Genomic DNA, 57,671 nt, shown 5'->3' with positions numbered 1-57,671 from the left:
CAACCAAGAAGTAGAGAGCTGCCAGTTTTAAAAACCATGAACTCATTTGTATTCACCTCCTTTACCCTCATTTTATGTGCGAAAGGAGGAGACATTCCTGTGAATAAAAATAACAACGTTTACATAAATATCATCAACCAAACCTTATGGGACAAGCATTCTTCCAAATTTATATTCTTCTGTCGGCCTATTTTTATACAAAAACCCTATTGTATAAAAATGATTATCCTTGTATAATGATTCATAAATATTAACGGTCACAGGGAGAGAGATTCCATTATGAATATATCCATCATCGGCGCAACTGGCTACAGCGGCATTGAGCTGATTCGTTTATTGCATAATCACCCGATTGCACAGGTGAAATCCCTTTTTGCAAGCTCTCAAGCAGGGAAGGAAATGACCGACGTCTTTCCACACCTTATAAATATTGCGCACTATCCATTAGAAGAAATCGAGATCAACAAAACGGAAGAGTGGGTATTCATCGCCACACCATCCGGCATCAGCGGCAAGCTTGTACCGGCTTTGATCGAAGCGGGACGCAAGGTCATCGACTTATCCGGAGACTTCCGCTTGCCAGCCACCACTTACGAAAAGTGGTACGGAAAAACGACAGCAGAAGATAGCTACTTGAAGCAAGCGGTCTACGGTTTGCCAGAATATTTCAAAGAAGACATTCAAAAAGCCCAGTTGATCGCCAACCCGGGGTGTTATCCAACAGCGGCGGCGTTAGGTCTAGCCCCAGCGCTCCCATACATCGATCCGAAGTCCATCATCATCGACGCCAAGTCTGGTGTATCCGGTGCCGGAAGAGCAGCGTCACTTGCTACACACTACGGAGAAGTGAACGAGAACTTGGCTGCCTATAAGGTAGCGAAGCACCAGCACACGCCAGAGATCGAACAAACGTTAACAAGAATCCTAAACCAAGAGGCTCTCATTTCCTTTACCCCGCACTTGGTTCCAATGACGCGCGGAATCCTGTGCACGATGTATGCCACGATAACAGAAGAAGTGAACTTTCAAGAGCTTTATCAAAACACCTATGAAGCGAAGCCTTTCGTTCGCGTGCGCCCACAGGGCAGCCATCCGAAGACGAAAGAAGTGTACGGATCGAACTATTGCGACATCGCCGTTCATGTGGATCCTCGCACCAAGCGCCTGATCGTCCTGTCTGTCATTGACAATGTGGTCAAAGGAGCAGCAGGCCAAGCGGTGCAAAACATGAACATCATGGCTGGTTTAGACGAAACCACGGGGTTAACATTTAGCCCAGTGTATCCATAAATAAAGAGCCTCTTATAGGAAAGGGAGAGAAACATGTTTGTTTTAAAATGTGGAGGGAGCACGCTCGATAATTTGCCAGCCGCTTTTTATCAAGAGCTGATTCAACTGAAACAGAATGGCTTTGATCCGGTGATCGTCCACGGAGGCGGTCCGGCGATTTCGAATACATTAAAAACGTTCAATATTGAACCCCATTTCATTGACGGCTTGCGTGTCACGGATGAAGCTACGCTTCAAGTGGTGGAGATGGTCTTGATCGGACAGACCAACAAGCAAATCGTGAAGAATCTGCAGGGCGTGGGATTTGGCTTTAGCGGGATGGACGGACAACTCATTGAAGCCAGTCAAATGCCTGGCCCTCTCGGCTACGTCGGTCAGATCGAAAACGTGAAGCCCGACATGATCAAGCAAGTGAGTGAGATGGGATATATTCCGGTTATTGCTCCACTTGGATTGGACCAGCAAGGTCAGTCTTACAATATCAACGCGGACACGGCGGCAGGAGCGATTGCTTCGGCTCTAGGCACCTCGCTCATCGTGGTCACAGACGTCCCGGGTGTGATGGAAAACGGCCAAGTCCTCCCCGAGTTAACGGTAGAAGACGTGAACCAGTTAATCGAAAAAGGCGTCATCACGGGAGGTATGATTCCTAAGGTGAAGGCGGCTATGGATGCTTTAAAGGCGGCAGACCAAGTGATTATTATCGATCCATGCAACTTAAGCAAGGCGGTTCAAGGCGAGGCAGTAGGAACGAAAATTACCGGGAAGGTGGAGTAGCCAAAGATGAGCCATTTATTTAATAACTACGGAAGATGGCCGATCACAATCGTGAAAGGGGAAGGGAACTACCTTTACGATGCGGAAGGCAAAAAATATTTAGATTTGGTTTCCGGGATTGCGGTCACCTCTTTGGGGAACGTTCCACCTCAGGTCAAAGCTAAAGTCGCTGAGCAGCTGGACACCCTGTGGCACTGTTCGAACCTCTTTAACATCCCGCAGCAAGAAGAGCTGGCGGCTAAGCTGACTTCGATCAGCTGTGCGGATCGCGTGTTTTTCTGCAACAGCGGAGCGGAAGCAAATGAAGCGGCCATCAAGCTGGCTAGAAAATACGGGAACGCCAAAGGCAAGAACGAAATCATTACGTTTGAGAACTCGTTCCATGGACGAACGTTAGCGACCCTAACGGCTACGGGCCAGGAAAAAGTAAAGACCGGGTTCCATCCGCTTCCGGAAGGCTTTAAGACGGTTCCTTACAACGATATCGAGGTGCTTAAAGCAGCGATCGGCCCTAACACCTGCGCCATCATGATGGAGATGATCCAAGGCGAGGGCGGCGTTCACCCGGCGGATCCGGCATTGGTTGAGGCAGTCACCCAGCTTTGCAAAGAGCATGACCTGCTTCTCATCGTAGATGAAGTGCAAACGGGAATCGGCCGTACGGGCAAATGGTTTGCTCATCAGCATTACGGCATCGAGCCGGATATCATCACGATGGCCAAAGGCTTGGGCAGCGGATTCCCGGTAGGAGCCATGATGGCTAAGGAATTCCTGAACGACACGTTCGGACCAGGAACCCATGGCTCTACATTTGGCGGAAATCCTCTCGCCATGGCGGCAGGGCTAGGGACGCTAGAAGCGATCGAAACCCTTCTCCCTGAAGTCGAGAAAAAAGGAGCCTACCTGATGGAACAGCTTGGAGGACGCGGAAAAGGGCTGATCATCGGAATTGAATTTGATTTTGAAGTCGCTCCGATTGTCACGAAGCTAAGAGAAGAAGGTATTTTAGCATTGGTGGCGGGACCCAAGGTGCTGCGGATTTTACCACCGTTTACGATCACCCAAGAAGAAATGGATTTAGCCATCGAGAAAATCAAGCAAACGGTCGAGGCACATAAAGGAGCGGTTGGAATATGAAAGGATACCTCGTATTGAGCACGGGGGATGTGTTTGAAGGAACCTTGTTCGGAAATTTAGAGGCCTGCCAAGGCGAATTGGTGTTCAACACCGGGATGACGGGATATCAGGAGGTGCTCACTGACCCGTCCTACTCCGGACAAATTGTTACTTTTACGTACCCCTTGATCGGAAACTATGGGGTAAACGATATCGACGATGAAGCGATTCGCCCGGCTTGCAAAGGGCTGGTTGTCGGCGAATTGTGCACAACACCGAGTCATTATCTGTCAAAGAACGGCCTCGCCGAAATGGCCAAGAAGCACGGGTTAGGCGGGATCACGGGAATCGACACACGGACGGTCACTCAGATCATTCGAGAGAATGGATTGGTATTTGGAAAAATCACGACCGATCCTGCCGATCTACCAGATACCATCCCGGTAACGGGTCAAGTGGAGATGGTATCGACAGAAGAAGCCGTACATTATCCAGGCCAGGGCGGCCCGCATGTGGTACTCATTGACTTTGGCTATAAGAAGTCGATCCTAGATTCGCTGCTCGCCCGTGGCTGTTCGGTAACCGTCGTTCCTTATCACATCAAGTATAAGGAAATGAAGGCCATCGATCCAAATGGGATTCTTTTATCCAATGGACCGGGGGATCCGAAGGAGATGGTTCCTTATTTGCCGGAGCTCAAGCGCATCATTGAAGCCCATCCAACTTTGGGGATTTGTCTCGGACACCAGGTGACAGCTTTGATTTATGGCTGCGACACCGGACGCTTGCCTTACGGTCATCGCGGATCCAACCATCCTGTGAAGAACTTGGAAACCGGAAAAGTGTATCTCACCTCTCAAAACCACGGCTACATGGTGAAAGAAGAGTCTGTAAATAAAAATCTGTTGGACATTTCATATATTAATGTAAACGACAAATCGGTAGAAGGGCTGGCTCATCGCCATCTGCCGATCTCCACGGTCCAGTTTCACCCGGAGGCTCACCCAGGACCGAGCGATACGGACTTTATCTTTGATGAATTCGTGAAGCAATGCCAACTAATAGGAGAAAAGACATATGCCTAAGTTTGAACACATCAAGAAAATCCTCGTGATCGGGTCTGGCCCGATCGTCATCGGTCAGGCGGCCGAGTTCGATTATGCAGGAGCGCAAGCGTGCTTGGCCTTGCGGGAAGAGGGTATTGAAGTCGTCCTCGTGAACAACAACCCCGCGACCATCATGACCGATGAGGAAGTAGCGGACAAAATTTACATGGAGCCTCTTACCGTGGCTTCCTTAGAGCGCATCATCGCCAAGGAACAGCCAGATGGGATTCTTCCGACTTTAGGCGGTCAGACCGGCCTTAACCTAGCGGTAGAGCTGGCAGATGCAGGAATCATTGAGAAATACGGCGTGAAGTTACTCGGTACACCTTTAGAAACGATCAAAAAAGGGGAAGACCGAGAAGAGTTTAAGCAGCTGATGCTGGAGATCGGAGAACCGCTTCCGGAAAGCAAAACCGTAAACACGGTAGAAGAAGCGATGAGCTTTGCCGAGCAGATTGGTTATCCGGTTATCGTTCGTCCAGCTTACACGCTAGGCGGGTTCGGTGGAGGAATCGCGGCAAACCCTGAAGAGCTTCGCAGCGTGGCCAAAGGTGGTCTCGCCGCCAGCCCCATCCAACAGATCCTGATCGAACAAAGCGTGAAGGGCTGGAAGGAAATCGAGTACGAAGTGATGCGTGACAGCAATGATACTTGCATCATCGTGTGTAACATGGAAAACATCGATCCGGTGGGGGTACATACCGGAGACAGTATCGTGGTAGCTCCGTCCCAGACGTTGACGGATCGCCAGTATCAAATGCTTCGCTCGGTTTCCACCAAAGTGATTCGTGCGCTGGGCGTGGTGGGCGGATGTAACATCCAAATGGCGATGGATCCGCACAGTGAGCGCTATGTGTTGATCGAGGTTAACCCTCGGGTGAGCCGTTCCAGTGCTTTGGCTTCCAAAGCCACCGGTTATCCGATTGCCCGCATCTCGGCGAAGCTCGCGATTGGCTACCATTTAGATGAAGTGATCAACCCGATTACGGGTTATACGTATGCCAGCTTTGAGCCGGCGATTGATTATATCGTAACCAAGATTCCGCGCTGGCCATTTGATAAATTCCCGCATGCCGATCGTTTGCTAGGAACGCAAATGAAAGCAACGGGAGAAGTGATGTCGATTGATCGTAACTTGGAGGCTTCTTTGCTCAAAGGGATCCGATCTCTCGAAATGGGTGTTCATCATCTGAAGCTCAACCTGACGATCTCGGATGAGGAACTGAAGGTAGGCTTAGACCAAGCGACGGATATTCGTTTGTTCCTCGTAGCGGAAGCGTTCCGACGCGAGATGACGCTAGAAGAGATTCACCAGATTACACAAATCGATCGATTCTTCTTGTCGGCGATTGAAAACATCGTCCGCATCGAAACTGAGCTTTCCGTCCATACATGGGGAACGGCGCCGGAGGAGATTTTAAAGGAAGCGAAGCTCAAAGGCTTTGCGGATATTACCATTGCTGAGATCTTTGGCATCGAATTGGCTGAAGTTCGCGAGCGCTGGAAAGAGCTCGGTTGGGCTCCAAGCTACAAGCTAGTCGATACGTGTGCGGCCGAGTTTGTGGCTGCGACGCCTTACTATTATTCAACCTGGCAGGGACGTGACGAGGTGCATGTTACCGAGCCGCAGCATAAAGTGTTGGTTTTGGGTTCGGGTCCGATCCGAATTGGTCAAGGGATTGAGTTTGATTACTGCTCCGTGCATGCGGCGAAATCGATTCGCAGACTGGGCGCCGAAGCGGTAGTCATCAACAACAACCCGGAGACGGTCAGTACCGATTTTAACACGGCCGATCAGTTGTACTTTGAGCCTTTGGCGTTAGAAGATGTCCTGAATGTCATTGAAAAAGAAAAGGTCGATGGTGTCATGGTGCAGTTCGGAGGACAAACGGCGGTGAATTTGGCGGGTCCTTTAGAGAAAATGGGCGTGAAGATCTATGGAACTTCCGTTCACTCCATTGATCTTGTAGAAGACCGCGATCTGTTCTATCAATTATTGCAAAAGCTCGACATCCCGCACATCCCGGGAATCACGGTGCAAACGCATGAAGAAGCGTATCAAGCCGCCGAGCGTTTAGGCTATCCAGTGTTGGTTCGTCCATCCTACGTGATCGGCGGGCAGGGCATGGTGGTCTTGAACCAGCAAGAAGAGCTGGAATCGTATTTGAACGAAACGACCTTCAGCTTCCCGCTGTTAGTCGATAAATATGTGTCAGGCATGGAAGTGGAAGTGGATGCGATTTGTGACGGCGAGAACGTCTTGATCCCTGGAATCTTCCAGCACATCGAGCGTGCAGGGGTTCACTCCGGAGATAGTATGGCAATCTTCCCCGCTCCAGCCATGACGGAAGCGCAAAAAGCGATCATTACTTCCTACACGCAAAAAATCGCAGCAGAGCTTCAAGCGAAAGGCCTCATCAACATCCAGCTGGTCATCACCGATGAGCACATCTACGTGCTGGAAGTGAATCCACGGGCGTCCCGTACGGTTCCGATCGTGAGCAAGGTCACAGGAGTTCCGATGGTGGAACTCGCGGTGAAAGCACAACTGGGAGAAAAGCTGCCGCAAACCGGCTTGCTTGAAGACATTGGGTTTTACGCGGTCAAAGGACCGGTGTTCTCGACGATCAAGCTTCGCGGGGTGGACCCGGCGCTAGGGCCTGAGATGAAGTCGACGGGGGAATCGATCGGGTTATCGACCGATATCCAAGAAGCGATTGGCAAAGCGTTGCATTGGAAAGAAGGCATTTGTCCTCCTTTAGAGGCGGGCGACACGGTCGTTCTTTCTTTATCCGATACGATGAAGCAAGAGTTCCAGCCGTTCTTGGCCGGACTTCAAGGTTTGAATATCGTCGCCACGAAGGGGACAGCCAGCTACCTCGAAACGAACGGAATTCCGGTTCAAGAAGTGATTGAGGATGCCAAGCGAGTAAGAGAGATTTGTACGACACAAGAGGTTAAAGCGTTGGTCAACACGCCAACGGTGGGGAATAAGCAAGGCCGTTTAGGCTTTGAACTAAGACAACTAGCGGTTCAACTGAATATCCCTTGCTTCACTTCCTTAGATACGTTCTCATCCTATCTCAAAGTGAAAGCGGGGAATGCAACTGAACCGCTGGATCTCGGACAATATATGAGGGAGAAGGAGCGAGTATAAACATGAACGCACAAGCAAAAGCGATGCAACTAACCAATCAAGTGAAACTAAAAGGAAGAGATTTTCTTTGTCTAGCTGATTTTTCAGCGGAAGAGTTGACCTATTTGTTAGATTTAGCCGCAGAGATCAAGGCGATGCAAAAGGAAGGAATCGCTTATCAGCCGTTGAAAGGGAAGACGCTCGGGATGATCTTTGAAAAAGCCTCCACGCGGACGCGGGTATCCTTTGAAGTGGGGATGTATCAATTAGGCGGTCAAGGGATGTTCTTTAGCAGCCGCGACATGCAAATTGGACGGGGAGAACCGATTGCTGACACCGCACAGGTGTTGGCTCGGTACCTGGACGGCATTATGATCCGGACGTTTGAGCATGAAAAAGTGGAAGAGCTGGCCAAGTATGCTTCCATCCCGGTGATCAACGGTTTAACGGATAAGTTTCATCCATGCCAGATCATGGCCGATTTCCAGACGATCATCGAGCAAAAAGGTCAGCTTAAGGGCTTGAAGCTTGCTTATGTTGGCGACGGAAACAACATGGCTCATTCTCTTCTTAACGGATGCACGAAGTTGGGCGTTGACGTCGCGATTGCTTCTCCACAAGGCTATATGCCAGCGGAAGACGTGGTGGCCGCAGCAAAAGGTTTTGCCACGATCAGTGGCAGCAAAGTGTTGATCACCGACAATCCGGTGGAAGCCGTAGCGGGGGCGGACATTATTTATACCGATGTGTGGGCGAGTATGGGGCAAGAAGCCGAGCAGGAAAAGCGGGTCAAAGCGTTTGCTGGCTTCCAAGTCAATGAAGAGCTTGTGAAACACGCAGATAACGAATATATTTTCATGCATTGCTTACCGGCGCACCGGGGCGAGGAAGTATCTGCAGGCGTCATCGATGGCAAACATTCCGTCATCTTCGACGAGGCAGAGAACCGTCTTCACGCACAAAAAGCGATCATGGCGGCAATTATGGGCTAAACATTAGCCCTTTTTTGCTGTATAATGAACCTATTACTTTTTCGGGGAAGTGGGTGGTTGCGTTGGCTAGAGTCATTAGCGAAACGAGCTTCAATGATTATTTCAGTAAAGGGCGAACGCTAAAGAAGCAATTGGGACAAGAGGATTTTTTCAAGCTGCTGATTGAACAGCTGAAGAATCAAGACCCGACGCAGCCTTCCAACGATCTGAACCAAATTTTGAACACCGCGACTTTCGGGATCCTCGAAGGAGTGAACCAGATCAAAGATGCGGTGGCGGACAAGAAGCTGAATGTTTTGGAATATACGCACTTAGTGGGCAAGGAAATTACCTATGAAAAGATACAAGCGGATATTTTGACCAATCAGCGTTCCGTCGTATTGAAGCAAGCAGTGGTAGAGGGAGTATCCCTTCAAGGAGATCGAATCATTCTGAAGGTGGACGACGGCATCGTGTTCCCGAACGAAATCAAAGAAATGAACTTGCAAGGTCATGATCAGAAGCATGTGTTGCAAGACACGATTGCTTATTTTTCTTTGGTTGGGAAAACCGTGGACTATACGCTGGACCGCAGCCAGAAGAAAGGCATCGTGGAATCGGTCACCCTGAAAAATGGCATGATGGAATTCACGGTGGGCCAGGATAAATTTGGTCTGGATAAAATTGCGGGAGTTCATCAGAGCCTTCCGACTACACAAGAATAAAAAATCTAAGAGGTGCAAAGATCCTATTCTTTGTGCCTTTTTATGATAGGCAGGAGTTGATTGGGATGAATCAGCAATGGAAAGTCCCCACGGAAAAGCTACGAGGGGAATATCGACCGGAGGATTTTCCGTTTGAGACGACGGAAGAAATTGAAGCCCTTTCAGATGTGATTTTTGGTCAAGAGCGAGCGGACCGAGCGATTGAGTTTGGGTTGAAAGTCAAGCAACCCGGCTACAATTTGTTTATTGTCGGCCCATCCGGTTCTGGGAAAAGCACGTATGCTGAAGCGAAAGTTCAGGAGGTTGCTCAACAAGGGATGGTGCCGCAGGATTGGTGCTATGTGTATAACTTTGAGCAGCCGGATCATCCGAGCGCGATTGCTTTTCCAGCAGGGACGGCTTGTACGTTTAAGCAAGAGATTGAGCATTTAGTTAAAGAGATGGAGCGAACGATTCGATCGGCTTTTGCCAGTGAAAAGTTTGAAAAGAGGCGCAAGGAAGTACATAAATCCTTTAATGACCAAGTGGAGAAGATCTGGAAGCAGCTGGAGCAGTATGTAAAGGACCACAATTTCGGGATCGAAAAAACCGCTCAAGGGATGGCCACTGTGCCGCTTCGTTTTGGTCGCCCTATCACCAACGAAGAATTCAAGGTGATGCCGGAGTCGATGCGCGAGGAGATTAATCAGAAGAGTAAAGAAATTGAGGCGGAGGTCACGGAGGCTGCCCGCCGCGTGTCTTTGATTGAGCGCCAGCTGGAGGAAGAGTACAGCGATTTGAAAAAAGACACCACACGCGAGGCCATTGCTGAGCTTTTTAACCAGTTGCGGTCCGTGTATGCGGATCATGAGGCGGTTCAGCGTTACCTTGATGGGATGGAAAAGGATGTTGCCGAAAACTATCGTTTGTTCCAAGGCAGTGAAAAAAGCGAAAAAAGTCTTCTCCTTCCTTTTCTCGAGGGGGACAACAAGGAAAAGCTCAATCGTTATAAGGTCAATATCCTAGTTGATCAAAGCAAAGCCTCCGGGGCGCCTGTGGTGTTTGAGACCAACCCGAGCTACTTTAATTTGTTCGGGAAGGTGGAATACAAAGGGTCTTTCGGCTCCATGACCACGGACTTTATGATGATTAAACCGGGGGCCTTGCATCTGAGCAACGGCGGATATCTTCTTGTGCAAGCCGCAGAGCTTTTAACCAATCCGATGTCCTGGCTGATGCTCAAGCGTGCCCTCAAAACGCGTGAGCTTCGCATGGAAAACATTTTGGAAGAACGCGCCCTAGTGTCCACAGCTGGCTTAAAGCCTGAACCGATTCCTCTGGACATTAAGGTAATTCTTATTGGAAATCCCTATATTTATTATCTTTTGGCCCAGTGGGATGAGGATTTTCAAAAGATATTCAAAGTTAAAGTCGAGTTTGACTCTGACATGGATCGTTCTCCGGAGCATATCCGAGAGTTTGCGGGCTTCGTCAAGCGCTATACGGAAAAAGCCTCTCTCTTGCCGTTTCACCGGGAGGCGATGGCTCACGTGATCAACTACAGCTCACGCATCGCCGGCGATCAACGAAAGCTTTCGACGAAGTTCCACGCTTTAGCCAAGGTGCTGGTGGAAGCAAGCTTCTGGGCGGAGCAGAGCGGGGACCGGGTGGTGTCTGCCGCTCATGTGCAGCAGGCTCTGAATGAACAGGAATTTCGAGCGAACCGTATCGCAGAGAAAATTCGCGAAAGTATTGCTGACGGAACTTTGATGGTTGATACGGAAGGGGAAGTCGTGGGTCAAATTAATGGGCTGGCTGTGCTGCAAACCGGAGACTATGCCTTTGGCCAGCCGCATCGGATTACGGTGCAAACGTACCTGGGCCGGAAAGGGATTTTGAACATCGAACGCGAAGCTTCGTTGAGTGGTAAGTTTCATGATAAGGGGCTCATGATCCTCAGCGGCTATCTGAACGGAAAGTTCGCGCAGGTCCGACCCTTGCCGGTATCGGCTAGCATCACCTTTGAACAGTCCTATAGCATGATAGATGGAGACAGCGCTTCGAGTACGGAGCTCTACGCTTTGCTATCCTCACTGTCGGGGATTAGCATTCGCCAAGGGATCGCGGTGACGGGGTCTGTGAATCAAAAAGGCGAGGTCCAGCCGATTGGCGGGGTGAATGAGAAGATCGAGGGCTTTTTCTATGTCTGTAAGGAAAAAGGCTTAACGGGGGAGCAAGGGGTGATGATTCCTCATCAAAATGTCAAAAACCTGGGGCTCAAAGAGGAAGTCGTGCAGGCGGTGGAGGAAGGCAAGTTCCATATTTGGTCCGTGCGCACGATTGAAGAAGGTATTGAGCTGCTGACGGGCGAGTCGGCGAAAACGGTTTTTGCCCGCGTGGAGGATCGGTTGGATCGGATGTTTGAAAACCTGAAGGCATTGGAAGGGTCGCGGGAGGAGAAGTAGAGTGCCCAGCAACTACCATTGCTATTGCTCATCGATATGAGTTATATTAATTACACGAAACAACTTGAAGTTGCTTTTGTTTAAGCGTAAAATATAGATATCCTGTAAGGAATGCGGGTAGTCGCTGCCTGACTTCGAGTCGGGTAGAGGAAAGTCCAGGCTCACCCAGTGCTGAGATGCATGGAGTGATCGTGCCTATCGCAAGGTAGGGCAGTCGGTTCGCCGGCTGACGGCGGGGAAAGTATCCTAAGGTGTCTTCGGATGCTATGGTGCGAATACCCTGAACAGTGCCACAGTGACGTAGTTCTTCCGGAAACGGAAGAAGTGGAACGAGGTAAACCCCACGAGTGAGCAACCCAAATTATGGTAGGGGCACCGCCCTGCGGGAAATGAACTTAAAGGGCGGATCGGTCGCACAGACCGATAGTTAAATGGCTACGACTTCTAGTACCAGGCTGGCTGCCGATACGAGTACCAGAAGAACAGAACCTGGCTTATAGCATTCTTTACTGCCGGAGTTATTTATATGGCGGATTGTATCCGCCACACACATACATAGTGTAGAAAGGACTCTATCCTTAGGGATAGGGTCTTTTTTGTGTAGTTTAAGGAAACTCTTTTTTGGTGGGTATGAAAGAACGGTCGACGGGCAGGGGCATAGGGGTTTTAGTTTGATTTTTTAAAGAAGATTGTGGATGGACAGGTAGAGAGGAAAGTGATAAAATAAGAACAAATGTTCTGCGTGAGGGGGGTTCGCTATGTATAGTCTGACTCGCCTTAAGAAATTTTTTAATCGGTTTATGGATAAGGAAACCTGTCAACAGTTTCTGGGTCTTGTTAAGGAACAAAAACAAACCAAGACTCTACATTGTCCCCACTGTAATAGCCTCTCTATTGTACGATACGGCATGTATCGTGACCGCCAACGATATAAGTGTAAAGACTGCAGCAGAACCTTCAACGACTTTACCAATACCCCTTTGCATGGCACCCACTTTCCAGAAAAATGGATTAAATTTTTAGAATGCATCATAGAAGGCCGCTCTCTTCAGCATAGCGCGATGATCCTGGGGGTGAGCTATGTGACCCTTTTTTATTGGCGTCATAAAATTATTCGTGTCCTTGATCAGCTTGAAGCTCCCCCTATCGATGATATAAGAGAAAGGTATCCAGAGGACATCCAATATATTTGGGTATTCTGCTATCCACCCATAGCAGCGGTGGGTTTCTATGAGTGTAGGGATTTTGCCTACTGGATTTCTCATTTCTTTTCGATCGGGAAGAAGTATCTTTACCGCTACGTGGCCTGGTTTAGATTTGTTGAACGGGCCAGAAGAGAAAAGGGACTAACTGCAATGAAAAATTTATTGCTTAAAGTGTGTACACCTTCCATTAGGCAAACGTACGAAAATGTGCGGGTAGCCTAAGCTTTGGTACCCATCCACAACTTTCTTTAAAAAATCAAGCAAAAAGTACTATGACCCAAGTTAATACATCCAGCTAGTCGTTTGGTTCTAGTCCCTCTTTTCTCAACAGGACTAAAGCAACATTAGTTCCTCCCCAAAAAATAGTGAATCTGTATGATGGTAGCGTTTTCAAAAATGAGCGATAATTCATACAGATAATCATTAAACAAAAAAAGCTTGGGGGTAACCTAATGTTGCGTAAACCGTTCTTGTCTATGACTTTAGCTGCGAGCTTAACGTTCGGAGCTACAGTGGCTTTTGCCCAGCAACCTGTAGAAGCCAAATCGAACCCTTCGGTTCAGGCATTCGACAACAAGATTGTCAAGAAGATCAATGTGGATAACATCTATAACATGATTGGTTTATTGTCTGAGACGCCTCGCGTATCCGGAACAATTGAGGAAGCCAATACAGCGCAGTACATTAAGGATCAATTGGAGGGCTTCGGGTTAAAGACCGAGGTTCAGGAGTTTCAATTTGAATCGTGGAGGCCAGCAACCGATACATCCTTAAGTGTGAATGGACAAGTATTGGACTATAAACCACGTACCATGACCTTTACACCTAGCGGGGATGTAACCGCCCCTTTAGCTTATGCTGGACTAGGTACCGTGGCAGAAGCGGCGAGTGCTGGACTGTCGGGTAAGATCGCTTTGATCCAGCGTGGTTCCATTTCCTTTGCGGAAAAAGTGGTCAATGCCTACAATAATGGTGCGGTCGGGGTGATTATATACAATAATCAAGGTGGCGATCTCAACGGTACACTAGGGAACGCAGAATCTGGTGTTTTACCGGCCGTAGGAATTACCCTTCAACAGGGAAATGACTTACTCGCTCAACTGCAGCAAGGGGAAGTGACTGTTAATTTGAAAGTGGTGGGTGCGGCCAATGAGGTCGTTACCTCTCAGAATGTCATTGCAACCAAGCCAGCAACCCAAAAAGATACGGGAGATATCATCATTATTTCCAGCCATCATGACTCCGTGCCATTAGCCCCAGGGGCGAATGATAATGCTTCAGGAGTTGCGGTCACCGTGGAAATGGCCCGAATCTTTGAGGATATGCCGACAGACACGGAGCTTCGCTTTATCACCTTTGGTTCGGAAGAGGTGGGCCTTGTCGGATCTGACTACTATGCACGAAACCTTTCAGCCGAGGAGAAAGCGAGAATCAAGGGAGTATTCAACCTGGACATGGTAGGTAGTAAGGATGCAGGAGATCTTGTGATGTATACAAGCGATGGCCAAAAGAACACGGTAACCGATTTAACCGCTTCAGCTGCAGCTCGTCTATCGGTATTGCCTGCTTATGGAGGAGAGACACGAAGCGATCATCACTCCTTCTGGCTACAAGGGATACCGGCAGCGTTATACATCCATTCTCCATTAGAGCCATGGTATCACACGCCTCAGGATACGCTCGACAAAATTTCCAAAGAAAAGCTACTGGATGTAGCCCAGATCGTAGGAGCTGCCGTTTACCAGGCCGCTAGACCGGATACCCCAGCGCTCCAGCGTTCGAAAGTGGCACCTCGAGAAATCGAATATGAGGACCAAGTTCCTTCTTTGTAAAAAATAAAAAAGACACATCGCGATGATGTGTCTTTTTATGCTTTTTCCACGTAAATTCGACTCGTTTCTTGCCAGGTTTCTTCAGGACCGAGCACGATCATGCCGGTGGTTTCGATCGGTAGGGACAAGTTCGGCGTGTTGACCATACAGGTTTGCGGTTCGGGGCAGAAAAAACCGCTAACGGCATCCCGGTTCCAAATCATCCAGTGCTTGTATTGTAACCCTGCATCATATACTAGGCGTACGTTTTTCCGCTTGTCAGTCAACACCATTTGATTTTTTCCCTTAACGGGCTCAGCCGAGTAATGGTTATCGAGCCTCGTGAAGTAAGGGGAAACACCCTCTCCTTTGATGCGCATTTCCTGTTCTGACATCGGCTGAATTTTGCCCGTTGGCAACATGCGATCATTAACCTCCCAACGATCCCCGATCGTCAGGGTAAACTCCATATCCTCTAGGGTGCTACCCGTGGCAAAGGGGGCATTGATCGCGGTATGAAATCCAAGAAGACAAGGCATTGGCGAAGAACCCTGATTAATCACTTGAACGTCCTGTCTCAGTCCGTCATCCGACAGACTAAAGCGCATAGACAGCGTAAAGGTATGCGGGAAGTAGGCATAAGCCGGGTGGCTTTCGGTTACCTGCTGCGCAATCATGACGAAGCTTTCTTGAGGGCTAGCTTCGGTTTTTACCACCTGCCAAGGAACCGCATAGAAAAACCCATGAAGATGGTTGTTCCTTGCTTCTTCATTGATTGGCAATCGGTAGACCTTCCCCTCGAAGGAAAACCGGCCGTCCTCCATCCGGTTAGGTGGAAACAGGACCGGAATTCCATAAGCGAAAGGGTTAGATTTAAAGTCTTCCATGTCCTCAGCCTGTGGCTCTCTTAGAAACTGATAGCCCGCCTCGGTATCTACGAAGGAAATCAGATTTCCCCCGCAATCCGGGAGCAGCGTCGCCCGATAGTTGCCGTGACTGAGGGTAATCGCTTTTTCTCCGTGGAATAATTCCTCTTTTACAAATCCCATAAACATTCTCCTTTGTCATGAACTTTACCTAGTCCACCAGCACTCTCGTTTTCGTGAAAAACTGAGAAACCGCAAACGAAGCTGCACCCAGCACCGTCGAGTCTGTTCCTAAATGAGAAAAGACAATTTTCATCCGCTTCTGATGGTACGGAAGGGCCCTCTTTTCCACGGTACGGAGAACGGCATCCTCAATCCAGGGGGCTGCCAAAGCCATTCGATTTCCGATGACGACCAACTCCGGATTAAAAATATTAATCATATTGGCTAAGCCGATCCCGAGATATTCGCCAATTTGCTCAAACAGGGCAAGAGCCGTAGGATCCTGGTTGGAAGCGAGGGCATGGAGCGTCTCTAAGCTCAGGGATTTTTTGCCCCATTCATGCTTGTTGGCTTGTCTGAGCAACGCTTTTTCCGATGCATACAGCTCCCAGCATCCCCAGTTCCCGCAGCTGCAGGCTTCTCCTCTGGATTCGATGGAGATATGGCCAGCTTCCCCGGAAAACCCCATTTCCCCTTTATACAGCTCTCTGTTAAGGACGATGCCTGTACCAATCCCATGCCCTACACTCAGGAAAATCAGATTGGAGGAGGTTTGTCCGGCACCAAATTGCTTTTCCCCTTGGGCGCCTGCTCGGGCTTCATTATCCACCACCACAGGAATGCCAAACTCATCGGTAAGCCAGCGCTGGAGCGGAACATCGCGCCACTGCAGGTTCGGTGCAAAAAGAACGGTTCCTTCTTCGTCCACAATCCCGGGAACGCCTACGCCAATGCCAACAACCGAGTAAGGGCTGGAAGGGGTTCGGGCCATCAGCTGGCGAATTCCTTCTATTAATAGCCCGACGACATATTCTTGATTACTTTTCTGCAGCGGCAAGTGGATCCGCTCTACGATATGGCCTTGAAGATCGGTAAGAACCAAGGAGATGCAATCCATTCGGATATCCACGCCAATCGCGTAGCCGGCCAGATGGTTGAAGAGAAGGAGAAGAGGCTTACGCCCGCCGCTAGACTTGCCTTCGCCGATCTCGAGTACAAGATTGGATTCAATCAATTCATTGACTAGACTTGAGACCGTTCCTTTGTTAAGCCCCGTGATTTCCGAAACCTGCGATCTGGAGATCGGGGAGTGATGGCGAACCGTCTCCAGTACGATCGACTTGTTGATTTGTTTGACCAGAAACTGATCCCCTGTTTTCATAATTCACCTCTATATATAAACATTCTAGATTCAGTGTAGAACGAAATCATTTTTTATGCAAATACTTTGTTCATCCGATAGACAAACATAAAAGAGTGTGTTAGGATAAAGGTATAGAACAACACGACTTAATCCACATAAACTTAGTTCATCCGATAGACAAACTTAAATATACTGGAGGTAACAGACTATGACTACATTTGGCTCTATCAACAAAATCGAGTTCGAAGGAAGACACTCTAGAAATCCTCTTGCTTTTAAATACTATAATCCGCAAGAAGTAGTGGCTGGAAAAACAATGGAAGAGCACTTGCGCTTTGCCATTTCCTACTGGCATACGTTTACAGGAGAAGGAAGCGACCCATTCGGCGGGAAGACAGCAATCCGCGCTTGGGACCACTACACCGGGTTGGATTTGGCTAAAGCACGTGTAGAAGCGTCTTTTGAATTCTATGAGAAATTGGATGTTCCTTTCTTTTGCTTCCACGATCGCGATATTGCACCAGAAGGAAATACGCTTCAGGAAACGAACAAAAACTTAGATGTAATCGTATCCATGATTAAAGATTATATGAAAACAAGCAAAACCAAGCTTCTCTGGAATACCGCGAACATGTTCTCGAATGCCCGCTTTACCCATGGTGCAGGAACGACGTGCAATGCTGATGTCTACGCTTACGTAGGAGCCCAGCTGAAGAAAAGCTTAGAAGTCGGAAAAGAGCTTGGCGCGCAAAACTATGTATTCTGGGGCGGACGTGAAGGCTACGAAACGCTGTTGAATACCGATATGGAGCTTGAGTTGGACAACCTGGCAAAATTGTACCACATGGCCATCCAGTATGCGAAGGAAATCGGATTTGATGCTCAATTCTTGATTGAACCGAAGCCGAAAGAGCCGACGAAGCATCAGTATGATTTTGATGCGGCAACGACGATTGCGTTCTTGCAGAAATACGGATTAAAGGATTACTTCAAGCTGAACTTGGAAGCGAACCATGCGACACTGGCTGGACATACCTTTGAGCATGAGTGCCGCGTAGCCCGAATCAATGGCATGCTTGGATCTTTGGATGCTAACCAGGGAGATCTGTTGCTTGGATGGGATACCGATGAATTCCCGCAAGATCTTTATTCTACAACCTTAACCATGTACGAAGTGCTGCAAAATGGCGGTCTTGACCGTGGCGGTGTTAACTTCGATGCAAAAGTTCGCCGTGGCTCCTTTGAACCAGAAGACTTGTTCTACGCACATGTTGCGGGAATGGATGCGTATGCGAAAGGATTAAAAGTTGCTGCTAAATTAATTGAAGACCGCGCATTGGAGGATTTCATTGCCAACCGCTACCGCAGCTTCAGAGAAGGCATTGGAGCGGAAGTTGTTGCCGGAAAAGCAACACTTCAGTCTCTTGAGCAATATGCCCTCAATAACCCAACGATCAAGAATGAATCAGGCCGCCTAGAGCTATTAAGAGCCACAATCAACCAATACATTTTGGGAGATCTGTAAAAGGAGTCTGCCTATGAAATACGTCATCGGAATTGATCTCGGAACCAGCAGCGTGAAGGCGCTGCTGGTCGATCAAGAGGGACAGGTGCGCGGAGAGAGCTCCTTTGCCTACCCTTTAATTCAAGAAAGATCGGGCTATAGTGAACAAAACCCAGAGGATTGGGTAAAGCAAACGACTGCCGCCCTTCAGCAGCTGGTGCAAGAAAACGGAATTGAGGGTGCGGATGTAGAAGGGATCAGCTTTTCCGGGCAGATGCATGGACTAGTATTGTTGAATGATCAGCATGAGGTGCTTCGCCATGCGATTCTATGGAATGATACTCGTACTACTCCGCAATGTCGTGAGATCGAACGAGTGTTAGGACTTCAACTGCTGCAAGTAGCCAAGAATCCGGCGCTTGAAGGCTTCACCTTGCCGAAGCTCCTATGGGTAAAGGAACATGAACCTCACCTGTACCAGCAAGCGGCTGTATTCTTGCTGCCTAAGGACTATCTGCGCTATCGCTTGACGGGGCAACTGGGCATGGATTATTCCGATGCCGCGGGAACCCTAATGCTAGACGTGGTAGGGAAAAAATGGAGCGTGGATATCCTGCAGGCTTTTGATATTCCGGAGCGGATTTGTCCAACTTTAGTTGAATCCAGCGAGTGTGTAGGCACGCTGTTGCCGGAAATCGCTGAGGCTTGCGGATTGACGCCTGCGGTACGCGTATTCGGAGGAGGAGCCGACAATGCCTGTGGAGCCATTGGTGCTGGGATTCTTTCGCCTGGCGATACGCTGTGCAGCATTGGGACCTCCGGGGTGATTCTTTCCTATGAAGACGATCGCCATACCGATGTGGAAGGAAAGCTTCATTTCTTTAACCATGGGCAGCCAGATGCTTTCTACACCATGGGTGTCACGTTGGCGGCTGGGCAAAGTTTAACCTGGTACAAAAATACGTTTGCCCCGGAACTCAGCTTTGAGGAGCTTTTGAAGAATTTAGATCAGATTCCGGAAGGAGCGGGAGGATTGCTCTTTACCCCGTATATCAGCGGAGAGCGGACTCCTCATCCGGATGCGCAGATTCGTGGAAGCTTCATTGGCTTGGATGCCGCACACGGCCGAGACCATACGACGAGAGCGGTGGTAGAAGGGATTACCTTCTCCTTGAGGGAGTCCATTGAGATTTTGCGAAAGGCCGGCAAGTCCATTGACACCATCGTATCCATTGGCGGCGGGGCCAAGAATGAAACCTGGCTGCAAATGCAAGCGGATATTTTCTCCGCAGAGGTGGTTCGATTGGAAAGCGAACAAGGTCCAGCCATGGGAGCGGCCATGCTGGCTGCTGTCGGCTCAGGGTGGTATTCCAGCTTGGAAGAATGCGCCCAAAAGTTTATTCGCCGCTCCAAGTCGTATCAACCGCGACCGGAGCAAGCCCAAAAATATGATGAGTTGTATGGATTATATCGAAACGTATATGCCCAGACTCGCGAACTCAACATGGGACTAGAAAAATATCGAAATTAACAACCAGAAGGGATGGAGGGCTAAGATGGACTTCCATTCCTTTTTAACGAGATAAAGGAGACTTTTCCTATATGAAAACACTACATTCGATCGAACAAACCGCCATTCAAGCGATTCGAACGCTATCGATTGATATGGTGGAGCAAGCGAATTCCGGACATCCCGGCATGCCGATGGGGGCAGCCCCGATGGCTTATGAGCTGTGGATGAATCATATGAAGCACAACCCTTCAAATCCGGAGTGGTTTGACCGCGACCGCTTTATCCTATCCGCAGGACATGGTTCTGCCCTCTTATATAGCTTGCTTCATTTAACGGGTTACGACTTGCCGTTGGAGGAGCTGAAAAACTTCCGCCAATGGGGGAGCAAAACACCCGGTCATCCAGAATGGGGCCACACGCCAGGAGTAGATGCCACGACAGGGCCTCTAGGCCAAGGAATCGGGATGGCGGTAGGTTCTGCTATGGCAGAAGCGCATCTTTCGTCTGTCTACAATCAAGACGGCTATGACATGATCGATCATTTTACATATGCAATCTGTGGTGACGGAGATTTAATGGAAGGAGTAGCAGCGGAAGCCGCCTCCCTCGCGGGTCATTTGGGCTTAGGAAAGCTGATTGTTCTCTATGATTCCAACGACATTTCCTTAGATGGAAAGCTGAATATGGCTTTCAGCGAAAACATCGCACAACGCTTCGAATCTTATGGCTGGCAGTATTTGCGAGTAGAAGACGGAAATGATATCGAAAAGATTGGCCAAGCCATTCAGGAAGCGAAGGGGGATCGTAAGCGACCAGCTTTAATTGAGGTGCGTACGACCATTGGATACGGAAGTCCCAATAAAAGCGGAAAATCCGCTTCCCATGGTTCCCCATTAGGAAAAGAAGAAGTGCAGTTAACGAAAGAAGCCTACGGCTGGACGCATGAGCCGTTTCATATCCCGGCGGATATCCAAAATCATTTCAAGCGTGCTCAGGAAAAAGGACAGCAGCTTGAGCAGGAATGGACGGCCTTATTTGCCCAATATAAAGCCGCTTATCCAGAGCTCGCTGAACAATTGGAACGTGCGATCCAACGCCACCTTCCGGAAGGTTGGGATGCAGATCTTCCATTATACACGCCCGACGCCCCGAAAATGGCGACACGCGAATCCTCGGGTGCGGCCCTGAATGCGATTGCTAAAACCGTGCCGACCTTATTTGGCGGTTCAGCAGACTTAGCTTCTTCCAATAATACAGCGCTAAAGGGCTTCGAACCTTTTTCCCGAGAAAACTATGCGGGAAGAAATGTCTGGTTCGGTGTTCGTGAATTTGCGATGGGTGCGGCTATGAATGGCTTGTCCTTGCATGGAGGCGTTCAGCCTTATGGAGGTACCTTCTTCGTGTTCTCCGATTATTTGCGCCCTGCGATTCGCCTAGCGGCTATAATGAAACAGCCTGTGATTTATGTGCTTACGCATGACAGCATCGCGGTAGGAGAGGATGGACCGACCCATGAGCCGGTCGAACAGCTTCCGTCTCTGCGGGCGATTCCGGGATTAACCGTGATTCGACCAGCGGATGCCAATGAAACGATTGAAGCTTATCGCTATGCGATGGAGCAAAACGAAGCGCCCGTAGCCATGGTTCTCTCCCGCCAAAAGCTGCCGGTATTGGAAGGAACAGCGCAGAAAGCGCGAGAAGGGGTTCGGAGAGGAGCTTATATCCTTGCGGAGCCCGCACAAGGCCGGAAGCCGCAGGTCATCCTATTGGCCACGGGTTCCGAAGTGAGCCTCGCGTACGAGGCCAAGAATCAATTAGAAGCCGATGATATTCCGGTGAGAATCGTCAGCATGCCCAGCTGGGAGCTATTTGAACAGCAACCGAAAGCCTATCAGGAGGAAGTTCTCCTGCCAAACATCAAAGTCCGCGTAGGCATTGAAATGGCTTATCCGATGGGGTGGGAGCGATATGTAGGGGAGGCAGGGGCCATGATCGGCGTGCCAACTTTCGGCCAATCGGCTCCTGGAGACCGCATCATGAAGGAGTTTGGATTTACGGTTGAGAATGTGGTGGAAGTGGTGAAAAAGCAATTACGATAAAGACGATGAAAACCGCTATTTCCTAGAAGGAATAGTGGTTTTCGCCGTATTGAGGGGGCTGACCGCTTATAGGGTTATCTTATATTTGGATATAATAGTTTTAAATACAGTATTTAAGGAGGCATCCATATGAATATCTTTGAGGTAGTAAAGGATGCATTTGCCCCTTTTATGGATGGTGAAAAAAAGCCCTTGCATACAGGGGAAGTCATGAATCTATGGGCTTATCTCGCATCAGCGGAACAAGTGGTGCGAATAGAGCAAATAGCCTACAATACCGTACAGGATCAAGACTTGAAGGAGAAACTGCGAGATCTCATTGAAAATGTCCACAAGCCTGTCATTCAAGAAATTCAGGAATTCCTACGAAATGAAAGGGTTCCTTTGCCTCCTGTTACTCCAGAAAAGCCTATTGTTGAAAATATGCAGTTCCAGGTTCCAGAATGGGCAAGGATGACGGATGAGGAGATCGCTAATTTCATAGCGTATAAAGTGGTCTTGGGGATCACCAATGCAGCTCGCGGGCTTTCGGAGGCGGTCCGTTCAGATGTTGGAGCGATGTTCGGGAAGTTTTTGATGCTTAAGGTTACTTATGCCTTGACCTTAAAACAACTGATGCAGGAACGCGATTGGATAAGGGTCCCTCCATATTATCAGGGCTAATGCTTCTCGGCGAATCGGGGTCATTTTTTTTCTTCTTTCTCTTCTTCCATCAAACGAAACCAGATCAACACGGCTAGTCCGAACAAAAAATACCCGACCGTACTAAACCAAGGTGTGACTTCTTCAAGCCGGTAGAACGCCCAAAAGATGGGTAGAACTATTACGATCCATCCTATGCGAGCCCATTTAGTCAGCATGCGGGTTTGGCCTCCCTTTCAGAAAAAATTTCTATCCATTATATGAACAATGTTAGAATTTTATACAAACAAATTTAGACGATTGTACATATAATAATTTAATAATTCTGTTAAGAGTAGTATAATGGAAAAAAGTCTGAAAAAGGAGGTGGGATGCGGATGAAAATGATCATGGCCGTCATCCAGGATCGAGATTGGGTGAATCTATCCAAAGAGCTGACCAAACACGGGTATGGTGTAACGAAGCTCTCCAGTACGGGAGGATTTCTTCGCCAAGGGAACACGACCGTGATGATTGGGGTAGAGGAAGGATACGTAGAGTCCGTGCTTGGGATTATCAAGCGCCAGTGCAAAAAGCGAGAAATCCCCATGACGCTATACCCGCCAAGCATTACGGGGCTGAACATGACCTCGCCTCCTGTGAATGTGACCGTTGGCGGAGCGACTGTATTCGTGATGAATGTAGAGCGTTTTGAACATTTGGAATAGTGACTTAGGGGAGCCTAGAAACATAGGCTCTTCTTTTGATTTTTAGTGAAAAAAACTATTGAATTTTTATTACACATGATGCATAATGTTACACAGAGATGCAAATACGAATTTTTATTTATCAATACGCATATTAATACATTTTATATATATGGCAAAAGGGGATAGAAAACGATGAGTAAAGAGAAAATTGTTCTTGCTTATTCTGGTGGATTAGATACTTCAGTAGCAATCAAGTGGCTTCAAGATACGTACAACTATGATGTTATTGCGGTTGGTCTGGATGTAGGGGAAGGAAAAGACTTGGAATTCGTACGTGATAAGGCGATCCAAGTAGGCGCGATTAAGTCTTATGTAGTTGATGCAAAAGAACTTTTTGCGGAAGAGTTTGTACTTCCTGCACTTAAAGCCAATGCTATGTACGAAGGCAAGTATCCTGTGGTTTCCGCTTTGTCCCGTCCGTTAATCGCGAAAGTATTAGTAGACATCGCAAAGGAAGAGGGAGCCGTAGCGGTAGCCCACGGTTGCACAGGAAAAGGAAACGACCAAGTTCGTTTTGACGTAACCTTTACAGCTTTGGATCCAAACTTGAAGATCGTGGCTCCTGTTCGTGAGTGGGGAATGACACGTGACGAAGAGATCGCCTATGCCGAAAAGAACGGGATTCCGATTCCAATCAACCTAGACAACCCTTATAGCATCGATCAAAACCTATGGGGACGTGCTTGCGAGTGCGGCGTATTGGAAGATCCTTGGGCAGAGCCGCCAGCTGGTGCTTATGATCTCACAACAGCTCTTGAAGACACGCCAAACACACCGGAAGAAATTGAAATTGAATTCGTACAAGGAAAGCCGGTTGCCTTGAACGGTGAAAAAATGCTGTTAAGCGAATTAATTCTTAAGTTGAATGATATCGCGGGTAAGCATGGCGTTGGACGTATCGACCACGTAGAAAACCGTTTGGTTGGTATTAAGTCTCGTGAAGTTTATGAAGCTCCGGGTGCAATGACGTTGATCTTGGCTCACCGTGAATTGGAATTCTTGACACAGCCTCGTGAAGTTGCTCAGTTCAAGCCTATCGTGGAACACAAGATTTCTCAAGTGATCTATGAAGGACTTTGGTTCTCTCCGATCATGGATGCTTTGCAAGCTTTCGTTGAAGAAACGCAAAAGTTCGTTACAGGAACGATCCGCGTGAAGCTGTTCAAAGGACATGCAACCGTGGTTGGACGTAAGTCTGCACATTCTCTATACGACATGGAATTGGCCACTTATGGCGAAGAAGATACATTCGATCACAAGGCAGCTCTTGGCTTTATCCAGCTGTATGGTATGCCTACAAAAGTTTACTCCCAAGTAAACCGTGAACACCTAAACAGCAACCAGCCAAAGGCAGTCATCATTGATAAAAAGGAAGCGGTCAAGCAATGAAGCTTTGGGGCGGAAGATTTACAAAAGCAACAGATAAATTAGTAGAAGAATATACAGCTTCGATTTCCTTCGATCAGCAGCTTTGGAAGGAAGATATCGCAGGCAGCTTGGCTCACGTCACGATGCTGGGCAAGTGCGGGATTCTTCCTTTGGAAGATGTGGAAACGATCAAGGCCGGCCTGAAAAAGGTTGCTGCGAAAGTGGCCAACGGTGAGGTTGAATTCACGATCGAAAACGAAGATATTCATATGAACATCGAAAAGATGCTCATCGACGAAGTTGGTCCGGTAGGCGGGAAGCTGCATACCGGTCGCAGTCGAAATGATCAGGTCGCAACCGATATGCACCTGTACCTTCGTGAGCAAGTGATTGATTTGGTGGAGTTGGTTTCCAAGCTCCAGGATTCTTTGATTGGACAAGCCAAGGAAAATCTCGATACCATTCTGCCAGGATATACGCATTTGCAACGGGCGCAGCCGATTTTGTTTGCTCATCATTTGATGGCTTATGTGGCCATGCTGCAACGTGATGCTGAGCGCTTGATGGATAGCTGGAAGCGAATCAACATGCTTCCGCTTGGAGCAGGTGCGCTAGCCGGTACGACATTTGCGATTGACCGTGAATACACGGCCGAGCTGTTGAAGTTTGATTCCATCTACATGAACAGCTTGGATGCGGTGAGCGATCGTGATTTTATTATCGAGTTCTTAGGACATGCTTCTCTTTTGATGGCGCATTTGTCCCGTCTATGTGAAGAGCTAGTGCTTTGGTCCAGCAACGAGTTTGCTTTCGTCGAGCTCGATGATGCGTTCTGTACGGGAAGCAGCATCATGCCGCAAAAGAAAAACCCAGACGTAGCGGAGTTAGTGCGCGGAAAAACCGGACGTGTGTATGGAAACCTCGTGGGCATGCTTACGGTTTTGAAGGCCTTGCCTTTAGCGTACAACAAGGATATGCAGGAAGACAAAGAAGGCATGTTTGACACGGTCAAAACCCTTCACGGCGCCCTATCTTTGTTCATCCCGATGATTGCAACCATGAAAGTTCGCAAGGAAAATATGCGTAAGGCAGTAACGCAGGACTTCTCTAACGCTACAGACTTAGCTGACTATTTGGTGAATAAGGGGCTACCTTTCCGCCAAGCGCATGAAGTGGTAGGAAAAGCCGTATTGTATTGCATTCAAGAAAACAAGTATCTGCTTGACTTGAAGATGGAAGAGTATAAGCAGTTCTCCGAGCTGTTCGAAGACGACATCTATCAAGCCATCGATGTGGTTCAAGTTGTGAACGCCCGTAATGTATTAGGTGGAACGGCGAAGAATCAAGTAGAAAAGCAAATTGCTTACATGGAGCAAGGGAAGCTTCCAACGGAGCAATGGATTGAACAGCATAAACAGAAGATCGAGATTGATCTGTAGAATATTAGCTAAGAGCCTTTGCCTGGAGTGTGTCACAACTCTGGGTAGAGGCTTTTTTAATGTATAGTAAGAATGAAGGAACACCAAATGGAGCCAGGGCACCGCACTTGCAGCTCAGTCTTAGGCAGGGGGGCGGATGCTCAGGGAATCAAGCCATTTGCTTCCAAAAGGGTAATGATTCCAAGTAGGTGGAACGACTCGCCAAGTTTTTTCGAGGTTTGGTGTGGTTTGACACTCGTTTTTTTATATGCGGAATCCAAACTTTAGTTTAGGGCAGCCATTTCAAGCTGATTTTTTAGGTAATTAGGCTTTTATTTCTCATCCTCGCAGGGGCAGGGAAGGCATGTTCCCCTTTTGGGTCCGGATGCTCACGAAATTTCTGATATGCTTACGATGAGATGCCGTTTGCTCCCGTACATGGTACAATTCCAAATAATTTACTCCATTTGATCCCAAATCGATAATGATTCCAAGTAGCTGAGCACTTTCTTCGAAAAATCTTTTCTTCATTTTCTAGTTCATATATGGACATCAACTGAATAAGATATGTAGCACCCACTAAAAATACTAGGGTGTAATGAGCGTGGTATGGGCCTGTAGTTGTGACGAAATTGTTGCAAATGTTGTTTGTAAGCAAAAAAATTTAACCCAATATTTTTAATTTTTTGGCAGGAATTATTGGGTTCACGTAGAATATATTTAGTAGGAATTAAGAACCTAGGTACGGGGATAAAGAGGATACCTGTTCTTAATATGGGGAGAAATCAGCGGTCTTTTTATCATGCTGGTAGGGGGGATGTTCATGGTATACGTGGAGTCGGCATCATCATCTAGTTTGACACTAGGCACGGATGCCTTGTTAGAAGAAATCTATTTTCTACGTCGTCATCTTAACGAGATGAGCCGAGATGTAGGAAGTTTTTCTCATCCTAGACTTGTTGAGGTGAGTCAACTCTTAGATAAGAAGCTCAATGACTACGAACAGTTAAGGCTTCGCAGAAGCTCTTAAAATATGGAAGGAGTTAACCCGATGGGTTAACTCCTTTTTTTGCGTTGGGGGCTGGCGAGGGCGCGCCCGCCCGATTCGGATCGTGAAGTGCCCAAATCAAGGTTCGAGACGCCCAAAAAGCAGCTGGGATGGCCCGAACGTGAGTGGCCCGCCCGATTCAGGCGGGGTAACGTCCAAATCGAGGAGCGAAGCGCTCGAAAAGTAGCTGGGATCGCCCAATCCCCCGCGCCACTGCCCACGTCCTCCAACTACTGCCCCACAGCCACAACTCTCGGCTGAGCCTTATACGTATCTTTGGAGACCAGCACCTTCTTCTCGGTACCCGCTTCCGTGATCTTTTTGTAGACGTTCACTTGATAGCCTGGTTTTCCTTCACGGATGACTTTGGACTGGCCAGGGGCGAGGGACGAATCTCTTCTGGTTTCTGTGGTAGGTGCAATGGTACTCACCGTTTCCGTAACCACCTCGACTTTCTTATCCTCCGGGAAGGTTCCGAAGAGTTTGACGGTGAGAGTGCCATTTTTCATTTCCGTGCGGATCAGCAGATGCTTGTCGGTGGTGTTCTTAAAACGGAAGTCGATGCCCCAATCGGAGTACGTAGCGTCGCGCCCGAGGGGGGCGTAGCCGATGGGGAGCGAGTGATTTCGGCGTTCGACAAGTTCAAGGTCGGCGAATAGGACAGCATTATACAAGGTTGTCGAGACTTGGCATACGCCTCCGCCAATCCCGGGGCGCAATTCGCCATCGAGGATGACGGGAGCTGGTTTATAGCCAAACTTTTTTTCGGTTTCTTGAACGAGCTTGCGATAGCTAAAGATTTCATCAGGTTGGAGAAGGGTATCGTGAAGAACGAGTGCGGTGGATTCAACGTTGTGGGTTCTTCCATCGGCTTTAATGGAATATTTGGTGGAGTATTCAGCTATCTTTCGTTCAATTCCTTGGTCTACCAGGTCTTCTAATCGAACCTCCGCTCGGACCTCCCGCAGGGGAAGCTCGAAGGAGAAAGAGGGTTCTTTCCAGATCTCATTAGGGGTTACGTCAACCACTTCCTTGAGTAAAGCCTCCACATCGACATGATAAGCAGAGTTATCCTCCTGATACTCGACGAGGTCTTGATCAGTAATGGTTCGTATAGCATTGACGGGTTCTCCGGCAAAAAGCTCGGGCCAACGCTCCCGAAGCAAGTGTTCTAGGGCAATGTTATCCCATTCTACATCGAGTTCATACCGGATCCCTTTCCGGGCTTCCCACCGATGCTGAACTTTTTCCCATAGATCAGGCGGATCGTAAAAGCTTACCAGCGCTTCTTTTAATTCATCATCCTTAAACGTTACAACTTCTCCTAACGTGAAGCTCCGTTCTTTGCCATCGGCCATGTCAGAGGGAAGTACCAACATAATCTCTTTTTCTCGGATCGCTTCCATTCGGTTTTTCCATTCACTCTCAACCTGTTCAAAAGAAAGTCCCCCGAGATGCCAATCATGCAGATGAATTCCTTCTGGAATGTCTGAACGGTTGGCATACGCATAGACCCATCCGGAAGTTCCCACGATGAGTGCCATGACCAAAATCACAACAAAGAGTCGCCCATGTTTTTTCCACACTCCATATGTCTCCTCTCTCTTTTTTTGCACCGTACATGTTTATGTGCAATCTAATAAAATATGCACAGAATTTTGTTGACAGGAGTGGTATAATTATTAGTGGACTTTTGCCCACGAAACGTGTCATTTCCCCGGAAATATAAGGGAACCATGAAGGGATTTTTGCAGAAGTTGTCGAAAAGATTACAGTGGGGAAAAATCCCAATAACGATGACGGTTTTCTTTTAGTTTAAAAAGAGGTGAGTTCACAAACATGATAGAGATGATAGACGTATGGAAGACGTATCCGAATGGAACGGAGGCGCTCAAAGGGGTCGATATAACCATCAATAAGAGTGAGTTTGTCTATGTGGTCGGGCCTAGCGGTGCCGGAAAATCGACGTTTATCAAGCTAATGTATAGAGAAGAAAAGCCAACCAAAGGAACCATTATCTTAAACGGCTATCACGTAGAGAAAATGAAGGAGAGGCAGATTCCGAAGCTGCGCCGGAGCATCGGCGTGGTGTTTCAGGATTACAAGCTGCTGCCGAAGCTGACCGTCTATGAAAACGTGGCTTTTGCCATGGAAGTGGTAGAAGCGCCGAAGAAACATATCCGTAACCGGGTAATGGAAGTACTAGAGCTGGTCAAATTGAAAAACAAAGTGCGTTCGCTTCCTTCCGAGCTGTCCGGAGGAGAGCAACAGCGGGTCTCGATTGCCAGAGCGCTGGTGAACAATCCGGGCACGATGATTGCGGATGAGCCGACAGGAAACCTCGATCCCGAGACGTCCTGGGATATTATGCGGATCTTTGAAGAAATCAATATGCGCGGAACGACCATTGTGATGGCGACGCACAACAAAGAGATTGTGAACACCCTTCGCAAGCGAGTGGTAGCCGTGGAGGCAGGGCGAATCGCTCGTGATCAGCAAAGAGGGGAGTATGGCTATGAAGATTAGAACCATCGTTCGCCATATTCGTGAAGGGTTTAAGAGCTTTGGTCGAAATGGTTGGATGGCTTTTGCCTCCATGAGCTCTGTTGCTATTACTCTGTTTATCCTCGGTGTGTTTCTACTGATGGCCATGAACGTCAACCATATTGCGAATGTGGTCGAGAAGCAAGTTGAGATGCGGGTCATCTTGAACAAGGACGTGGACCGCGAGCAAGCGGCTGCCGTAGGGGACCGGATTCAAGCCATGCCACAGGTGGAGTCGGTGACGTTTGTAACCAAAGAAGAAGGGCTGGAGAAATTCAGGCAGAGCTTTGGGGAGAATGCTTATTGGTTCGAAGGGCTAGATCAGGAAAATCCTTTATCTGACGAATTTGTGGTGAAGACCAAGGATCCGCGTGAAACCGCGGTGATTGCCGAGCGGGTCCAGAACTTTCCCCACGTGGAAAGTGTAAAGTACGGAAAAGGCCTGATTGAAAAGCTGTTTAGTATTACGACGCTCGTCCGCAATATCGGAATCGCCTTTATTATAGCCTTGGCTTTTACGGCGATGTTTTTGATTGCCAATACGATTAAGCTCACCATTTTTTCAAGAAGACGAGAAATTGAAATCATGAAGCTAGTAGGAGCGACGAATGCGTTTATCCGTTGGCCCTTTTTTATTGAAGGTCTCTTGATGGGGACGATCGGTGCCGTTATTCCTACTCTTCTACTTCTAGTAGGCTATAAATATTTAATAGATTTTGTAATGGTAGATTTGAATTTGTATTTCATTGATTTTCTTCCGCTGAATCCATTAGCCTATCAGGTTGCGGGCTTGTTGCTGGGCATTGGGGCGTTTCTCGGGATTTGGGGAAGTATCGTATCGATTCATCGCTTCTTAAAGATATAATGTGTAGGAGGAGAACATGCGGAAGATCCCTTTATTCGTTGCCTGCGCCCTGACGGTCGTATTGTTCTATCCGATGGGTGGACAAGCTGCCAGCTCGTTGGACAAAATTAACCAGAAAATCAATCAAATCAAAAACCAACAAAAAGCAACGGAGAACCGCATCTCAGAAATTGAAAACCAAATGCAGCGGATTGAATCTCGCAAAGTCGAGGTCAAGCAGGATCTCGCTCAGATCGAAGTGAAGCTGAATACCACACAGGAAAAAATCCAGACACTGGATAGGCAGATTGGAGATACCACGCTAAAGGCGCAGGATGCTGCGGTTCAACTAGATGAAGCGATGCAACGTGTGGAAGAGCGAGATGAGCTGTTGAAAACGCGTGTGAAGATTATGTATGAAATGGGGAACGTTTCGTACCTAGAGGTCTTGCTCGGTGCGAAGGACTTTGGGGACTTCCTCAATCGATTGGATGCCGTCAAGCTGATCGTGGACTCCGATATTAAGATTCTGGAGGACAATATTAAAGATCGTGAAACGGTAGAAGCGAAAAAGCTAGAGATTGAAAGCCACTTAGCCAACTTGGAGGGCCTGTACAGCCAAGCGAGCCAACTAAAAACGCAACTGCATGAGCAGCAAAAAGAGCGAACCGTTGCGATTGCTGAGCTCGAACAGCAAGAGGTAGAATTAGAAGAAACCAAGCTGCAGCAGGAAAATGCCATGCTTGATCTGATGGCGCAGATGAAATCGGCTTTATCCGAGAAAAACAAGGTATTGACGCAAAAGAAGTATACGGGTGGGCGCTTCGCCTGGCCGGTACCGAGCAGCTCGAGTATTACCTCTCAGTTTGGGCTGCGCAAAGATCCCTTTACGGGAAGAACCGCAGGCCATAATGGCTTGGACATTGGAGCTCCACAAGGGACTACCATTGTGGCAGCAGCGGATGGCGTGGTTATCATTTCCGGCTATGTCCGAGGGTATGGCAATATGATCAGTATTGATCATGGGGGAGATCTTTCCACTGTGTATGGGCATATTCGCGAAGGCGGCCTGATGGTGAAGGAAAACCAATCCGTGAAAAAAGGACAGAAGATCGCTGAAGTCGGTTCGACCGGCCGCTCCACCGGGCCCCATTTGCACTTTGGCGTGTATAAAGGACGAACAGCGGTAGACCCGATGGGCTATCTGCGATAAAATCAGAGTAAACCGAAGTTCATATCAGGTCTGGTGCCATCATATACTAAATGGGACGAACTTAAGGATGTAATGACAGGGGAAAAGGTGGTGTAGATGGATTGCGGATCAAGGGCAGTACGCTAGCAGCTCTGCTCGGCCTTACCGTGGTGTTCAGCAGCCTGCTGACTATGGTGGCGATGGACTCGGAGAGAAGTTTACTCGGACAGACTTTGTCTACGTTTCTAGATAAAGTAGGGATAACGACCCCGACCCCAGCTCAGCCCCAAGCAGGTAGAGCGACTCCATCGGAAGCGGAGAGCTTAAAGAAAATCTATGAAGTGTACGGACTGATTAAAGAAAACTATCTCGAAGAAGTAGACGCACAAAAGCTTGTAGATGGAGCGATCAATGGCATGATCAACTCCTTAGATGATCCGTATTCGGTTTACATGGATCCCAAGTCGGCGGAGCAGTTCACAGAATCCATTCATTCCTCGTTCCAAGGAATCGGAGCGGAGGTGACGATGGAAGGCGGGAAAGTGACGATTGTTTCCCCTTTTAAAGGATCTCCTGCGGAAAAAGCGGGCCTTCGTCCGAATGACCAAATTGTGAGCGTAAATGGAGAGCCACTCGAAGGATTGGATTTATACCAAGCGGTATTAAAGATTCGCGGACCGAAAGGGACCGAGGCCAAGCTCGAGGTCATTCGTCCCGGCTTGCGTGATCATCTGACGGTGATTGTCTTACGTGATGAGATTCCACTCGAGACCGTGTATAGTGAAACCATTCAACGGAACGGGAAGACCTTCGGGAAAATTGAAGTCACCCAATTCTCGACCAATACGGGTGTCCGCTTCAAGGAAGAGCTAGAGAAGTTTGAAAAAGCAGGGGTGGATGGACTGCTGATCGATCTTCGAGGCAATCCAGGCGGGTTGTTGAATGTTGTCGTGGAGATGGGCCATCTATTAGTGCCAGACAAAGGAATCATCTTGCAGGTGGAGGATACGGGCGGCAAGCGTGAGGTGATGAACTCCACGTTAACCGACAAGAAGCCTTACCCGATCACCGTCCTGATTGATAAAGGAAGTGCCAGTGCATCGGAGATTCTTGCGGGTGCCCTGAAGGAAAATGGCTACAAGCTCGTCGGCCAGCCTTCTTTTGGAAAAGGAACCGTTCAGAATTCCATGGAGCTCGGAGATAAGAGCCAAGTCAAAATGACCATTGCGAAATGGTTGACGCCATCTGGGGAATGGATCCACAAGACCGGAATTGAGCCTAACGTCCCAATTGAACAACCAAAATACTATCAGGCAGCTCCGATCAATCTGGATACAGGCTCACTCAAATACGATCAAAACGGGGAAGCGATTAAGAACCTGCAGATCATTCTGGAGGGACTCGGATTCCCGCCAGGGCGCGCAGATGGCTACTTTGATGAAAAGACGGTTACGGCTGTGAAAGCTTTCCAAAAATTAAATGAGCTTCCGATGACCGGAGAAGTAGATGAAAAGACCGCAACGCTCTTGCAAGAGCTGCTGGTGAAGAAGATGAAAGATCCAGCAAATGACATGCAGCTGCAAGCGGCTATCCAGGTTCTGGACAAAGAGGTAAAAAAATAACCTCTCAATAGAAGGAAGTTTAGAGTAAAATGGAGAAAAAGGTAATGGTAGATACACTATCATTGCCTTTTTCCATTGGCATATCAGATCGGAGGACAAATAAAGTGGATGGATTCATCATGGCACTTCCATCTTTTTTCTTGAATCCGTTGCTATATCTGTTTTTGCTCCTTTTTTGGATGCATTATTACCGGCAGATTCAATTTGAACGGAAGCTTTATCATGTTCGATACACGAATCCCTGGCAGCAATGGTTTCATTCGATTGTGCATGGGGTTTTTGGCGGAGTGATTGTCTCCATACTGTTATTTACTCTAGGGGCAGTACTGCGTCCCTTGGATTTATGGATATTAGGTGGACTGAGCCTGCTCTTGGCTCTCGTCCAATTGCCCTATTTATGCTTTGCTTATGCTGCAGGCTGGTATAGCCTGACGGCGTTTCTCGTGCAGCTGGGACCACAAGAACTAGGGATCAGCTGGATGGAAGGTCCTTGGCAGTTTTTAGCGCAAACGCATCTTCCTTCGGTGTTAGGTCTAGCGGCCGTACTTCATTTGGCAGAGGCCTTTCTCGTCAGACTGAACCGGGGGCGAGGCAGTTCTCCTTTATTCGTGGGCGGGAAAAGGGGAAGATTGTTGGGCGCTTATCAGATGCAGAAGTTTTGGCTGCTTCCGTTTGCTGCCGTTGTTCCGGTTAGCTCAGGCGGAGTCGAGCTGGTACCTTCATGGTGGCCCTTGGCTTTAGCAGGGGCTGCTGGGACAAGCTTCGCTTTTATGCTGTTTCCCGTGGTCGCGGGTTTTGCCGATTTAGCCCTATCGCAGTTACCCGAGCAGAAGGCGCGATCCTCGGCTAAACGGTTGTTGATGTACAGTGTTGGATTGCTGGCTTTAGCTTGGGCGGCGAATATCACGGAATGGGCAGGTTTAGCCGGTGCCGTCTTTGCCATTCTTGGTCATGAAGCTCTCGTTCGAATGAGTAGTGCTAGAGAGTGGAAACGTCCGCCGATCTTTACCCAGTTGGGACAGGGGATCGTGGTGTTGGCCGTACTTCCGCAGACACCAGCTGAGAAGCTGGGGATTGTCGCGGGAGATGTGATATTAAAAGTGAATGGAATGGACATACGACATGCGGATGATTTCTATCCTGCATTGCAACTCAATTCCGCCTTTTGTAAAATGGAAGTACGAAATGTGGAAGGACACATTAAATATTTGCAGCGTGCCGTGTATCAAGGGGAGCATCATCAATTGGGGTTAGTGATTGCTCCGGATAACCAATCTTTGTTTTATGTAGAGATGAAGCCGGTCAGCTTGGTTCAGCTGATTCGGCAAGGGATGAATAAGGGTGCTTAAGGGGAGAAACCAATGTTTATTGGAAAGTTGCTCGTGGCTTTGATCGTACCGTTTGCGCTTATGGCCGGTCTTTCTCGTTTTTCATTGAGTAAGGTTGTCGGACTAATTGCCACCATCGGAATTCTTATGGCGGTATTTGAAGCCTATAGTCACGGCCCTGTGATCTTAGGGATCGGGACACTATCGTTATTTGCCGGGTATTTATATGCCCAGAGACTGCTTAAGAATCAGAAACTAACGGAGTAATAACGAATAGTCTTGCCGCAGGCAAGGCTCTTTGTTTGTCTTTAACTTTAACCCAAAGGAGGGGAAGAGGTTGGATCAATTTAAACTCGTATCGGAATATGATCCGAAAGGGGATCAGCCACAAGCCATAGCCCAGTTAGTTCAAGGATTAAATAAAGGCGAGAGGTTCCACACGCTGCTGGGAGCTACTGGAACAGGGAAAACCTTTACGATTGCCCAGACCATTGCCCAAATCAACAAACCGACCCTCGTCATTGCCCATAACAAGACGCTTGCCGCCCAGCTATGCAGTGAATTCAAGGAGTTCTTCCCGGAAAATGCGGTGGAGTACTTCGTCAGCTACTATGACTATTATCAACCGGAAGCCTATATCCCTCATTCCGATACGTATATCGAAAAGGATGCTAGTGTCAACGATGAGATTGATAAGCTGCGCCACTCGGCGACGAGCTCGCTGTTTGAGCGAAAAGACGTGATTATCGTCGCGAGTGTATCTTGCATTTATGGATTAGGATCTCCGACCGAATATAAAGAGCTCTTGCTTTCCCTTCGCAAAGGGATGGAAAAAGGACGCGATGAAGTTCTTCATAAACTTGTCGACATTCAATATGAACGCAATGATATTAATTTTACCCGCGGAACGTTTCGCGTGCGCGGGGATGTAGTGGAGATTTTCCCGGCTTCTCGTAGTGAACAAGCGCTTCGCGTAGAGTTTTTCGGGGATGAGATTGAACGGATCGTAGAAATTGATGTCGTGACCGGAGAGATTGTAGGAGAACGCGAGCATATTGCGATTTTCCCAGCCTCTCACTATGTCACGAGAGAAGAAAAATTGCTTCTAGCGATTCAAGGCATTGAAAAAGAATTAGAGGAGCAGTTGGCCTTTTTCCGGGAAAACGGAAAACTGCTCGAAGCCCAGCGCCTAGAGCAACGCACTCGCTATGATATCGAAATGATGCAGGAGATGGGCTTTTGCTCCGGGATTGAGAACTACTCCCGTCATTTGACCGGGCTACCGGCTGGGGCCACTCCGTATACGCTGTTTGATTATTTTCCGGAAGATATGTTAATCGTGATAGATGAGTCGCATATTACCTTGCCGCAGATTCGTGGGATGTACAATGGGGACCGGGCCAGAAAAGAAATGCTGATCAATCATGGCTTCCGTTTGCCGTCCGCTGCTGATAACCGTCCGATGCGCTTCGACGAGTTTGAAAAGCATATTGAACAGATCGTGTTTGTATCCGCCACCCCGGGTCCGTATGAATTAGAGCATACGCCTGAAGTAGTGCAGCAGGTGATTCGCCCCACAGGTCTTCTGGATCCGTTGGTGGAAGTGCGCCCGATTAAAGGGCAAATTGATGATTTGATTGGCGAAATTAACGACCGGATCGAGAAAAATGAACGCGTGCTGGTCACGACTTTAACCAAGAAGATGTCCGAGGATCTAACGGATTATTTAAAGGAAGTCGGCATGAAAGTTAAATATTTGCATTCGGACATTAAAACGATCGAGCGCATGCAGATCATTCGAGATTTGCGAAAAGGAACCTTTGACGTATTGATTGGGATTAACTTGCTCCGCGAGGGCTTGGATATTCCCGAGGTTTCACTTGTGGCGATTTTGGATGCGGATAAAGAAGGCTTCCTCCGGGATGAGCGCTCTTTGATCCAGACCATAGGCCGTGCCGCTCGTAACTCCGAGGGTCGCGTGATTATGTACGCCGATCGCATGACGAAGTCGATGGAGAACGCGATTTCGGAAACCGAGCGTCGTCGCCAAATCCAAGAGGAATACAACGAAAAGCATGGTATTACCCCGCAAACGATCCAAAAGGCGATTCGCGATGTGATCGAAGCGACGAAGGCGGCGGAGACACGCGAAGATTATCTGCCAGAAAAAGAGTTTAAGAAGCTCACGAAGAAGGATCGCAAGAACTTGATCGAGAAATTTGAAGCAGAAATGAAGGAAGCAGCGCGACATTTACAGTTCGAGCGGGCCGCGGAGCTGCGTGACCTGATCCTCGAGCTGAAAGCGGAAGGATGATTTGGCGATGAGCCTTGAAAATATTGTGATCAAAGGGGCGAGAGCCCATAATCTAAAAAATATTGACGTGACCATTCCCCGCGATCAATTTGTCGTGTTGACCGGCTTGTCCGGTTCAGGGAAGTCGTCTCTCGCGTTTGATACGATTTATGCCGAGGGGCAGCGTCGTTACGTAGAATCGTTATCAGCGTATGCTCGTCAGTTCTTGGGGCAAATGGAAAAGCCGGATGTCGACTCGATTGAAGGCTTGTCTCCCGCGATCTCTATTGATCAGAAAACGACGAGCCGCAACCCTCGCTCTACCGTGGGAACGGTGACGGAAATCTATGATTATCTGCGCCTTCTCTTTGCCCGCATTGGAAAGGCGTATTGCCCACAGCATAACATTGAGATCTCAGCTCAGACCGTGGAGCAGATGGTCGATCGCCTGCTGGAATACCCGGAACGAACCAAAATGCAAATCCTGGCTCCCCTCGTCGAGGGGCGTAAGGGAGAGCATGTGAAGCTCTTGGACGATATTCGCAAGCAAGGGTTTGTGCGGGTTCGCGTTAATGGTGAGATCATCGATCTATCTGAAGAAATCAAGCTGGAAAAAAACAAGAAGCATACCATTGAAGTGGTCATTGACCGGATTGTTGTGAAAGAAGGGATCCACGCGCGGATTGCTGATTCCCTAGAGACGGCCTTGAAGCTCGCGGATGGCAAAGTCCTGGTGGATGTCATGGAGCAGGAAGAGCTTTTGTTCAGCCAGAAGCTTGCTTGTCCGCAATGCGGATTTAGCTTGCCGGATCTAGAGCCTCGGATGTTTTCCTTTAACAGCCCTTATGGTGCGTGCACCTCTTGTGATGGCTTGGGGATGAAGATGGAAGTGGACGCCGATATGGTCATTCCGAACCGCAGCAAAAGCATTGCCGAAGGAGCCCTAGATCCTTGGAGCAATTCCACCTCGAACTATTACGAGCAGCTGCTTTCCTCGGTGTGCGCCCACTTTGACATCGATATGGACGTCCCCATTGAAGAACTCCCTAAGGAGAAGCTAGATATCTTGCTGTTTGGCAATAAAGAGGAGAAGTTCCGCTTTGTCTATGAAAGTGAATTTGGCACGAAGCGAGATGCGGAGATTTACTTTGAAGGCATTGTGCACAACCTGCAACGTCGCTACACCGAGTCAACCTCGGACTATGTGCGGGAAATGATTGAAACCTATATGAGCCAAAAGCCTTGCCCTTCTTGCAAAGGAAATCGACTCCGCCCTGAGGTGCTGTGCGTACGAATTCATGGTGAAAACATTTCCTTCGTAACGAACAAATCCGTTCATGAGGCTTATGACTTTTTTGAGGGGCTCGAGCTCAGTGAAAAAGAGCTGGCGATTGCCCGATTAATTCTAAAGGAAATTCAATCTCGACTTCGTTTCCTGCGCGATGTGGGTCTGGAGTATCTGACGTTGAACCGGGCTGCGGGAACCTTGTCTGGGGGCGAGGCGCAGCGGATTCGTTTGGCGACGCAAATAGGATCTTCCTTGATGGGCGTGCTCTATATTTTGGATGAGCCGAGCATTGGGCTTCATCAGCGGGACAATACACGATTAATTAAGACGCTGGAGCATATGCGTGATCTAGGCAATACGCTCATTGTCGTCGAGCATGATGAAGATACGATGATCGCCTCTGACTATATCATTGATATCGGCCCAGGAGCTGGCGTGCACGGGGGGCAAGTCGTGGCGCAAGGAACGCCGGAAGAGATTATGAACGATGATCAGTCTCTGACGGGCTTGTACCTTTCCGGGAAGAAATTTATCGCCGTGCCTCGAGAACGCCGCAAGCCCAATGGAAAATGGGTGGAGGTTAAAGGAGCCAAGGAAAACAACCTGAACAACATCTCCGTTAAATTTCCGCTCGGCATCTTCACGTGCGTAACCGGGGTATCCGGTTCCGGAAAAAGCACCTTGGTCAACGAAATCTTGCACAAAGCGTTAGCACGTGACTTGAATAGAGCCAAAGCGAAGCCAGGCGCCCATCGCAAAATTGAAGGAATGGATCAGTTGGATAAAGTCATTGATATCGACCAGTCCCCGATTGGGCGGACACCGCGCTCCAACCCGGCGACGTATACGGGCGTGTTTGACGATATTCGTGATGTCTTTGCCCAAACCAATGAAGCCAAAGTACGCGGGTATAAGAAAGGTCGTTTTAGCTTTAACGTCAAGGGCGGTCGCTGCGAAGCCTGCCGAGGAGACGGAATCATCAAGATTGAGATGCACTTCCTGCCGGATGTCTATGTTCCATGTGAGATTTGCAAAGGGAAACGGTATAATCGCGAAACCCTGGATGTGAAATACAAAGGCAAAAACATCTCCGAAGTCTTAGATATGACCATTGAAGATGGGGTCGAATTTTTCAAGAACATCCCCAAGATCCACCGCAAGCTGCAAACGCTGCTGGATGTCGGGCTGGGTTATATGCGGCTCGGTCAACCAGCCACGACCCTTTCCGGAGGAGAAGCCCAGCGGGTGAAGCTGGCTTCTGAGCTGCATCGCCGCAGTACCGGTCGTACCTTCTACATCCTAGATGAACCGACGACCGGCTTGCATATTCACGATATCGAGCGCCTCTTGAAAGTCTTGCAGCGTCTGGTCGAGTCCGGGGAAACCGTCCTCGTGATTGAGCATAATTTGGACGTCATTAAAACAGCCGACTATCTCATCGACCTAGGGCCGGAAGGTGGGGATAAAGGAGGACAGATCGTCGCGGTAGGAACGCCTGAAGAGGTATGTAAGGTGAAGGAATCCTATACAGGGCAGTATCTGGCTCCTATCCTAGAACGAGATCGCAAACGGACAGAAGAACTTGTAACCACATATAGCTAGTCCTTTCTTGGACTAGCTTTTCTATTGATGGTAGAATAGGAATAACATTCTAATCTTTTCTATCGGCAGCGAAGGGGGAGGACCTATGAGAAGGACCGTAGTCAGAGATATTGTGAAGCAGTTTGAACTAAAGGTCGTAAGCGGAAAGCAAGGCCTACTGAGGGAAGTAACGACAAGCGATATTAACCGTCCAGGTTTGAAGCTAACCGGCTACTATACATATGACAACGCAGAGCGGGTACAACTAATTGGCCGAACGGAGATGGGTTACATCCAGCTGCTTAGCGCGGAGGAGCGCGATGAACGCTTCCGCAAGATCTGCGCCGAAACCACGCCTTGTATTTGTGTGGCGCGTGATCTGGAGATTCCAGAACAGTTGAAGCAAATCTCGGAAGAAACCGGGGTACCTGTCCTTCATTCGAATTTGCCTACGACCAAGCTGTCCAGTAAGCTCACCACCTATTTAGAAGGACGGTTGGCTCCTGTTACGACCATGCACGGCGTATTGGTGGATGTGTATGGCGTGGGCGTGCTGTTGGTAGGCGGTAGCGGTATCGGGAAAAGTGAGACGGCCTTGGAGCTTGTCAAGCGAGGTCATCGCTTGATTGCCGATGATGCCGTAGAAATTCGCCAGACCCAAGAAAACCAACTGATCGGGAGTGCTCCAGAGCTGATTCAGCATTTGCTGGAAATTCGCGGTTTAGGCATCATTAACGTGATGACCTTATTTGGAGCGGGCGCGGTACGTAATTATAAGCGAATTGCCCTCGTCATTCGGATGGAGCTCTGGGATGCGCAAAAGCATTATGAGCGCCTGGGCATTGATGAAGAAACGTTAAAAATTATGGACACGGAAATCCCGCAGATCACCATCCCCGTTCGTCCCGGCCGGAACATGGCCGTTATTTGTGAAGTAGCTGCGATGAACTTCCGACTCAAGCGCATGGGCTATAATGCAGCCGTCCATTTCAGCAAGAGACTGACGGACACCATCGAAGAAGCTTCGGAAGAAATCTAAGAAAAAGGGGAAAGACGCGTATGGAACTTACACCGATCAACCCGGTGGCCATCCAGCTAGGACCAATTGCGGTTCATTGGTATGGACTTATCTTGGGAACGGGTGCGCTAGTCGGGCTGCTCCTCGCCATGAGAGAATCGAAACGATTAGGGCTGAATCCCGAGCTGTTTTTAGATCTGATTATGTGGGGGGTACCCATCTCCATCCTTTGTGCTCGTTTATATTATGTCACCTTTGAGTGGGATTACTACCGGGAACACCCGGGAGATATTCTCGCCGTGTGGAAAGGCGGACTGGCCATCCATGGCGCCTTGATCGGAGCCGTGCTGACGGGCATTGTATTTGCTCGCTTGAAGAACGTCAGCTTCTGGCGTTTGGCCGATATTGCGGCACCTAGCATCCTGATCGGGCAGGCCATCGGACGCTGGGGGAACTTTATGAACCAAGAGGCTCATGGGGGACCCACGACTCGTGAGTTTTTAGAATCCCTCCAGCTGCCTGAATTTATTATTAATCAAATGTATATCAATGGCCAGTATTATCATCCGACGTTCTTATACGAATCCTTATGGAATTTGGCTGGGGTGGCCCTGCTTCTGATTATTCGCCGCACGCTTCCGCTTCGCCGCGGAGAGCTGTTCCTCAGCTATTTTATCTGGTATTCGATCGGCCGTTTCTTCATTGAAGGCATGCGAACCGACAGCTTGATGCTGACGGATACGTTGCGAATTGCCCAAGTGATTAGTATAGTGATTATCGTGGCGGCCCTTATCCTATGGGTGGTTAGACGAAAGATGGGGCTGGCTAAAGCCCGTTATGGAGAGTGATGAACTTGCTAAGATACAACACGGTGTTATTTGATTTAGATGGAACTTTGATTGATAGCAATGAATTGATTCTCGTTTCTTTCCTCAATGTGCTTAATACGCACTTTCCTGATAAATACACACGTCAAGACCTAATCCCTCATATGGGAAAAACGTTGCATGAGCAGATGGAGATGTTTGGCGGGCTGGAAAAGCGCGATGAGCTAGTGGATGCTTATCGCGTGCACAACGAAGAAATTCATGATGAATGGATTCGCGAGTTCCCGAACGTACGAGAGACGTTGGCGGAGCTGAAGGAGCTAGGCGTGACGATGGGGGTGGTTACCACCAAGCAGCGAAAAACTGCCGAAATGGGGGCTGAAGTCTGCGGCGTTACCCCTTATATGAGTACGTTTGTGACCTTTCAAGATACAGAGAAGCATAAGCCAAGTCCGGATCCTGTGTTAAAAGCCCTGAGCGACTTAGGAGCCGATCCATCTAAGACCCTGATGGTCGGCGATACGCAGTTTGATATTCAAGCGGGGCATAATGCTGGTGTTCATTCCGCCGGGGTTGCTTGGAGCTTGAAGGGAGCGGATTTTCTCGCACAGTTCAAACCGGAGTATATCCTACAGGATATGAAAGATCTCATCGCCGTCGTCAAAGGGGAGAAGTAAGTCCATGCGCCGAACCGAGCGTTATCCGGTCGAAGGACCGAACTCGCTGTGGCAAGTGTATCGTACGATCCCGTTCTGGAGAGCCTTCCGCAATACCCTCGTGGTCGTGATCGGTCGTTATATCCCGTTTCCTTCCTGGAAAAACTGGCTGTTTCGTCAGGTATTAGGGATGGAGATCGGAAAGCATTCGGCTATGGCTTTTATGGTGGTTCCCGATATTCTGTATCCTGAACGAATTCGGATCGGATCCAATACCATTATTGGCTATAATACAACCATCCTCGCGCATGAGTACTTGATTCACGAATATCGACTGGGCGATGTGGTCATCGGCTCGAATGTCATGATTGGGGCCAATTCCACCATCTTGCCTGGGGTGACGATCGGGGATGGTGCGGTTGTCTCTGCGGCATCCCTGGTTCATCGAGATGTTCCGCCAGGGGCCTTTGTGGGAGGAAACCCAGCTCAGATCATCCGAAAGAGTGTGCAGGAATGAAGCTTCGAAAATTTGGAGCAGTGCTCGCTCCTGCCCTAGCGCTTCGGTTTTATCTAGGTGAGGATACGTTCACGTTCTTGTGGTTTGCCGTGCTTTATCTTCCTCTGATTAATTGGTCGGTTTATTGGCTGATGTGTACGGTTCGCATCGGACTTCATAAGTTGAGACGGCAGGAGTGGATCACCGAGCCTCAGCTGAAGGGATTTTATATTTGGTATTTGCATGTGCCAGGGGCGTTGGTCCTGGCTGATCTCATCTATCGTGGGTATATATTTAATTTCCAATAGTTTACAAGAATAGTTCGAGGCATTTTGTCCAAATTAACTAGTACAAGGATGATAAATCCTTGAAAAACAATTTGGAGGTGCCACTAGATGGCTAACAACAACAACAGTAATCAAGTGTTAGTTCAAGGAGCAAGTCAGGCTCTTGACCAAATGAAGTATGAAATCGCTCAAGAGTTCGGTGTACAACTTGGTGCAGATCAAACTTCTCGTGCTAACGGTTCTGTTGGAGGAGAAATCACTAAGCGCCTAGTTCAATTCGCTGAGCAAGCTCTTTCTGGACAAGGATTTAGACAATAATAACAATTAAATAGTTGGATGAAAGGTCACTGGGTTTCCCAGTGGCCTTTTTTCGTATATTTGGAGTATGTCCAAACTTGCCAACCTCTGATATAATCCCTCTGTGTAATAAATTGTAAATTAGAAGGAGCTTTCTGCGAAAGATGAAATGGATTCGCATTAATCATCGAGTTCTTATTTTGTTAGTTACGTTCTTAGTGGGATTAGATTGGATCATCGGCTTTTCTTTGCAACGACAATATGCGGCAGGTGCCACCTATCGCTTAGCTGTGGAGGAACGGAATACTTTAATCAGCTATACGGATTTTATTCGAGAAGACCAAGGAAGAAAGGTGGTCTTTATTGGTGATTCCGTCATGTATGGCTCCTCGGTACGGAAAGGAGAAGAAACCATTCCAGCATACGTTTCGTCTTTAGCCCGCGAGAAGTGGCCAGATGAAGAGATTCATTTTTATAACGTGGGTATAAGAGGACTAGGCATCGCTGATGCGTATTTTCTGCTCAAAAGCCTGCATAATCCGCAGCAGCCGATTGACCTCCTGGTTTACAATTTGAATACGGGCTGGTTTAACGAGCCTAAGATTATCAATCGTGAAATGGTACTTGAGCTTTTCCCTCCAAATGAAGTAGCTTGGTCCTCCTTGCAGGTGGAGCCGCCGGTTCCTCTTGATGAGAATAGCTGGATACGAAAGCACCTTCTTTCTCATTGGAAGCTGTACGCTCATCGGTCTTCTTTGTCCCATTGGATTTTTGGACAGGAAACTTCGGAGTGGGTTCAGGATCAAGCGGATTACGCATATGGCATTGGGGCAGACGCGGAGGAAGACGACTCTTTATACACGCCTTGGTTTGAAAAAGTCTGGGATGAAAAGATGCAAGGCGATTGGAAGCTCGGCTCGGTTTCGCATGAGACGATGGCTTGGCGATATTTTGAGTACTTTTTGCAGCTGGCAGATCAAACCTCTCAGGAAACGCTGATTTTTTTCACCCCGAGAAACGTGGAATTGCTAGATCATTATCGCAAGGTAGACTACCAGGCTATGGATGACACGAAGCAGGAACTTGAGCACAAGGTAACGCAGTATGGTCATCATTTTTTGGATTATGAAACGCGGGTCGATTCCTCTCAATTTTCCGATACGGTACATCTTCTGAGCGAGGGCCATGAGGAGATTGCCGAACATTTAGTGGAAGATATGGAACGGCTTCACGTGTTGTTCCCTTAGGGAGGTCTTATGTTATTATCTCTTTTTTATGGCAGCTTTTTGGTTGTTTTCTTCTTGCTGTATTGGTTTGTGGTACCCGCTCGCCACCGCAGAGATGCCTTATTGCTGGCTAGCTTGTTCTTTTTCTTGTTTTCGTTTCCCATGGCCACGATGATTTTGGTGTCGATGACGTTGATGGTCTATGGGAAGGGGCAGATGATCTTGCAGTCTCGGAGAAAATTTTGGCTCGTGTTAGGATTGCTCCTTCCCTTAGGGGTCTTGAGTGCTTACAAATATTCCGCCTGGGTGCTGGGGACGGTCAATGATGTCTTATTGCTGGTTCAACAGACGGCACGCCTGCCGATTCCTGATCTTGTTATCCCGTTGGGCATTTCCTTCTTTACCTTTAAATTTATGCACTATCTGATTGACCTGTATCGAGGGGATATTCGGGAGACGAACTTTAGGCAGTTTGTTGCCTATATGCTGTTTTTTCCGACCTTGGCCTCTGGCCCCATTGAGCGGTACCAGCGTTTTGAAGTCCAGACACGTGAGCATACTGTAACCTTTCGGTGGGAATGCATTTATGAAGGTTTGTTTAGGATTCTCCTCGGTTTGTTTAAGAAAGTCGTCATTGCCGATTCTTTGACTCCCTTTACGGATGGGCTACAAACTGCTGGGTTGAGTTCGGTCAGCTACTGGATCGCCGCATACGCGTATGCCATCAAAATTTACATGGATTTCTCCGGTTATTCCGATATCGCCATAGGAAGTGCGCGTCTGTTTGGCTATAAGATCATGGAGAATTTCAATTACCCGTATTTTAAGCGAAACCTATCCTTGTTCTGGCGAAATTGGCATATGTCCTTGACCAGTTGGTTTCGCGATTACTTGTTCATCCCCCTTGGCGGAAGCCGAGTCAATACGGCCAGAATGCTCCGCAATATTTTTATCGTGTGGATGGCTACGGGGATTTGGCACGGGGCGGCCTGGAATTTTGTTTTGTGGGGACTGTTCCACGCTATAGGGTTGATTATTCTCAAGTACTATTCCTCTTGGGTAGGCCCATGGGTCGCTCGTTTGGTTCCGAGTGATCGTGTGCTGGCTGGGCTAGGGGGAGTGGTTACTTTTCACTACGTAGTCGTTGGATGGGTATTTTTCACCTGTGATGTACAGCAAAGCTTTTATGTAATATCGCGAATGCTAGGGCTGGGAGGTTGACCGGATGGTGTGGTTAGCGGATGGATTCCGGGCGTTGTTTTGGCTGGTGATCATTGTGTTGATTGTGTTATTTAGTTCCGGAACGGAAGCGAATTTTATATATAATAATTTTTAGATTTGGAGGCGGCCCGGTGTGGGTCGTTTTTTTTATAGTTCTGGGGACAGGTAAATTCTCCCTTTATTTTGTCCTCTGTGGGGGAGCTTCATGGCCGCCAGCAGTCGGCTGACCAGTTGGGGACTGGGAAGCTGGAGGAGTTGCTGGCATTGCTGATTGGAGAGTTGGCCGAGGATGGCAAGGTAGTCCTGGATGGGTTGAAGATGGGCTAGTTTATCTTTGTGCTGACAGTGGGGGCAGATCCATAGGCCATGGGCTCTAGTCATGGTGAGTGGCTTGCAGTTTGGGCAGGGGATTCCTGGGGTGAAGTCCCTCGGGTGGATAGGGTGCTTTTGCAGGATGTCAGTGGAGGGTGACGTATTCTCTTGGAGGAGTAGGGTGGTTAGCTTTTTAAGTTGTTGCAGGGAGAGCATCGGTTTTTCGGCTTGCGGGAGGGCTAAGATTTTGGATGGGATACGCTCGGCGTGCGTCACAATCTTGAAAATGTGGGAGTTGGTGCGGTCAGTTTCGAGGAGGGTGCTGGGGAAGCTGATGGCTACCAGAACGTGTAAGGGGAGTGGCTTTACCTTGTGTTGAGTGAGCCATTGTTGGAATCGGAGCTTTTGGCGGTTCACTTGGAGAATCGGATCAGAGAAGCCTTGCTTGTTTTGATGGAGTGTTCGAGTGAATTGACCGGATTCACTGTCGAAATGCAAGGTGCCGGAGAAATTCTTGCTTTCTATGATGACGCCGAACGAGGGGGAGAGCAGCAAAGTGTCCATTTGAACTTTAGGCAAGTGTAGTCCCTGAAAGATAAGAAACTCGTCTTCGGGTAATAAGGAGAGATGGTAGTCTAATTCCTTTTCACCATGGTAACCGGCGCGGATATTGCGATGCTCTTCCTCTAGGATCTTCCTCTTCGGGTGGTTGGTAGGGAGAAGCCTGAGGAGTGCCTCGTATTTTTTCAATGTAGGTGGATTTTCTCGTTCTTTTTTTATCACGTACTCGCCTCCTTGGGGTAGATTAAGAAGAGATTCGATCTGGAGATCGAGGAATCCTTCAAGTTTTGAATGATATCCATCAAACACGGGAAAATATCCATCAAATCCGCGGATTTATCCCTCACTTATTTCCAATTTCCCTGGTAAACTATGAGTTGACGCATTTTACCTAACTGTGATAGAATTCAAACAACAAACAACGCTTTATCTTATTAGCAGACTAAAGCGAATCGGAAAAATGAGGTGACTTCAGCCGTGACTAAGCCGCTTGGATTTGAGAAACCGCTAGGCATGCGCGATTATTTGCCAGACTTGCTGGCGAAGCAGCGCTTCGTAGAAGAAAAGCTGAATACTTGCATGAAACGGTGGGGTTATCAGGAGATTCTGACACCAACCTTGGAATATTACGATACAGTGGGCGATGCCAGCGCCACCTTAGATAATAAGCTTTTTAAACTATTGGACCGCCAGGGCCGCACCTTGGTCCTGAGACCGGACGTGACAGCGCCGATCGCTCGCGTCGCTTCTTCCCTGCTCAAAGACGAGCCCCGTCCACTGAGACTTATGTACAACACGAACGTGTTCCGCGCGCAGCAGAATGAAGCGGGAAGAAATGCGGAGTTTATCCAAAGCGGCGTGGAGCTAATCGGCGATGCGACGGTGGAAGCTGATGCAGAAGTGATCGCGCTTGCCGTTGCCTCCCTACAAGCAGCTGGTCTCACGAACTTCAAGATTGCCATCGGCCATGTTGATTTTATGGAAGGTTTATTGGAAGAAACCGTAGATTCTGAGGATCAGCGCGAAAAGCTGAAAGAACGCCTGCATACCTCCGACTACGTAGGGTTCCGCCAGGATGTAGAAGCCCTTTCCATCGCGGAGGACCAAAAGGCAAGACTTCACGGCATCCTCAAGCTTCGCGGCGGAGTAGAGAAACTGGCCGATGCGGAAGCCTTGACGATTAATGGCCGAGCACGAAAAGCGGTCCGCAACTTGCAGCAGCTATGGGGCGCCCTTCAAGCTTATGAAGTAACAGAACATATCTTGTTTGACCTTAACCTGCTCAGCAGCATGAACTATTACACAGGAATCCTCTTCGAAGGATACGCGGCCAACCAAGGATGGCCAGTATGCGGCGGGGGAAGATATGATCAGCTGTTGTCTCGCTTTGGCGTGGACAATCCATCGACGGGATTTGCTATCAAGATGGATCGTCTTCTTCAATCGTCCGAGTTGGAAGCACCGCAGGAGCAGCGCAAGATCTACATCCGTTATGATCAGGAATGCCGTACAGAAGCCATTCAAAAAGCGACCGACCTTCGCCAAGACTCCATTGTCATAATTGGAACGCAGGCGCCGACGGAACACTACGATGCTATTATCGATTTGAGAGGAGGGGAAACCTATGTCTAGATTGACAGTTGCGATGCCTAAGGGCCGCATTTTTGAGGAAGCCGTGGAGCTGCTTCGCGAAGCGGGACTACCCATTCCTCCGGAATTTGAAGATTCTCGTAAACTCATCATTCCTGTAGAAGAAATCAATATAGATTTTATCTTGGCTAAACCTACAGACGTCCCGACTTACGTGGAATACGGCGTGGCCGATATTGGTGTAGTTGGAAAAGACGTGCTGCTGGAAGAAGAGCGGGATGTGTACGAGCTTCTTGACCTCAAAATCAGCCACTGCCGCCTCTCCGTTGCCGGCCTTCCCGACTGGAAGCCGACCGACGCGCCAAGAGTAGCGACGAAGTACCCGAAGGTAGCCTCCCGCTATTTCCGGGAGCAGGGAGCTCAAGTCGAGGTGATTAAACTCAATGGTTCTATCGAGCTGGCGCCGCTCATTGGCTTAGCGGATCGAATTGTAGACATAGTCTCGACGGGCCGCACCTTAAAGGAAAATGGTCTTGTCGAGCTAGAAGAAATGATGCCGATCACGACGCGTCTCATTGCCAACCGAGTAAGCTACCGCATGAAAAACGCGGAGATTGATTATATAGTAGATAAATTTGCCTCCGTCATTCCGAGAGGAGAATAATCATGATGAAAATTGTGGACATAAACAACTTTTCAACCAAACGAGATGTAGAAACAGGAACGGAAGAACAGCGTCAAGCTGTTCTTAACATTCTTTCCACCGTGAAAAAAGAAGGCGATCAGGCGGTACGTGCGTACACCGAGAAGTTTGATGGGGTGCATATCGAAAACCTGGCCGTCACTCCGGAAGAAATCCAAGCCGCCCTATCCGAAGTCTCGGAGGAAGTCCGTCAAGCGCTTGAAGAAGCCGCAAACAATATCCGTACCTTCCATGAAAAGCAAGCCAGACAGTCCTGGATGCAAACGTCGCCTACGGGGACCTTACTCGGACAAATCATTCGTCCGCTGAAGCGCGTAGGAATCTACGTTCCTGGCGGCAGAGCTGCCTATCCATCCTCTGTGCTCATGAACGCTCTTCCGGCGAAAGTCGCAGGCGTCCAGGAGATCGTGATGGTCACGCCTCCAGACAAGCAAGGCCGAATTGACCCGGGTGTCCTCACGGCCGCTTATATTGCGGGCGTAACGGAAATCTACAAAGTGGGGGGAGCCCAAGCGGTTGCCGCCCTGACCTATGGTACGGAAACGATTCAACCGGTCGATAAAATTGTCGGACCGGGCAACATCTATGTCGCTTTAGCTAAGCGGGAAGTGTTTGGGATGGTGGATATTGATATGGTGGCGGGTCCAAGCGAGATTGTGGTCCTTGCGGATGAACAAGCCAATCCAACCTATATCGCAGCGGACCTTCTTTCCCAAGCGGAGCATGACCCGATGGCTTCCGCGGTATTAGTAACGACAAGTCAAGCCCTTGCTGAAGAGGTTCAGCTCGAGGTCGCCAAGCAAGTAGCCGAGCTTCCGCGCCGGGAGATCGCCGAGGCTTCCATTCGTGATTATGGAGCGATTTGTGTGGTGGAGAGCCTAGCAGAAGGAATCAAGACCGTAAACGAGCTCGCGCCTGAACATTTGGAATTGATGATTGAAGATCCTTTCCAATATGTAGGGCAGATTGAAAACGCCGGAGCCATTTTCCTAGGGGAATACAGCTCGGAACCGGTGGGCGACTATTTTGCCGGACCGAACCACGTGCTTCCGACGAATGGCACAGCACGCTTTTCTTCTCCCTTGAATGTGGATGATTTCATTAAAAAATCCAGCTTGATTTCCTATAGCCGTACCGACCTACTCCAAAACGGGCCGAAAATCATCGCTTTGGCCGAATCGGAAGGACTAACCGCCCATGCACGGGCGATTGAATTCCGCTTAAAGAAGGAAAGGGGATAACTCACAACATGCGCAGCAGTCAGATTTATCGTAAAACGGGTGAAACCGAAATTGAACTTGAGTTTAACATTGATGGACAAGGGATCGCGAACATTGATACGGGCGTACCCTTTTTGAACCATATGCTCGACCTGTTTACCAAGCACGGCCATTTCGACCTCACGGTGAAAGCCGTAGGGGATATTGATGTGGATTATCACCATACCACGGAAGACATTGCGATTTGCCTAGGACAAGTGCTTCGTGAAGCCTTAGGGGATAAAAAAGGGATTAAGCGTTATGGCAATTCTTTTGTTCCGATGGATGAAACCTTAGCTCAAGTCGTGATCGATCTAAGCAACCGTCCGCACCTGGAGTACCGTGCGCAATACCCAAGTCAGCAAGTGGGGCAATTCCCGACGGAACTGGTTCACGAATTCATGTGGAAGCTTGCACTGGAGGCACGCATGAATTTGCATATCATCCTTCACTACGGATATAACACCCATCATATGATCGAAGCGATCTTCAAAGCCCTGGCGCGTGCGCTGGATGAAGCCACCTCCATCGATCCAAGGGTCAAAGGGGTTCCATCGACAAAGGGGATGTTATAGACATGATCGCCATTATCGATTACGGCATGGGGAACTTGCACAGCGTCAGCAAGGCGATAGAGCGTCTGGGCTATGATTATGAAATTGTGGATTCACCTGAACAATTGTCGAAAGCCGACGGCGCCATTCTTCCAGGAGTGGGTGCGTTTGGCGATGCCATGCGCAATCTGAGAGAGCAAGGCTTCGTGGACGCCATTCGCGATTTTGCCGCTTCGGGCCGTCCGCTGTTTGGCATTTGCCTTGGGATGCAGCTGTTGTTTAGCGAAAGTGAAGAGCATGGACAAAACGAAGGACTTGCCATTTTTCCTGGTGTGGTTCGTCGTTTTCAAGGAGACTATAAAATTCCGCATATGGGCTGGAATCGATTGAACTTTTTGCAGCCTGACAGTGTCCTTGTGAAGGACGTAGAACAAGGCTATGCCTATTTTGTACACTCCTACTTCCTGGACCCGGCTACGACCGATCGTGATATCTTGATTGGGACCGCTGATTATTTTCAGGAAGTGCCAGCGATTATCGGTCGCAAAAACGTGTATGCCACTCAGTTCCACCCGGAAAAAAGCGGGGACGTGGGCATGAAGCTGTTGGACAATTTTGCAAAGCTGGTGAAGGAAGGTGTTAAGCATGGCTGAGTTTTTGATTTATCCTGCGATTGATATACGAGGCGGAAAGTGTGTCCGCTTGATTCAGGGAGACTACAACCAGGAAACGGTGTATGGAGATTCTCCGGTTGATATGGCGAAACAGTGGGAAGAGCAGGGAGCAGCATGGGTTCACTTGGTTGATCTGGACGGAGCCAAGGCTGGAGCGCCGGTGAATGATGAAGTGATTCTTGAGATTGCGCAATCCTTGAAGGTGCCTGTGCAAGTCGGCGGGGGAATCCGCAACATGGAGCAGGTAGCCCGTTACCTGGACGGTGGAGTTAGCCGCGTCATATTGGGGACATCAGCGATCCAAGACCGTCCGTTCGTGGAAGAAGCTTTGAAGCAATACGGCGGTTCGCGCATTGCGATCGGGATCGACGCCCGTAACGGATTCGTGGCAACTCATGGTTGGTTAGAGACTTCGGAGGTCAAAGCAGAGGTGCTCGCGCAGGAGTTGGCTAAAAAAGGAGCCGAAATTTTTATCTATACTGATATTGCTCGAGACGGAACGTTGCAAGGCCCGAATATTGCCGAGATCGTCGGCTTGGCTCGCGCGGCTGAAGTGCAGGTGATTGCTTCCGGTGGAGTGAGTGTCATGAATGATTTGCATAACCTGGCTCAATATGCCGCGGACGGCGTGTGCGGAGCGATCGTAGGTAAAGCCTTGTACACGGATCGAATCAAGTTAACGGACGCGGTCAAGGAAGTCGAGGTGAAGTAATGTGTTGACTAAACGAATTATCCCTTGCCTGGATGTGAAAGACGGGCGAGTGGTGAAAGGGGTCAGCTTCGTCAACCTGCGCGATGCAGGGGATCCGGTGGAGCTGGCTGAGCTATATAGCCAGGAGGGAGCCGATGAGCTCGTATTCCTCGACATTTCGGCTTCTCATGAAGGACGCCAGACGATGGTGGAAGTGATTCGGGAAACCGCAGGGAAAGTGACGATTCCGTTTACCGTAGGCGGCGGAATTAACAGCGTGGACGACATGCGCCGCGTGCTTCGTGCCGGAGCGGATAAAGTATCGGTGAACACGGCCGCAATTCTTCGTCCAGAGCTGATTCGGGAAGGGGCCGAAGTGTTTGGGTCCCAATGTATTGTTGTCGCGATCGATGCCAGACGCCGCGAAAACGGGGAAGGCTGGGAAGTTTTCACGCATGGCGGTCGAAAAGCGGCAGGATTAGATGCTGTAGAGTGGGCACGCCAAGCGGAGTCGCTGGGCGCAGGGGAAATCCTGTTGACCAGCATGAATTCGGACGGGCATAAGGACGGATTTGACCTCGGCCTGACCCGCGCGATCTCAGAGGCGGTGGGCATTCCGGTCATCGCTTCAGGGGGAGCAGGGAACGCTGAGCATTTCCTCGATGCGTTCACGGAAGGAAAAGCAGATGCAGGACTTGCCGCTTCCATCTTCCACTACAAGGAAGTTTCCATTGGCGAAGTGAAGACGCATCTGCGAGAAAAAGGAGTGGAAGTTCGGCTATGATCGATTGGGAAAAGATTAAATTTGATGAACGCGGATTAGTTCCGGCTATCGTACAGGACGCGCAAAGCAAAGAAGTGCTGATGATGGCGTATATGAATAAAGAATCTTTGCAGCGCACCATCGATTCCGGTGAAACCTGGTTCTGGAGCCGTTCTCGTGAGGAATACTGGCACAAAGGAGGAACCTCCGGCAACACGCAGAAGGTTGTCAGCATTTCGTTGGATTGCGATGGGGACACGCTGTTGGTTCGCGTCCAGCCGGCAGGCCCGGCTTGTCACCGCAATACCTATACGTGCTTTGATGCGATCCATGGTGAGCATGAGCCGTTGGAGGACCGTTTTGGAATCTTGGCGAGCTTGGAGCAGTTGATCGCGGAGCGTGATGCGGAACGCCCGGAAGGGGCGTATACCACGTACTTGTTTGAAAAAGGCGTGGACAAGATTTTGAAGAAGGTCGGCGAGGAAGCAAGTGAAGTGATCATTGCGGCGAAAAACCGCAACCATGATGAGCTTCGCTATGAAGCCAGCGATTTGCTCTACCACTTGCTTGTGCTGTTACGTGAGCAGCGCCTGCCGTTGGATGATGTTTTGAAGGAATTGGCTGCGAGACATAAGAAGTAAGAAAGAACCGCTGCAGGGGACGCAGCGGTTTTTTTGTGTAGATGGAAAAACTCCACTTAAACCGTATCATTTTCTGTCGGCTTGACCAGTAGATGGATTTTCCACCCTAGTCCCTCTCTCCATACTCGTTTGGCGCAAGATGCTAGGTTTCGAGACCACGCGAACTGCGATACCCCTCATTATTTTATCTGTACCTCTTTAGGTTTGACCCGGCTGGCTATGACCTGATCCAGCAACCCAGTAGTCAAATAAACACCAACTAGTACAATGAGGCCACCCCCAATCTGCGAAAGAGTGATTGTGTCCCCTAGAGCCAAGCTCAGCATGATCGTAAAGATAGGCACTAGATTCAAAAAGACACTCGCTTGGCTGGCCCCGATGACCCTAACGGACATATTCCAGAAAAGGTAGGAGGCAACGGAGGCAAAAAGGGACATGTACAGCATTCCCGAAACGGTCCAGACGCTCCACTCCGGAAGGCTAGCTTCTATGAACAACGCAAACGGAAGCAGCATCAGCATGCCGAAGAAGGAAGAAGCGGCTGTGGCGGTGATGGGTGGCAGGTCCACCTTTTTCCCGATAATGGAGTAAAAGGCCCACGCCAGTACAGCCACTAGCATCAGCAGGTCTCCTTTATTGAAACTCATAAGAATAATCTGGTCCAAGCTCCCTTTCGTCAAGAGAATGACAACGCCGAGGCAGGAGAGAAAAAAGCCTGCAATCTGAAGGTAAGAGATCCGTTCATACAAAAGAAAAAATGAGAAAATAACGACCACCGCGGGAATAAGAGCTTCCACAAATGCAGCATTCGTAGGGGAGGTATATTCAAGCGCAACATAACAGATGAGCGTGAATCCGACGACCCCAAGTCCCCCCATGAGAGACAAGGGTAGCCAATATCTCCGGATTAGGGACCATCTGGGCCTTTCGAAAAAATAGGCTAGCGGCACCAGAAAGATAAGGGCGATTCCCCAGCGAATGAGGGTAATCCAGAATGGAGAAATACTCACCACAATCAGTTTTCCAACTATGTAATTTCCAGCCCAAAAGAGATTGCATAAGGTTAATAATGTCCATGCCCAGCTTTTATTCATAACAGTATCGATTTCCTCTCCGTTTTCTCCATCCTATCAGTCTCTTTAGTTTCTAGCTATTCGCTATAGTGTAAGAAAATGAGGACCTCAGTGTAGATAAAATGACTAAAAATAGCTGAATAATCGTGAACAAAATGGGTGATGTTACTTTTGATGAGGAGCCGAGACCAATGAGTGATCCCGATGCGAAAGTAAAAGCAGCTTATGATCTATTAAGCAAAGCCAATGACCAAATGGTACAAGTATGGATCGCCGAGATTGTATTTACATGGAGATGGTGGATCGGATTGGGTTTGACGATTATACCTTGGGTGATCTGGATTCTGTTCAGGAAAAAGGAAAGTACTTGGCGTTTGATGTGTGCGGGATTCGCCGTCATCATCATGTCCTCATGGGGGGACTTTATCGGGATTTCTACAGGTTCTTGGTATTATAAGTGGGAAGTGATCCCCACCATTCCAACCTATTTGCCCTACGATTTTACCCTCCTGCCGGTGATGGTCATGTTCTTCTTGCAATATAAACCTGATATGAACCCCTTGAGTAAAGCGGTTGTATTTGCAGCCATTGTTGCTTTTATGGGGGAGCGATTTTTTATCTGGCTGGATGTCTATGAACCTAAAGGCTGGAAGCATATTTACTCGTTCCCGATTTTTATCATCATTTACCTAATCGCTCATTACATCTGTACAAGGAAGTTCTATGAGAAGATTTAAAGGGCCTCATCACCAAGCCATGCGCCGGGTGAGAAGCCCTTTTTAGTATTTTTACAGCTTTTCTTTGCTCAAGGTCATCAGAAGGCTAAAGCACATCAGAACGACAATCAGAGTGAAAGGTAAGGCGGCGACCAGGGAAGCGGTTTGCAGCCCGCTCAGTCCGCTGCTCAGAATCAATACGGCTGCTATCGCAGCAATGAGAATCCCCCAGATCATTTTCACGGATGTATGCGGATTCAGATTTCCTTTAGAGGTCATCATGCCAAGGACAAAGGTGGCGGAGTCCGCCGAAGTGACCAGAAAGGTCATGATCAAAATCAGGGAAAATACGGACAGCCAGAATCCCAGCGGCAAGTTCTCCAGCATCAGGAAAAAGGCGGCGGTTTTATCTTGATGAACGGCTTCCGCAATCGGCAGATCGCGGAACACTTCCATATGCAGGGCTGTTCCGCCGAAGACCGCCATCCACACGATCGCCACAAGTGGGGGAACAAACATGACGCCGAATACGAATTCCCGTATCGTTCTCCCCCTGGAGATCCGGGCGATAAACGCTCCCACGAAGGGGGCCCAGGAAATGGCCCAAGCCCAGTAAAGAACGGTCCAATCCATGGTCCAGGTATTCCCGTCATAAGGGGAAAGATTGAAGCTCATGCCTGTAAAATTGGCGATGTAATCGCCAAGTCCCACGGTAAAGCTATTGAGAATGAACACGGACGGTCCGAGGAACAGCACGAACAGCATGAGGGCGAAGGTCATTCCTAGATTCAGGTTGCTGAGAATTTTGATTCCCTTCTTTAATCCCGTCGTTGCTGACAGCAGGTAGAAGCCTAGCAGAATTGCAATAACAGTGAGCTGCAGGTAGGCTGTATTCGGAAGGCCGAATACTTGATTCATGCCCCCGCTGATCTGAAGAATTCCCATCCCTAGCGATGCGGCAACGCCCATGACGGTAGAGATGACAGACAAGATATCGATTGAATTCCCTAGGAATCCTTGAGAACGCTTACCGATAAGCGGGCGAAAAGACGAGCTGATGAGTCCGGTATAGTTCTTCCGGAATTGGAAGTAGGCTAAAGCAAGTCCTACGACGGTAAATACCGCCCACTGATGGATTCCCCAATGGAACATGGCGTAATTCATCGCAGTTCTGGCCGCTTGGGGAGACTGAGCTTCAATCCCCGGTATCGGCTGGTAATAATGGGTCATGGGTTCAGCGACTCCCCAAAATACGAGGCCGACCCCAAATCCGGCGCTGAATAGCATGCCGATCCAGCTGAAGTAAGAGAATTCGGGCAGGTCATGATCTTTTCCGAGCTTGATCGTGCCGTAGCGGCTTAAGGCCAGGTAAAGGGAGAAGCCCATGAAGAATACCGTAGCCAACAAGTAAAACCAACCGTAAGTATGGGTCGTGTAGCTAAACATCACTTCCGCTTGAAGCGCAAGGTGTTCCGGCGAGATCACCCCCCACATGACAAATAGGATCAAGATGATCAGCGACACCCAGAATACAGTGCCTAGTCGTGATGTTGACGAAGTCAGCGGCCGGGTGGCCGAGGGTGTAGTTAAAGTTGAGACTGAGGTTTCTGATTGCTGGTTCATTTGCCTCTCCTCTCCGTTACGTTCAGTTTTGATATATCTTAAATCCCTTGATCAATCGGAGGGGATTAGGGGTTCTGGCGCTTCCCGGTTCAGCATCATCCCGTTCATCCACAGCTTCATGCTCAAATCCAGCAGGAATAGATCCTCCGGATCTTCCAATGATCGGCCTGTCAGGGATTCGATTTTTCGGAGGCGATAGAGCAGGGATTGCCTATGGAGGCTAAGTGCCCGGGAGGTTTGGCTCACATTGCCCTGGTTGCGAATATAAGCGATCAGGGTATGGGCCAGATCCAGCCCTCTCTGCTGGTCATAGTCGATTAAAGCACCAATTGTGGACAGGGTTAGCTCCTGGATTTCGGGATTGCTGGAAAGACTCAGTAGCGCACGGTAAATACCGGTGTTGGCATAAGTGCTGCGCTGCCCGGGACCTTTTTGCCGCGTGCCGATTTCCAGGGCTACGCGCGCATCGTTGTAGCTTTCCGAAAAGGTTCGGACCCCGGCATGATTCTCCCCGATCCCCCATGACATGATCAAATCAGGGCAGGTGACTTGAACTCGGGTGTCGATCCGATCCAGAAACTGTTTCACGGTCTCGTTCACTTGCTCCATGGGCACCTCAAGATAGAGAATGTACCGG

Annotated in this window: 53 protein-coding genes and 1 other RNA gene (2 of these 54 cut by a window edge); 44 read left to right on the top strand and 10 right to left on the bottom strand. The window is 48.8% G+C overall.

Going from position 1 to position 57,671, the window contains the following annotated elements; all coding sequences use genetic code 11:
- Nucleotides 1-46: the 5' portion of a cytochrome-c oxidase gene (locus tag EIZ58_RS29310; protein ID WP_134704533.1), read on the bottom strand. The gene continues 317 nt to the left of window position 1, outside the view; 46 of the gene's 363 nt are visible here — the first part of the coding sequence; it begins with the start codon at nucleotides 44-46; its stop codon lies off the left edge, out of view.
- A gap of 233 nt (nucleotides 47-279) precedes the next feature.
- On the opposite strand from EIZ58_RS29310, the gene argC reads away from it, so the two are divergent.
- From argC to EIZ58_RS29255, 11 genes are all read left to right on the top strand, one after another.
- Complete coding sequence (gene argC, locus EIZ58_RS29305) at nucleotides 280-1,290, top strand: N-acetyl-gamma-glutamyl-phosphate reductase (RefSeq protein ID WP_134704532.1); 1,011 nt, start codon at nucleotides 280-282, stop codon at nucleotides 1,288-1,290.
- A gap of 33 nt (nucleotides 1,291-1,323) precedes the next feature.
- On the top strand, nucleotides 1,324-2,067 hold the full coding sequence (gene argB / locus EIZ58_RS29300; RefSeq protein WP_134704531.1) for an acetylglutamate kinase: 744 nt from the start codon (nucleotides 1,324-1,326) through the stop codon (nucleotides 2,065-2,067).
- Between the two features lie 6 nt (nucleotides 2,068-2,073).
- Entirely contained in the window at nucleotides 2,074-3,204 is a 1,131-nt protein-coding gene (locus EIZ58_RS29295) for an acetylornithine transaminase (protein WP_134704530.1), read from the top strand.
- The gene (locus tag EIZ58_RS29290; protein WP_134704529.1) at nucleotides 3,201-4,268 is read left to right on the top strand and encodes a carbamoyl phosphate synthase small subunit; all 1,068 of its coding nucleotides are present in this window, start codon (nucleotides 3,201-3,203) and stop codon (nucleotides 4,266-4,268) included. The genes EIZ58_RS29295 and EIZ58_RS29290 overlap by 4 nt, the downstream gene beginning before the upstream one ends.
- Nucleotides 4,261-7,446 carry a carbamoyl-phosphate synthase (glutamine-hydrolyzing) large subunit gene (carB, locus tag EIZ58_RS29285; RefSeq protein WP_134704528.1) on the top strand — a complete coding sequence of 1,062 codons (3,186 nt, stop codon included), beginning with the start codon at nucleotides 4,261-4,263 and terminating at the stop codon, nucleotides 7,444-7,446. Before EIZ58_RS29290 ends, carB begins: the two co-directional genes overlap by 8 nt.
- A gap of 2 nt (nucleotides 7,447-7,448) precedes the next feature.
- Nucleotides 7,449-8,417 (top strand): ornithine carbamoyltransferase, encoded by a 969-nt coding sequence (argF, locus tag EIZ58_RS29280; RefSeq protein WP_240689453.1) that lies wholly within the window; start codon nucleotides 7,449-7,451, stop codon nucleotides 8,415-8,417.
- Between the two features lie 14 nt (nucleotides 8,418-8,431).
- Complete coding sequence (locus EIZ58_RS29275; RefSeq protein WP_167578034.1) at nucleotides 8,432-9,121, top strand: flagellar hook capping FlgD N-terminal domain-containing protein; 690 nt, start codon at nucleotides 8,432-8,434, stop codon at nucleotides 9,119-9,121.
- A gap of 65 nt (nucleotides 9,122-9,186) precedes the next feature.
- The gene (locus EIZ58_RS29270) at nucleotides 9,187-11,565 is read left to right on the top strand and encodes an AAA family ATPase (RefSeq protein WP_134704526.1); all 2,379 of its coding nucleotides are present in this window, start codon (nucleotides 9,187-9,189) and stop codon (nucleotides 11,563-11,565) included.
- Nucleotides 11,566-11,674: 109 nt separating this feature from the next.
- An RNA gene (rnpB, locus tag EIZ58_RS29265) (RNase P RNA component class B) lies at nucleotides 11,675-12,067 on the top strand.
- Between the two features lie 256 nt (nucleotides 12,068-12,323).
- Complete coding sequence (locus EIZ58_RS29260) at nucleotides 12,324-12,992, top strand: IS1/IS1595 family N-terminal zinc-binding domain-containing protein (RefSeq protein ID WP_134704525.1); 669 nt, start codon at nucleotides 12,324-12,326, stop codon at nucleotides 12,990-12,992.
- A gap of 230 nt (nucleotides 12,993-13,222) precedes the next feature.
- Nucleotides 13,223-14,602 carry a M28 family peptidase gene (locus EIZ58_RS29255; RefSeq protein ID WP_134704524.1) on the top strand — a complete coding sequence of 460 codons (1,380 nt, stop codon included), beginning with the start codon at nucleotides 13,223-13,225 and terminating at the stop codon, nucleotides 14,600-14,602.
- Between the two features lie 35 nt (nucleotides 14,603-14,637).
- Here the strand turns inward: EIZ58_RS29255 and EIZ58_RS29250 are convergent, their stop codons facing one another.
- Entirely contained in the window at nucleotides 14,638-15,630 is a 993-nt protein-coding gene (locus tag EIZ58_RS29250) for an aldose 1-epimerase (protein ID WP_134704523.1), read from the bottom strand.
- Nucleotides 15,631-15,658: 28 nt separating this feature from the next.
- Nucleotides 15,659-16,831, bottom strand: a complete 1,173-nt coding sequence (locus tag EIZ58_RS29245) for an ROK family transcriptional regulator (RefSeq protein WP_134704522.1) — start codon at nucleotides 16,829-16,831, stop codon at nucleotides 15,659-15,661.
- Between the two features lie 190 nt (nucleotides 16,832-17,021).
- Between EIZ58_RS29245 and xylA the strand changes: the two genes are divergently transcribed.
- From xylA to EIZ58_RS29225, 4 genes are all read left to right on the top strand, one after another.
- On the top strand, nucleotides 17,022-18,338 hold the full coding sequence (xylA, locus tag EIZ58_RS29240; protein ID WP_134704521.1) for a xylose isomerase: 1,317 nt from the start codon (nucleotides 17,022-17,024) through the stop codon (nucleotides 18,336-18,338).
- Between the two features lie 13 nt (nucleotides 18,339-18,351).
- Nucleotides 18,352-19,848, top strand: coding sequence for a xylulokinase (gene xylB, locus EIZ58_RS29235; protein ID WP_134704520.1), 1,497 nt, complete (start codon nucleotides 18,352-18,354; stop codon nucleotides 19,846-19,848).
- Nucleotides 19,849-19,919: 71 nt separating this feature from the next.
- Entirely contained in the window at nucleotides 19,920-21,929 is a 2,010-nt protein-coding gene (gene tkt, locus EIZ58_RS29230; RefSeq protein WP_134704519.1) for a transketolase, read from the top strand.
- A gap of 129 nt (nucleotides 21,930-22,058) precedes the next feature.
- Nucleotides 22,059-22,592 (top strand): DUF3231 family protein, encoded by a 534-nt coding sequence (locus tag EIZ58_RS29225; RefSeq protein WP_134704518.1) that lies wholly within the window; start codon nucleotides 22,059-22,061, stop codon nucleotides 22,590-22,592.
- Between the two features lie 20 nt (nucleotides 22,593-22,612).
- Here the strand turns inward: EIZ58_RS29225 and EIZ58_RS33925 are convergent, their stop codons facing one another.
- Nucleotides 22,613-22,789, bottom strand: a complete 177-nt coding sequence (locus EIZ58_RS33925; RefSeq protein ID WP_167578033.1) for a hypothetical protein — start codon at nucleotides 22,787-22,789, stop codon at nucleotides 22,613-22,615.
- A gap of 159 nt (nucleotides 22,790-22,948) precedes the next feature.
- On the opposite strand from EIZ58_RS33925, the gene EIZ58_RS29220 reads away from it, so the two are divergent.
- The 3 genes from EIZ58_RS29220 (at nucleotide 22,949) to argH (ending at nucleotide 26,127) form a co-directional block, all read left to right on the top strand.
- A complete protein-coding gene (locus tag EIZ58_RS29220; RefSeq protein WP_134704517.1) occupies nucleotides 22,949-23,278 on the top strand; it encodes a cyclic-di-AMP receptor in 330 nt (109 codons plus the stop codon).
- Between the two features lie 174 nt (nucleotides 23,279-23,452).
- Entirely contained in the window at nucleotides 23,453-24,709 is a 1,257-nt protein-coding gene (locus EIZ58_RS29215; protein ID WP_134704516.1) for an argininosuccinate synthase, read from the top strand.
- The gene (argH, locus tag EIZ58_RS29210; protein ID WP_134704515.1) at nucleotides 24,706-26,127 is read left to right on the top strand and encodes an argininosuccinate lyase; all 1,422 of its coding nucleotides are present in this window, start codon (nucleotides 24,706-24,708) and stop codon (nucleotides 26,125-26,127) included. Before EIZ58_RS29215 ends, argH begins: the two co-directional genes overlap by 4 nt.
- Nucleotides 26,128-26,445: 318 nt before the next feature.
- Here the strand turns inward: argH and EIZ58_RS33920 are convergent, their stop codons facing one another.
- A complete protein-coding gene (locus EIZ58_RS33920) occupies nucleotides 26,446-26,637 on the bottom strand; it encodes a hypothetical protein (protein WP_167578032.1) in 192 nt (63 codons plus the stop codon).
- Nucleotides 26,638-26,929: 292 nt separating this feature from the next.
- Here EIZ58_RS33920 and EIZ58_RS29205 point away from each other — a divergent pair, with 292 nt between their 5' ends.
- Nucleotides 26,930-27,136 (top strand): aspartyl-phosphate phosphatase Spo0E family protein, encoded by a 207-nt coding sequence (locus EIZ58_RS29205; protein WP_167578031.1) that lies wholly within the window; start codon nucleotides 26,930-26,932, stop codon nucleotides 27,134-27,136.
- Nucleotides 27,137-27,384: 248 nt separating this feature from the next.
- Here EIZ58_RS29205 and EIZ58_RS29200 read toward each other — a convergent pair whose 3' ends face one another.
- Nucleotides 27,385-28,740: a VanW family protein gene (locus EIZ58_RS29200; RefSeq protein WP_134704513.1), complete on the bottom strand. Its 1,356-nt coding sequence runs from the start codon at nucleotides 28,738-28,740 to the stop codon at nucleotides 27,385-27,387.
- Between the two features lie 253 nt (nucleotides 28,741-28,993).
- Here EIZ58_RS29200 and ftsE point away from each other — a divergent pair, with 253 nt between their 5' ends.
- The 16 genes from ftsE to EIZ58_RS29120 all read left to right on the top strand — a co-directional run bounded on the left by ftsE (nucleotide 28,994) and on the right by EIZ58_RS29120 (nucleotide 45,874).
- On the top strand, nucleotides 28,994-29,680 hold the full coding sequence (ftsE, locus tag EIZ58_RS29195) for a cell division ATP-binding protein FtsE (protein WP_134704512.1): 687 nt from the start codon (nucleotides 28,994-28,996) through the stop codon (nucleotides 29,678-29,680).
- Nucleotides 29,670-30,563, top strand: coding sequence for a permease-like cell division protein FtsX (gene ftsX, locus EIZ58_RS29190; RefSeq protein ID WP_134704511.1), 894 nt, complete (start codon nucleotides 29,670-29,672; stop codon nucleotides 30,561-30,563). The genes ftsE and ftsX overlap by 11 nt, the downstream gene beginning before the upstream one ends.
- 16 nt (nucleotides 30,564-30,579) lie before the next feature.
- Nucleotides 30,580-31,755, top strand: coding sequence for a murein hydrolase activator EnvC family protein (locus EIZ58_RS29185; protein ID WP_134704510.1), 1,176 nt, complete (start codon nucleotides 30,580-30,582; stop codon nucleotides 31,753-31,755).
- Between the two features lie 101 nt (nucleotides 31,756-31,856).
- Nucleotides 31,857-33,356 carry a S41 family peptidase gene (locus EIZ58_RS29180; RefSeq protein WP_134704509.1) on the top strand — a complete coding sequence of 500 codons (1,500 nt, stop codon included), beginning with the start codon at nucleotides 31,857-31,859 and terminating at the stop codon, nucleotides 33,354-33,356.
- A gap of 44 nt (nucleotides 33,357-33,400) precedes the next feature.
- Entirely contained in the window at nucleotides 33,401-34,705 is a 1,305-nt protein-coding gene (locus tag EIZ58_RS29175; RefSeq protein ID WP_167578030.1) for a PDZ domain-containing protein, read from the top strand.
- A 12-nt stretch (nucleotides 34,706-34,717) separates the two neighbouring features.
- Nucleotides 34,718-34,951, top strand: a complete 234-nt coding sequence (locus EIZ58_RS29170; protein WP_134704507.1) for a DUF2198 family protein — start codon at nucleotides 34,718-34,720, stop codon at nucleotides 34,949-34,951.
- Between the two features lie 70 nt (nucleotides 34,952-35,021).
- Entirely contained in the window at nucleotides 35,022-36,998 is a 1,977-nt protein-coding gene (gene uvrB / locus EIZ58_RS29165) for an excinuclease ABC subunit UvrB (RefSeq protein ID WP_134704506.1), read from the top strand.
- 7 nt (nucleotides 36,999-37,005) lie between these two features.
- The gene (gene uvrA, locus EIZ58_RS29160; protein WP_134704505.1) at nucleotides 37,006-39,867 is read left to right on the top strand and encodes an excinuclease ABC subunit UvrA; all 2,862 of its coding nucleotides are present in this window, start codon (nucleotides 37,006-37,008) and stop codon (nucleotides 39,865-39,867) included.
- Nucleotides 39,868-39,952: 85 nt separating this feature from the next.
- Entirely contained in the window at nucleotides 39,953-40,885 is a 933-nt protein-coding gene (gene hprK, locus EIZ58_RS29155) for an HPr(Ser) kinase/phosphatase (RefSeq protein ID WP_134704504.1), read from the top strand.
- 20 nt (nucleotides 40,886-40,905) lie between these two features.
- Nucleotides 40,906-41,712, top strand: a complete 807-nt coding sequence (lgt, locus tag EIZ58_RS29150; RefSeq protein WP_134704503.1) for a prolipoprotein diacylglyceryl transferase — start codon at nucleotides 40,906-40,908, stop codon at nucleotides 41,710-41,712.
- The gene (ppaX, locus tag EIZ58_RS29145) at nucleotides 41,712-42,368 is read left to right on the top strand and encodes a pyrophosphatase PpaX (protein ID WP_134704502.1); all 657 of its coding nucleotides are present in this window, start codon (nucleotides 41,712-41,714) and stop codon (nucleotides 42,366-42,368) included. Before lgt ends, ppaX begins: the two co-directional genes overlap by 1 nt.
- 4 nt (nucleotides 42,369-42,372) lie before the next feature.
- Nucleotides 42,373-42,864, top strand: a complete 492-nt coding sequence (locus tag EIZ58_RS29140) for an acyltransferase (RefSeq protein WP_134704501.1) — start codon at nucleotides 42,373-42,375, stop codon at nucleotides 42,862-42,864.
- Nucleotides 42,861-43,151 (top strand): hypothetical protein, encoded by a 291-nt coding sequence (locus EIZ58_RS29135; RefSeq protein WP_134704500.1) that lies wholly within the window; start codon nucleotides 42,861-42,863, stop codon nucleotides 43,149-43,151. Before EIZ58_RS29140 ends, EIZ58_RS29135 begins: the two co-directional genes overlap by 4 nt.
- An 87-nt stretch (nucleotides 43,152-43,238) precedes the next feature.
- Nucleotides 43,239-43,448 carry an alpha/beta-type small acid-soluble spore protein gene (locus EIZ58_RS29130; protein ID WP_134704499.1) on the top strand — a complete coding sequence of 70 codons (210 nt, stop codon included), beginning with the start codon at nucleotides 43,239-43,241 and terminating at the stop codon, nucleotides 43,446-43,448.
- Nucleotides 43,449-43,591: 143 nt separating this feature from the next.
- Nucleotides 43,592-44,674, top strand: a complete 1,083-nt coding sequence (locus EIZ58_RS29125) for an SGNH/GDSL hydrolase family protein (RefSeq protein WP_134704498.1) — start codon at nucleotides 43,592-43,594, stop codon at nucleotides 44,672-44,674.
- Between the two features lie 9 nt (nucleotides 44,675-44,683).
- Nucleotides 44,684-45,874 (top strand): MBOAT family O-acyltransferase, encoded by a 1,191-nt coding sequence (locus tag EIZ58_RS29120; RefSeq protein ID WP_134704497.1) that lies wholly within the window; start codon nucleotides 44,684-44,686, stop codon nucleotides 45,872-45,874.
- Nucleotides 45,875-46,021: 147 nt separating this feature from the next.
- Here the strand turns inward: EIZ58_RS29120 and EIZ58_RS29115 are convergent, their stop codons facing one another.
- Nucleotides 46,022-46,969: a nuclease-related domain-containing protein gene (locus EIZ58_RS29115; RefSeq protein WP_167578029.1), complete on the bottom strand. Its 948-nt coding sequence runs from the start codon at nucleotides 46,967-46,969 to the stop codon at nucleotides 46,022-46,024.
- A 255-nt stretch (nucleotides 46,970-47,224) separates the two neighbouring features.
- On the opposite strand from EIZ58_RS29115, the gene EIZ58_RS29110 reads away from it, so the two are divergent.
- The 8 genes from EIZ58_RS29110 to hisIE are packed head-to-tail and all read left to right on the top strand — an operon-like array spanning nucleotide 47,225 to nucleotide 53,622.
- A complete protein-coding gene (locus EIZ58_RS29110) occupies nucleotides 47,225-48,379 on the top strand; it encodes an ATP phosphoribosyltransferase regulatory subunit (protein WP_134704495.1) in 1,155 nt (384 codons plus the stop codon).
- Nucleotides 48,372-49,001, top strand: a complete 630-nt coding sequence (hisG, locus tag EIZ58_RS29105; RefSeq protein WP_134704494.1) for an ATP phosphoribosyltransferase — start codon at nucleotides 48,372-48,374, stop codon at nucleotides 48,999-49,001. Before EIZ58_RS29110 ends, hisG begins: the two co-directional genes overlap by 8 nt.
- Nucleotides 49,002-49,006: 5 nt before the next feature.
- Nucleotides 49,007-50,281 carry a histidinol dehydrogenase gene (hisD, locus tag EIZ58_RS29100; protein WP_134704539.1) on the top strand — a complete coding sequence of 425 codons (1,275 nt, stop codon included), beginning with the start codon at nucleotides 49,007-49,009 and terminating at the stop codon, nucleotides 50,279-50,281.
- Nucleotides 50,282-50,289: 8 nt separating this feature from the next.
- Nucleotides 50,290-50,874 (top strand): imidazoleglycerol-phosphate dehydratase HisB, encoded by a 585-nt coding sequence (hisB, locus tag EIZ58_RS29095; protein ID WP_134704493.1) that lies wholly within the window; start codon nucleotides 50,290-50,292, stop codon nucleotides 50,872-50,874.
- Nucleotides 50,875-50,876: 2 nt separating this feature from the next.
- Nucleotides 50,877-51,506: an imidazole glycerol phosphate synthase subunit HisH gene (gene hisH / locus EIZ58_RS29090; RefSeq protein WP_134704492.1), complete on the top strand. Its 630-nt coding sequence runs from the start codon at nucleotides 50,877-50,879 to the stop codon at nucleotides 51,504-51,506.
- Nucleotides 51,499-52,239, top strand: a complete 741-nt coding sequence (gene hisA, locus EIZ58_RS29085) for a 1-(5-phosphoribosyl)-5-[(5-phosphoribosylamino)methylideneamino]imidazole-4-carboxamide isomerase (RefSeq protein WP_134704491.1) — start codon at nucleotides 51,499-51,501, stop codon at nucleotides 52,237-52,239. The genes hisH and hisA overlap by 8 nt, the downstream gene beginning before the upstream one ends.
- Before the next feature lies 1 nt (nucleotide 52,240).
- Nucleotides 52,241-53,002 (top strand): imidazole glycerol phosphate synthase subunit HisF, encoded by a 762-nt coding sequence (hisF, locus tag EIZ58_RS29080; RefSeq protein ID WP_134704490.1) that lies wholly within the window; start codon nucleotides 52,241-52,243, stop codon nucleotides 53,000-53,002.
- Nucleotides 52,999-53,622: a bifunctional phosphoribosyl-AMP cyclohydrolase/phosphoribosyl-ATP diphosphatase HisIE gene (gene hisIE / locus EIZ58_RS29075; RefSeq protein ID WP_134704489.1), complete on the top strand. Its 624-nt coding sequence runs from the start codon at nucleotides 52,999-53,001 to the stop codon at nucleotides 53,620-53,622. The genes hisF and hisIE overlap by 4 nt, the downstream gene beginning before the upstream one ends.
- Before the next feature lie 179 nt (nucleotides 53,623-53,801).
- Here the strand turns inward: hisIE and EIZ58_RS29070 are convergent, their stop codons facing one another.
- On the bottom strand, nucleotides 53,802-54,716 hold the full coding sequence (locus EIZ58_RS29070; protein ID WP_134704488.1) for a DMT family transporter: 915 nt from the start codon (nucleotides 54,714-54,716) through the stop codon (nucleotides 53,802-53,804).
- A 170-nt stretch (nucleotides 54,717-54,886) separates the two neighbouring features.
- On the opposite strand from EIZ58_RS29070, the gene EIZ58_RS29065 reads away from it, so the two are divergent.
- Nucleotides 54,887-55,432, top strand: a complete 546-nt coding sequence (locus EIZ58_RS29065; protein WP_134704487.1) for a CBO0543 family protein — start codon at nucleotides 54,887-54,889, stop codon at nucleotides 55,430-55,432.
- Nucleotides 55,433-55,483: 51 nt separating this feature from the next.
- Here the strand turns inward: EIZ58_RS29065 and EIZ58_RS29060 are convergent, their stop codons facing one another.
- Nucleotides 55,484-57,034 carry a BCCT family transporter gene (locus EIZ58_RS29060; RefSeq protein WP_134704486.1) on the bottom strand — a complete coding sequence of 517 codons (1,551 nt, stop codon included), beginning with the start codon at nucleotides 57,032-57,034 and terminating at the stop codon, nucleotides 55,484-55,486.
- A gap of 51 nt (nucleotides 57,035-57,085) precedes the next feature.
- A protein-coding gene (locus EIZ58_RS29055; protein WP_134704485.1) for a PucR family transcriptional regulator crosses the window boundary here: on the bottom strand, nucleotides 57,086-57,671 show its end. It continues 1,103 nt past the right edge of the window; 586 of the gene's 1,689 nt are visible here — the last part of the coding sequence; its start codon lies off the right edge, out of view; its stop codon occupies nucleotides 57,086-57,088.

Origin of the sequence: Ammoniphilus sp. YIM 78166 (genome assembly GCF_004522215.1) — a bacterium.
GTDB lineage: Bacteria > Bacillota > Bacilli > Aneurinibacillales > RAOX-1 > YIM-78166.
This window is presented reverse-complemented; position numbering and strand designations above follow the sequence as displayed.

Coding starts and splice junctions, on each gene's coding strand:
- argC (WP_134704532.1), top strand. CDS start 280: ATGAATATATCCATCATCGGCGCAACTGGCTACAGCGGCATTGAGCTG.
- argB (WP_134704531.1), top strand. CDS start 1,324: ATGTTTGTTTTAAAATGTGGAGGGAGCACGCTCGATAATTTGCCAGCC.
- EIZ58_RS29295 (WP_134704530.1), top strand. CDS start 2,074: ATGAGCCATTTATTTAATAACTACGGAAGATGGCCGATCACAATCGTG.
- EIZ58_RS29290 (WP_134704529.1), top strand. CDS start 3,201: ATGAAAGGATACCTCGTATTGAGCACGGGGGATGTGTTTGAAGGAACC.
- carB (WP_134704528.1), top strand. CDS start 4,261: ATGCCTAAGTTTGAACACATCAAGAAAATCCTCGTGATCGGGTCTGGC.
- argF (WP_240689453.1), top strand. CDS start 7,449: ATGAACGCACAAGCAAAAGCGATGCAACTAACCAATCAAGTGAAACTA.
- EIZ58_RS29270 (WP_134704526.1), top strand. CDS start 9,187: ATGAATCAGCAATGGAAAGTCCCCACGGAAAAGCTACGAGGGGAATAT.
- EIZ58_RS29260 (WP_134704525.1), top strand. CDS start 12,324: ATGTATAGTCTGACTCGCCTTAAGAAATTTTTTAATCGGTTTATGGAT.
- EIZ58_RS29255 (WP_134704524.1), top strand. CDS start 13,223: ATGTTGCGTAAACCGTTCTTGTCTATGACTTTAGCTGCGAGCTTAACG.
- EIZ58_RS29250 (WP_134704523.1), bottom strand. CDS start 15,630: ATGGGATTTGTAAAAGAGGAATTATTCCACGGAGAAAAAGCGATTACC.
- EIZ58_RS29245 (WP_134704522.1), bottom strand. CDS start 16,831: ATGAAAACAGGGGATCAGTTTCTGGTCAAACAAATCAACAAGTCGATC.
- xylA (WP_134704521.1), top strand. CDS start 17,022: ATGACTACATTTGGCTCTATCAACAAAATCGAGTTCGAAGGAAGACAC.
- xylB (WP_134704520.1), top strand. CDS start 18,352: ATGAAATACGTCATCGGAATTGATCTCGGAACCAGCAGCGTGAAGGCG.
- tkt (WP_134704519.1), top strand. CDS start 19,920: ATGAAAACACTACATTCGATCGAACAAACCGCCATTCAAGCGATTCGA.
- EIZ58_RS29225 (WP_134704518.1), top strand. CDS start 22,059: ATGAATATCTTTGAGGTAGTAAAGGATGCATTTGCCCCTTTTATGGAT.
- EIZ58_RS33925 (WP_167578033.1), bottom strand. CDS start 22,789: ATGCTGACTAAATGGGCTCGCATAGGATGGATCGTAATAGTTCTACCC.
- EIZ58_RS29220 (WP_134704517.1), top strand. CDS start 22,949: ATGAAAATGATCATGGCCGTCATCCAGGATCGAGATTGGGTGAATCTA.
- EIZ58_RS29215 (WP_134704516.1), top strand. CDS start 23,453: ATGAGTAAAGAGAAAATTGTTCTTGCTTATTCTGGTGGATTAGATACT.
- argH (WP_134704515.1), top strand. CDS start 24,706: ATGAAGCTTTGGGGCGGAAGATTTACAAAAGCAACAGATAAATTAGTA.
- EIZ58_RS33920 (WP_167578032.1), bottom strand. CDS start 26,637: ATGAAGAAAAGATTTTTCGAAGAAAGTGCTCAGCTACTTGGAATCATT.
- EIZ58_RS29205 (WP_167578031.1), top strand. CDS start 26,930: ATGGTATACGTGGAGTCGGCATCATCATCTAGTTTGACACTAGGCACG.
- ftsE (WP_134704512.1), top strand. CDS start 28,994: ATGATAGAGATGATAGACGTATGGAAGACGTATCCGAATGGAACGGAG.
- ftsX (WP_134704511.1), top strand. CDS start 29,670: ATGAAGATTAGAACCATCGTTCGCCATATTCGTGAAGGGTTTAAGAGC.
- EIZ58_RS29185 (WP_134704510.1), top strand. CDS start 30,580: ATGCGGAAGATCCCTTTATTCGTTGCCTGCGCCCTGACGGTCGTATTG.
- EIZ58_RS29175 (WP_167578030.1), top strand. CDS start 33,401: ATGGTAGATACACTATCATTGCCTTTTTCCATTGGCATATCAGATCGG.
- EIZ58_RS29170 (WP_134704507.1), top strand. CDS start 34,718: ATGTTTATTGGAAAGTTGCTCGTGGCTTTGATCGTACCGTTTGCGCTT.
- uvrA (WP_134704505.1), top strand. CDS start 37,006: ATGAGCCTTGAAAATATTGTGATCAAAGGGGCGAGAGCCCATAATCTA.
- hprK (WP_134704504.1), top strand. CDS start 39,953: ATGAGAAGGACCGTAGTCAGAGATATTGTGAAGCAGTTTGAACTAAAG.
- lgt (WP_134704503.1), top strand. CDS start 40,906: ATGGAACTTACACCGATCAACCCGGTGGCCATCCAGCTAGGACCAATT.
- ppaX (WP_134704502.1), top strand. CDS start 41,712: ATGAACTTGCTAAGATACAACACGGTGTTATTTGATTTAGATGGAACT.
- EIZ58_RS29140 (WP_134704501.1), top strand. CDS start 42,373: ATGCGCCGAACCGAGCGTTATCCGGTCGAAGGACCGAACTCGCTGTGG.
- EIZ58_RS29135 (WP_134704500.1), top strand. CDS start 42,861: ATGAAGCTTCGAAAATTTGGAGCAGTGCTCGCTCCTGCCCTAGCGCTT.
- EIZ58_RS29130 (WP_134704499.1), top strand. CDS start 43,239: ATGGCTAACAACAACAACAGTAATCAAGTGTTAGTTCAAGGAGCAAGT.
- EIZ58_RS29125 (WP_134704498.1), top strand. CDS start 43,592: ATGAAATGGATTCGCATTAATCATCGAGTTCTTATTTTGTTAGTTACG.
- EIZ58_RS29120 (WP_134704497.1), top strand. CDS start 44,684: ATGTTATTATCTCTTTTTTATGGCAGCTTTTTGGTTGTTTTCTTCTTG.
- hisG (WP_134704494.1), top strand. CDS start 48,372: ATGTCTAGATTGACAGTTGCGATGCCTAAGGGCCGCATTTTTGAGGAA.
- hisD (WP_134704539.1), top strand. CDS start 49,007: ATGAAAATTGTGGACATAAACAACTTTTCAACCAAACGAGATGTAGAA.
- hisB (WP_134704493.1), top strand. CDS start 50,290: ATGCGCAGCAGTCAGATTTATCGTAAAACGGGTGAAACCGAAATTGAA.
- hisH (WP_134704492.1), top strand. CDS start 50,877: ATGATCGCCATTATCGATTACGGCATGGGGAACTTGCACAGCGTCAGC.
- hisA (WP_134704491.1), top strand. CDS start 51,499: ATGGCTGAGTTTTTGATTTATCCTGCGATTGATATACGAGGCGGAAAG.
- hisIE (WP_134704489.1), top strand. CDS start 52,999: ATGATCGATTGGGAAAAGATTAAATTTGATGAACGCGGATTAGTTCCG.
- EIZ58_RS29070 (WP_134704488.1), bottom strand. CDS start 54,716: ATGAATAAAAGCTGGGCATGGACATTATTAACCTTATGCAATCTCTTT.
- EIZ58_RS29065 (WP_134704487.1), top strand. CDS start 54,887: ATGAGTGATCCCGATGCGAAAGTAAAAGCAGCTTATGATCTATTAAGC.
- EIZ58_RS29060 (WP_134704486.1), bottom strand. CDS start 57,034: ATGAACCAGCAATCAGAAACCTCAGTCTCAACTTTAACTACACCCTCG.